This is a genomic window from Pseudomonas sp. MYb541, from assembly GCF_037479595.1.
GTDB lineage: Bacteria > Pseudomonadota > Gammaproteobacteria > Pseudomonadales > Pseudomonadaceae > Aquipseudomonas > Aquipseudomonas canadensis.
Window position 1 is genome coordinate 1 of record NZ_JBBGYS010000031.1, and the last position, 55,165, is coordinate 55,165.

General features: G+C 57.1%; 63 protein-coding genes and 4 tRNA genes (1 of these 67 cut by a window edge). 57 read left to right on the forward strand and 10 right to left on the reverse strand.

Features of this window, described 5'->3' with window-relative positions; genetic code table 11:
• Positions 1-105: 105 nt before the first annotated feature.
• From birA to bfr, 49 genes are all read left to right on the forward strand, one after another.
• Entirely contained in the window at positions 106-1,065 is a 960-nt protein-coding gene (birA, locus tag WH299_RS19035; protein WP_122727768.1) for a bifunctional biotin--[acetyl-CoA-carboxylase] ligase/biotin operon repressor BirA, read from the forward strand.
• Positions 1,055-1,804: a pantothenate kinase gene (locus tag WH299_RS19040; protein ID WP_122727771.1), complete on the forward strand. Its 750-nt coding sequence runs from the start codon at positions 1,055-1,057 to the stop codon at positions 1,802-1,804. Before birA ends, WH299_RS19040 begins: the two co-directional genes overlap by 11 nt.
• Positions 1,805-1,811: 7 nt before the next feature.
• Entirely contained in the window at positions 1,812-2,258 is a 447-nt protein-coding gene (locus WH299_RS19045; RefSeq protein WP_339551018.1) for a hypothetical protein, read from the forward strand.
• Positions 2,259-2,401: 143 nt separating this feature from the next.
• Positions 2,402-2,486: transfer RNA gene (locus WH299_RS19050), tRNA-Tyr, on the forward strand.
• A gap of 24 nt (positions 2,487-2,510) precedes the next feature.
• A tRNA-Gly gene (locus WH299_RS19055) sits at positions 2,511-2,584 on the forward strand.
• Between the two features lie 26 nt (positions 2,585-2,610).
• A tRNA-Thr gene (locus WH299_RS19060) sits at positions 2,611-2,686 on the forward strand.
• Between the two features lie 161 nt (positions 2,687-2,847).
• Positions 2,848-2,923, forward strand: a tRNA-Trp gene (locus tag WH299_RS19065).
• Between the two features lie 45 nt (positions 2,924-2,968).
• Positions 2,969-3,337: a preprotein translocase subunit SecE gene (secE, locus tag WH299_RS19070; RefSeq protein ID WP_003194658.1), complete on the forward strand. Its 369-nt coding sequence runs from the start codon at positions 2,969-2,971 to the stop codon at positions 3,335-3,337.
• A gap of 9 nt (positions 3,338-3,346) precedes the next feature.
• The gene (gene nusG, locus WH299_RS19075) at positions 3,347-3,880 is read left to right on the forward strand and encodes a transcription termination/antitermination protein NusG (RefSeq protein ID WP_003176436.1); all 534 of its coding nucleotides are present in this window, start codon (positions 3,347-3,349) and stop codon (positions 3,878-3,880) included.
• A gap of 117 nt (positions 3,881-3,997) precedes the next feature.
• Positions 3,998-4,429, forward strand: a complete 432-nt coding sequence (rplK, locus tag WH299_RS19080) for a 50S ribosomal protein L11 (protein WP_003176435.1) — start codon at positions 3,998-4,000, stop codon at positions 4,427-4,429.
• Positions 4,429-5,124 (forward strand): 50S ribosomal protein L1, encoded by a 696-nt coding sequence (gene rplA / locus WH299_RS19085; protein ID WP_003176434.1) that lies wholly within the window; start codon positions 4,429-4,431, stop codon positions 5,122-5,124. Before rplK ends, rplA begins: the two co-directional genes overlap by 1 nt.
• Before the next feature lie 200 nt (positions 5,125-5,324).
• The gene (gene rplJ / locus WH299_RS19090; protein WP_016977599.1) at positions 5,325-5,825 is read left to right on the forward strand and encodes a 50S ribosomal protein L10; all 501 of its coding nucleotides are present in this window, start codon (positions 5,325-5,327) and stop codon (positions 5,823-5,825) included.
• A 78-nt stretch (positions 5,826-5,903) separates the two neighbouring features.
• The gene (rplL, locus tag WH299_RS19095) at positions 5,904-6,269 is read left to right on the forward strand and encodes a 50S ribosomal protein L7/L12 (RefSeq protein ID WP_003176432.1); all 366 of its coding nucleotides are present in this window, start codon (positions 5,904-5,906) and stop codon (positions 6,267-6,269) included.
• A 219-nt stretch (positions 6,270-6,488) separates the two neighbouring features.
• Complete coding sequence (gene rpoB / locus WH299_RS19100; protein ID WP_019819139.1) at positions 6,489-10,562, forward strand: DNA-directed RNA polymerase subunit beta; 4,074 nt, start codon at positions 6,489-6,491, stop codon at positions 10,560-10,562.
• 64 nt (positions 10,563-10,626) lie between these two features.
• A complete protein-coding gene (gene rpoC / locus WH299_RS19105) occupies positions 10,627-14,826 on the forward strand; it encodes a DNA-directed RNA polymerase subunit beta' (protein ID WP_028618132.1) in 4,200 nt (1,399 codons plus the stop codon).
• A 216-nt stretch (positions 14,827-15,042) separates the two neighbouring features.
• Positions 15,043-15,414 carry a 30S ribosomal protein S12 gene (gene rpsL / locus WH299_RS19110; protein ID WP_002555494.1) on the forward strand — a complete coding sequence of 124 codons (372 nt, stop codon included), beginning with the start codon at positions 15,043-15,045 and terminating at the stop codon, positions 15,412-15,414.
• A gap of 118 nt (positions 15,415-15,532) precedes the next feature.
• Complete coding sequence (gene rpsG / locus WH299_RS19115; RefSeq protein ID WP_002555493.1) at positions 15,533-16,003, forward strand: 30S ribosomal protein S7; 471 nt, start codon at positions 15,533-15,535, stop codon at positions 16,001-16,003.
• A 30-nt stretch (positions 16,004-16,033) separates the two neighbouring features.
• Positions 16,034-18,139 carry an elongation factor G gene (gene fusA, locus WH299_RS19120; protein WP_010206921.1) on the forward strand — a complete coding sequence of 702 codons (2,106 nt, stop codon included), beginning with the start codon at positions 16,034-16,036 and terminating at the stop codon, positions 18,137-18,139.
• A gap of 30 nt (positions 18,140-18,169) precedes the next feature.
• Positions 18,170-19,363, forward strand: coding sequence for an elongation factor Tu (tuf, locus tag WH299_RS19125; protein WP_003176426.1), 1,194 nt, complete (start codon positions 18,170-18,172; stop codon positions 19,361-19,363).
• Positions 19,364-19,522: 159 nt separating this feature from the next.
• Positions 19,523-19,834 (forward strand): 30S ribosomal protein S10, encoded by a 312-nt coding sequence (gene rpsJ, locus WH299_RS19130; protein WP_003186070.1) that lies wholly within the window; start codon positions 19,523-19,525, stop codon positions 19,832-19,834.
• An 81-nt stretch (positions 19,835-19,915) separates the two neighbouring features.
• On the forward strand, positions 19,916-20,551 hold the full coding sequence (gene rplC / locus WH299_RS19135) for a 50S ribosomal protein L3 (RefSeq protein WP_003194649.1): 636 nt from the start codon (positions 19,916-19,918) through the stop codon (positions 20,549-20,551).
• A gap of 12 nt (positions 20,552-20,563) precedes the next feature.
• Positions 20,564-21,166 carry a 50S ribosomal protein L4 gene (gene rplD / locus WH299_RS19140; protein WP_003176424.1) on the forward strand — a complete coding sequence of 201 codons (603 nt, stop codon included), beginning with the start codon at positions 20,564-20,566 and terminating at the stop codon, positions 21,164-21,166.
• Positions 21,163-21,462 carry a 50S ribosomal protein L23 gene (rplW, locus tag WH299_RS19145; protein WP_002555488.1) on the forward strand — a complete coding sequence of 100 codons (300 nt, stop codon included), beginning with the start codon at positions 21,163-21,165 and terminating at the stop codon, positions 21,460-21,462. Before rplD ends, rplW begins: the two co-directional genes overlap by 4 nt.
• Before the next feature lie 14 nt (positions 21,463-21,476).
• Positions 21,477-22,301, forward strand: a complete 825-nt coding sequence (gene rplB, locus WH299_RS19150) for a 50S ribosomal protein L2 (RefSeq protein WP_003186055.1) — start codon at positions 21,477-21,479, stop codon at positions 22,299-22,301.
• Between the two features lie 16 nt (positions 22,302-22,317).
• Positions 22,318-22,593, forward strand: coding sequence for a 30S ribosomal protein S19 (rpsS, locus tag WH299_RS19155; RefSeq protein ID WP_003232420.1), 276 nt, complete (start codon positions 22,318-22,320; stop codon positions 22,591-22,593).
• Between the two features lie 11 nt (positions 22,594-22,604).
• The gene (rplV, locus tag WH299_RS19160) at positions 22,605-22,937 is read left to right on the forward strand and encodes a 50S ribosomal protein L22 (RefSeq protein WP_003103908.1); all 333 of its coding nucleotides are present in this window, start codon (positions 22,605-22,607) and stop codon (positions 22,935-22,937) included.
• 13 nt (positions 22,938-22,950) lie between these two features.
• On the forward strand, positions 22,951-23,637 hold the full coding sequence (gene rpsC / locus WH299_RS19165) for a 30S ribosomal protein S3 (RefSeq protein WP_003176422.1): 687 nt from the start codon (positions 22,951-22,953) through the stop codon (positions 23,635-23,637).
• A gap of 12 nt (positions 23,638-23,649) precedes the next feature.
• On the forward strand, positions 23,650-24,063 hold the full coding sequence (gene rplP, locus WH299_RS19170; RefSeq protein ID WP_003176421.1) for a 50S ribosomal protein L16: 414 nt from the start codon (positions 23,650-23,652) through the stop codon (positions 24,061-24,063).
• Positions 24,063-24,254, forward strand: coding sequence for a 50S ribosomal protein L29 (gene rpmC / locus WH299_RS19175; RefSeq protein ID WP_002555481.1), 192 nt, complete (start codon positions 24,063-24,065; stop codon positions 24,252-24,254). Before rplP ends, rpmC begins: the two co-directional genes overlap by 1 nt.
• Before the next feature lie 2 nt (positions 24,255-24,256).
• Positions 24,257-24,523, forward strand: coding sequence for a 30S ribosomal protein S17 (rpsQ, locus tag WH299_RS19180; RefSeq protein WP_003176419.1), 267 nt, complete (start codon positions 24,257-24,259; stop codon positions 24,521-24,523).
• A 23-nt stretch (positions 24,524-24,546) separates the two neighbouring features.
• Positions 24,547-24,915 carry a 50S ribosomal protein L14 gene (gene rplN / locus WH299_RS19185; protein WP_002555479.1) on the forward strand — a complete coding sequence of 123 codons (369 nt, stop codon included), beginning with the start codon at positions 24,547-24,549 and terminating at the stop codon, positions 24,913-24,915.
• A gap of 11 nt (positions 24,916-24,926) precedes the next feature.
• On the forward strand, positions 24,927-25,241 hold the full coding sequence (gene rplX, locus WH299_RS19190) for a 50S ribosomal protein L24 (RefSeq protein ID WP_003176416.1): 315 nt from the start codon (positions 24,927-24,929) through the stop codon (positions 25,239-25,241).
• A gap of 22 nt (positions 25,242-25,263) precedes the next feature.
• Entirely contained in the window at positions 25,264-25,803 is a 540-nt protein-coding gene (gene rplE, locus WH299_RS19195; protein WP_003194642.1) for a 50S ribosomal protein L5, read from the forward strand.
• A gap of 13 nt (positions 25,804-25,816) precedes the next feature.
• Positions 25,817-26,122, forward strand: coding sequence for a 30S ribosomal protein S14 (gene rpsN, locus WH299_RS19200; protein WP_003176414.1), 306 nt, complete (start codon positions 25,817-25,819; stop codon positions 26,120-26,122).
• 206 nt (positions 26,123-26,328) lie between these two features.
• Positions 26,329-26,721, forward strand: coding sequence for a 30S ribosomal protein S8 (gene rpsH / locus WH299_RS19205; protein WP_010206883.1), 393 nt, complete (start codon positions 26,329-26,331; stop codon positions 26,719-26,721).
• A gap of 12 nt (positions 26,722-26,733) precedes the next feature.
• Entirely contained in the window at positions 26,734-27,267 is a 534-nt protein-coding gene (rplF, locus tag WH299_RS19210; protein WP_003194640.1) for a 50S ribosomal protein L6, read from the forward strand.
• 10 nt (positions 27,268-27,277) lie between these two features.
• The gene (gene rplR / locus WH299_RS19215; protein WP_003186037.1) at positions 27,278-27,628 is read left to right on the forward strand and encodes a 50S ribosomal protein L18; all 351 of its coding nucleotides are present in this window, start codon (positions 27,278-27,280) and stop codon (positions 27,626-27,628) included.
• 3 nt (positions 27,629-27,631) lie between these two features.
• Positions 27,632-28,132, forward strand: a complete 501-nt coding sequence (rpsE, locus tag WH299_RS19220) for a 30S ribosomal protein S5 (protein WP_003176409.1) — start codon at positions 27,632-27,634, stop codon at positions 28,130-28,132.
• A 2-nt stretch (positions 28,133-28,134) separates the two neighbouring features.
• Entirely contained in the window at positions 28,135-28,311 is a 177-nt protein-coding gene (gene rpmD / locus WH299_RS19225) for a 50S ribosomal protein L30 (RefSeq protein WP_003186033.1), read from the forward strand.
• Between the two features lie 3 nt (positions 28,312-28,314).
• Positions 28,315-28,752, forward strand: coding sequence for a 50S ribosomal protein L15 (gene rplO / locus WH299_RS19230; RefSeq protein WP_003176407.1), 438 nt, complete (start codon positions 28,315-28,317; stop codon positions 28,750-28,752).
• A complete protein-coding gene (gene secY / locus WH299_RS19235) occupies positions 28,753-30,081 on the forward strand; it encodes a preprotein translocase subunit SecY (RefSeq protein ID WP_003194637.1) in 1,329 nt (442 codons plus the stop codon). It abuts the gene before it with no gap.
• Positions 30,082-30,109: 28 nt separating this feature from the next.
• Positions 30,110-30,226 carry a 50S ribosomal protein L36 gene (gene rpmJ / locus WH299_RS19240; RefSeq protein ID WP_002555468.1) on the forward strand — a complete coding sequence of 39 codons (117 nt, stop codon included), beginning with the start codon at positions 30,110-30,112 and terminating at the stop codon, positions 30,224-30,226.
• Positions 30,227-30,355: 129 nt separating this feature from the next.
• On the forward strand, positions 30,356-30,712 hold the full coding sequence (rpsM, locus tag WH299_RS19245; protein ID WP_003194635.1) for a 30S ribosomal protein S13: 357 nt from the start codon (positions 30,356-30,358) through the stop codon (positions 30,710-30,712).
• A 30-nt stretch (positions 30,713-30,742) separates the two neighbouring features.
• Positions 30,743-31,132, forward strand: coding sequence for a 30S ribosomal protein S11 (gene rpsK / locus WH299_RS19250; RefSeq protein ID WP_002555466.1), 390 nt, complete (start codon positions 30,743-30,745; stop codon positions 31,130-31,132).
• Positions 31,133-31,150: 18 nt separating this feature from the next.
• The gene (gene rpsD, locus WH299_RS19255; RefSeq protein ID WP_003176404.1) at positions 31,151-31,771 is read left to right on the forward strand and encodes a 30S ribosomal protein S4; all 621 of its coding nucleotides are present in this window, start codon (positions 31,151-31,153) and stop codon (positions 31,769-31,771) included.
• 22 nt (positions 31,772-31,793) lie between these two features.
• On the forward strand, positions 31,794-32,795 hold the full coding sequence (locus WH299_RS19260) for a DNA-directed RNA polymerase subunit alpha (protein WP_003176403.1): 1,002 nt from the start codon (positions 31,794-31,796) through the stop codon (positions 32,793-32,795).
• Positions 32,796-32,836: 41 nt separating this feature from the next.
• Positions 32,837-33,223 carry a 50S ribosomal protein L17 gene (gene rplQ / locus WH299_RS19265; protein ID WP_003176402.1) on the forward strand — a complete coding sequence of 129 codons (387 nt, stop codon included), beginning with the start codon at positions 32,837-32,839 and terminating at the stop codon, positions 33,221-33,223.
• Positions 33,224-33,461: 238 nt separating this feature from the next.
• Positions 33,462-34,910 carry a catalase gene (locus WH299_RS19270; protein ID WP_123475821.1) on the forward strand — a complete coding sequence of 483 codons (1,449 nt, stop codon included), beginning with the start codon at positions 33,462-33,464 and terminating at the stop codon, positions 34,908-34,910.
• A gap of 155 nt (positions 34,911-35,065) precedes the next feature.
• Positions 35,066-35,530: a bacterioferritin gene (bfr, locus tag WH299_RS19275; protein WP_003176400.1), complete on the forward strand. Its 465-nt coding sequence runs from the start codon at positions 35,066-35,068 to the stop codon at positions 35,528-35,530.
• Positions 35,531-35,596: 66 nt separating this feature from the next.
• On the opposite strand, the gene uvrA is transcribed toward bfr, so the two are convergent.
• Complete coding sequence (gene uvrA, locus WH299_RS19280; protein WP_028618130.1) at positions 35,597-38,431, reverse strand: excinuclease ABC subunit UvrA; 2,835 nt, start codon at positions 38,429-38,431, stop codon at positions 35,597-35,599.
• Between the two features lie 178 nt (positions 38,432-38,609).
• Between uvrA and WH299_RS19285 the strand changes: the two genes are divergently transcribed.
• Positions 38,610-40,004: an MFS transporter gene (locus tag WH299_RS19285; protein ID WP_010206876.1), complete on the forward strand. Its 1,395-nt coding sequence runs from the start codon at positions 38,610-38,612 to the stop codon at positions 40,002-40,004.
• Between the two features lie 9 nt (positions 40,005-40,013).
• On the forward strand, positions 40,014-40,529 hold the full coding sequence (locus WH299_RS19290) for a single-stranded DNA-binding protein (RefSeq protein ID WP_003232445.1): 516 nt from the start codon (positions 40,014-40,016) through the stop codon (positions 40,527-40,529).
• Between the two features lie 56 nt (positions 40,530-40,585).
• Here WH299_RS19290 and WH299_RS19295 read toward each other — a convergent pair whose 3' ends face one another.
• Positions 40,586-41,506 carry a LysR family transcriptional regulator gene (locus WH299_RS19295; protein WP_339551021.1) on the reverse strand — a complete coding sequence of 307 codons (921 nt, stop codon included), beginning with the start codon at positions 41,504-41,506 and terminating at the stop codon, positions 40,586-40,588.
• Between the two features lie 101 nt (positions 41,507-41,607).
• Here WH299_RS19295 and tam point away from each other — a divergent pair, with 101 nt between their 5' ends.
• Positions 41,608-42,369 (forward strand): trans-aconitate 2-methyltransferase, encoded by a 762-nt coding sequence (gene tam, locus WH299_RS19300; RefSeq protein ID WP_339551022.1) that lies wholly within the window; start codon positions 41,608-41,610, stop codon positions 42,367-42,369.
• Between the two features lie 33 nt (positions 42,370-42,402).
• Here the strand turns inward: tam and WH299_RS19305 are convergent, their stop codons facing one another.
• Complete coding sequence (locus WH299_RS19305) at positions 42,403-42,954, reverse strand: cysteine hydrolase family protein (RefSeq protein WP_122727782.1); 552 nt, start codon at positions 42,952-42,954, stop codon at positions 42,403-42,405.
• 96 nt (positions 42,955-43,050) lie between these two features.
• Between WH299_RS19305 and WH299_RS19310 the strand changes: the two genes are divergently transcribed.
• The 3 genes from WH299_RS19310 to WH299_RS19320 all read left to right on the forward strand — a co-directional run bounded on the left by WH299_RS19310 (position 43,051) and on the right by WH299_RS19320 (position 46,036).
• On the forward strand, positions 43,051-44,010 hold the full coding sequence (locus WH299_RS19310; RefSeq protein WP_122683521.1) for a GlxA family transcriptional regulator: 960 nt from the start codon (positions 43,051-43,053) through the stop codon (positions 44,008-44,010).
• Between the two features lie 171 nt (positions 44,011-44,181).
• On the forward strand, positions 44,182-45,291 hold the full coding sequence (locus tag WH299_RS19315) for a DUF3182 family protein (RefSeq protein ID WP_339551023.1): 1,110 nt from the start codon (positions 44,182-44,184) through the stop codon (positions 45,289-45,291).
• Positions 45,281-46,036 carry an alpha/beta hydrolase family protein gene (locus tag WH299_RS19320; RefSeq protein WP_122727787.1) on the forward strand — a complete coding sequence of 252 codons (756 nt, stop codon included), beginning with the start codon at positions 45,281-45,283 and terminating at the stop codon, positions 46,034-46,036. Before WH299_RS19315 ends, WH299_RS19320 begins: the two co-directional genes overlap by 11 nt.
• Positions 46,037-46,041: 5 nt before the next feature.
• Here WH299_RS19320 and WH299_RS19325 read toward each other — a convergent pair whose 3' ends face one another.
• From WH299_RS19325 to WH299_RS19335, 3 genes are read right to left on the reverse strand one after another with little or no spacing between them, the layout of a single operon-like run.
• Positions 46,042-46,989, reverse strand: coding sequence for a lysylphosphatidylglycerol synthase domain-containing protein (locus WH299_RS19325; protein WP_028618123.1), 948 nt, complete (start codon positions 46,987-46,989; stop codon positions 46,042-46,044).
• Positions 46,979-48,241: a cardiolipin synthase ClsB gene (clsB, locus tag WH299_RS19330; RefSeq protein ID WP_122727789.1), complete on the reverse strand. Its 1,263-nt coding sequence runs from the start codon at positions 48,239-48,241 to the stop codon at positions 46,979-46,981. Before clsB ends, WH299_RS19325 begins: the two co-directional genes overlap by 11 nt.
• Entirely contained in the window at positions 48,238-49,017 is a 780-nt protein-coding gene (locus WH299_RS19335) for an endonuclease/exonuclease/phosphatase family protein (RefSeq protein ID WP_123475809.1), read from the reverse strand. The genes clsB and WH299_RS19335 overlap by 4 nt, the downstream gene beginning before the upstream one ends.
• Before the next feature lie 170 nt (positions 49,018-49,187).
• Here WH299_RS19335 and WH299_RS19340 point away from each other — a divergent pair, with 170 nt between their 5' ends.
• Both WH299_RS19340 and WH299_RS19345 read left to right on the forward strand, forming a co-directional pair.
• Positions 49,188-51,272: a mechanosensitive ion channel family protein gene (locus tag WH299_RS19340; RefSeq protein WP_339551024.1), complete on the forward strand. Its 2,085-nt coding sequence runs from the start codon at positions 49,188-49,190 to the stop codon at positions 51,270-51,272.
• A gap of 86 nt (positions 51,273-51,358) precedes the next feature.
• Positions 51,359-52,243 (forward strand): sugar nucleotide-binding protein, encoded by an 885-nt coding sequence (locus tag WH299_RS19345; protein ID WP_122727795.1) that lies wholly within the window; start codon positions 51,359-51,361, stop codon positions 52,241-52,243.
• A gap of 169 nt (positions 52,244-52,412) precedes the next feature.
• On the opposite strand, the gene WH299_RS19350 is transcribed toward WH299_RS19345, so the two are convergent.
• From WH299_RS19350 to WH299_RS19365, 4 genes are all read right to left on the reverse strand, one after another.
• Positions 52,413-53,111 carry an OmpW/AlkL family protein gene (locus WH299_RS19350; protein ID WP_028618118.1) on the reverse strand — a complete coding sequence of 233 codons (699 nt, stop codon included), beginning with the start codon at positions 53,109-53,111 and terminating at the stop codon, positions 52,413-52,415.
• Positions 53,112-53,205: 94 nt separating this feature from the next.
• Positions 53,206-53,727 carry a DUF3299 domain-containing protein gene (locus tag WH299_RS19355; protein ID WP_068937051.1) on the reverse strand — a complete coding sequence of 174 codons (522 nt, stop codon included), beginning with the start codon at positions 53,725-53,727 and terminating at the stop codon, positions 53,206-53,208.
• Positions 53,728-53,738: 11 nt separating this feature from the next.
• Positions 53,739-55,004 carry an ABC transporter permease gene (locus WH299_RS19360; RefSeq protein ID WP_123475803.1) on the reverse strand — a complete coding sequence of 422 codons (1,266 nt, stop codon included), beginning with the start codon at positions 55,002-55,004 and terminating at the stop codon, positions 53,739-53,741.
• Position 55,005: 1 nt separating this feature from the next.
• Positions 55,006-55,165, reverse strand: the 3' end of a protein-coding gene (locus WH299_RS19365) for an ABC transporter ATP-binding protein (RefSeq protein ID WP_339551025.1). The gene runs 551 nt beyond the window's last position; only the last 160 of its 711 coding nucleotides appear in the window; its start codon lies off the right edge, out of view; its stop codon occupies positions 55,006-55,008.

Below are 55,165 nucleotides of genomic sequence, written 5' to 3' on the forward strand. Positions count from 1 at the left end.
CAAAAGGCGTCCATTTCGACGACCTTCAATACTAAAGTCCCGCGTTTCTATGCAATGACCCTGCGCATGGCTATCATGCGTGCCTCATTGTGAGGCGATATTTGCATGCTGACGCTGTTAAAACTTCTGAAAGATGGCCGATTCCACTCGGGGGAAGCGCTTGGCGCGGCCCTGGGTGTCAGCCGCAGTGCTGTCTGGAAGCAACTCCAGCACCTGGAGGCAGAACTCAATCTGCCCATACATAAGGTGCGAGGTAAGGGGTATCAGTTGGCGTCACCGCTGGTGTTCTTGGCTGCTGAAGATATTGCGTTGAATGCGCCCTCCTTGACGTGGCCCATTTGTGTCTCTGACTCCGTTGACTCCACTAATGCCGAAGCCTTGCGTCTTGTTGATGCCGGTCACGCGGCGCCGTTCCTGGTGCTTGCGGAGCAACAAACGGCCGGCCGGGGTAGGAGAGGTCGGAAGTGGGTAAGTCCATACGCACAAAATGTGTATTACAGCCTCGTATTGCGCATCGAGTCGGGCCTGCGACAGTTGGAGGGGCTGAGCCTGGTTGTGGGCTTGGCGGTCATGCAGGCCTTGCGCGAGTCGGGTGTGCAGGGCGCTACTCTGAAGTGGCCAAACGACGTTCTGGTAGGGCAGAAGAAAATTGCCGGGATTTTGCTGGAGTTGGTAGGAGACCCCGCTGATATCTGCCACGTTGTCCTCGGAATAGGCATCAACGTGAATATGCAAAGGGCTGACGAGGTGGACCAGCAATGGACTTCGGTGCAGTTGCAGACGGGTTCTCCGGTGAATCGCAATGCGCTGGTGGCGCAGGTGGGGCTGCAACTGCAAGGCTACCTTGAGCGGCACCGGCAGGGTGGTTTTGTCGCACTCAAAGATGAGTGGGAGCAGAATCACGCCTGGCAGGGGCGGCCGGTGTCTCTTATCGCGGGTGTCAGTCAAGTCGATGGCGTTGTACTGGGTGTAGACCACCAGGGGGCGCTGCGCTTAAGCGTTGATGGCGTTGAGAAAATATACAGTGGTGGTGAGTTAAGCCTGAGGTTGCGTGATGATTCTTGAGCTCGACTGTGGGAATAGCTTTATCAAGTGGCGTGTGCTTGATTTGGGTGGTACGAGTGCATCGGCGGAAGGGGTTGTCGGTTCTGATCTGGCATTGATTGACAGTCTTGTGGCGCTTCCCGGGCTGTTGCTGACGCGCTGCCGATTGGTGAGTGTTCGTGCCTTGGAAGAAACAAGCAAGCTCGTTGCGGCTCTGCATGAGGCTTTCGGAGTTGCCGTTTCCTGCGCTGCACCAGCACGCGAGATGGGCGGAGTACGCAACGGCTACGAAGATTTTGAGCGTCTGGGTCTTGATCGCTGGTTGGCAATGCTGGGCGGATTCAAGCTGGCGCGCGGCGCTTGCCTGGTGCTTGATTTCGGCACGGCAGCCACGGCGGATTTTATTGCGGCGGATGGTGCGCACCTCGGCGGTTTCATTTGTCCTGGTATGCCCCTCATGCGCAACCAGCTGCGAACTCATACACGCAAGATACGCTACGACGACGCTGCGGCTGAAAGGGCGCTGGAGCGCCTATCTCCAGGTCGCACGACTGTAGAGGCGGTGGAGCGAGGTTGTACGCTTATGCTCAGGGGGTTTGTAATGACTCAGTTGGAGTTGGCGCGAAGCTACTGGGGCGATGATTTCACTGTGTTTCTCACCGGAGGAGACGCCGATTTGGTGGCAGGTGCAGTGCCGCAGGCCCGACTCGTTCCAGATCTGGTTTTTGTCGGTTTGGCGATGGCTTGTCCTTTGTCCTGAGGTGATTATGCGTTGGTTGTTTTTGCTCTTACTTGTCCTCAACGCCTTCTACTACATTTGGCATCAGCAAGAAGCGCCGTTGCGCGCTAAAGATGTCACGCCCTTGAGTCTTTATAAGGGCGGGCAGCAGGACATCCGCTTGCTCAGTGAGTCCTCTGATGCTGTGGTGCGCAGCGATCGTGCAAAAGCAGCAGAGGCGCAAAATACCTGTTTGTACATCGGTGGTTTCGCGGATCAGCGACAGGCTCAGTCTGTAGAGCAGCGGCTCACAAGCCTGGATATAAAGGCCAAGCTTCAATTGCTGAATACTGCTGAAGCTTCCGGCTATTGGCTGCGCGTAGCCCCTGAAAGCCGACGCCTGGCTGAGGATCTGCCTTTTGAAAACCTTGCTAAGGAATTCAATGAGTTAAAACATAAAATAATGTTGTGCGAAGGCGTTGCATCTCTCGAATAGTTTGCATAGAATGGCGCCCGCTTCGCAGTGAAGACCTTTAAGGTCTACAGCGTGAAGCGAAGGTCAATGCAGCTAACCTCATATTTTTAAATGAGAAAATGCTTGACAGAAGGTCGGCGTAATGTAAAATGCCGGCTCGCTTAGGAGGGGTTCCCGAGCGGCCAAAGGGATCAGACTGTAAATCTGACGTCTACGACTTCGAAGGTTCGAATCCTTCCCCCTCCACCATTTTTAGCGTGAGCTGCAAGCTCCGCGGGTATAGTTTAGTGGTAGAACCTCAGCCTTCCAAGCTGATGATGCGGGTTCGATTCCCGCTACCCGCTCCAAGTTTGCAGGTTGTGCAAGGTGTTTCGCTCTTGTAGCTCAGTTGGTAGAGCACACCCTTGGTAAGGGTGAGGTCAGCGGTTCAAATCCGCTCAAGAGCTCCATATGACAAGGCAGATATGAAAATATCTGCCTTTGTTTTAACAGCTACCTCGGCTTGTTGGTGTTGCGTCTGGCTTTATCGTCGGGTGATTTCAAGTCTAGTGGGGTTGGTTGTTGTAAAGTCTTTTTCAGGCCTGCATAATGGTCGGCCTGATTTTGTTTTAGGTCAGTAGCTCAATTGGCAGAGCGACGGTCTCCAAAACCGTAGGTTGGGGGTTCGATTCCCTCCTGACCTGCCAGATTCACGTGGTGTATCTGGCTTTCTTTTCACAGGATCTTCATAGATGACTCCTAAGGCTGAAGCTCAAAGCTCTCGTTTCGATCTGGTCAAGTGGCTCGCTGTAGTTGCCTTGGTAGTCGTAGGCGTTGTTGGCAATCAGTACTATTCTGCTTCGCCGATCCTGTACCGCGTCCTCGCTTTGCTTGCCCTTGCTGCTGTAGCTGCCTTTGTAGGCCTGCAGACTGCTAAAGGCAAGTCTTTCGCGGTCCTGGTAAAGGAAGCTCGCACCGAGATTCGTAAAGTCGTTTGGCCGACTCGCCAAGAAACCACGCAGACCACGTTGATCGTTGTGGCTGTTGTTCTGGTTATGGCGTTGCTGTTGTGGGGGCTTGATTCCCTGCTCGGCTGGCTTGTTTCCTTGATTGTTGGCTAAGGGTGTCCCGTGGCTAAGCGTTGGTACGTTGTGCATGCTTACTCGGGTTACGAGAAGCATGTTATGCGCTCTTTGCTAGAGCGCGTAAAGCTGGCAGGCATGGAAGATGGCTTCGGCGAAATTCTGGTTCCCACTGAAGAAGTGGTTGAAATGCGGAATGGCCAGAAGCGCAAAAGCGAACGCAAGTTCTTTCCTGGCTATGTGCTGGTTCAGATGGACATGAATGAAGGTACTTGGCACTTGGTCAAGGATACCCCTCGTGTCATGGGTTTCATCGGCGGTACCGCTGATAAGCCTGCTCCTATCACTGACAAAGAGGCAGAAGCGATTCTGCGTCGCGTTGCTGATGGTAGCGACAAGCCTAAGCCGAAGACGTTGTTCGAGCCGGGTGAGGTTGTTCGTGTCACAGATGGTCCGTTTGCTGATTTCAACGGTACTGTCGAAGAAGTTAACTACGAAAAGAGCCGGATCCAAGTGGCGGTGCTCATTTTCGGTCGCTCTACTCCGGTAGAGCTAGAGTTCAGCCAGGTCGAGAAGGTCTAGCTGAGCAAGCATCCCAACCCCGCAGCCTTAGGCTGTGGGGTTTTGTCGTCACTGGGATAAACGCGCAAGTAACCGGGGAGCCTTTCGAGGCGTTTGAACCCGTAATTGGAGTGCCTCATGGCCAAGAAGATTACCGCTTACATCAAGCTGCAAGTGAAGGCCGCTCAGGCCAACCCTAGTCCACCTGTCGGCCCGGCTCTGGGTCAGCACGGCGTGAACATCATGGAATTCTGCAAGGCCTTCAACGCCCGTACTCAGGGTCTTGAGCCAGGTCTGCCGACTCCAGTGATCATCACTGTATACAGCGACCGTAGCTTCACCTTCGAAACCAAGTCGACTCCGGCTTCGGTTCTGTTGAAGAAAGCTGCTGGTCTGACTAGCGGTTCCGCTCGTCCTAACACCGTTAAGGTTGGCACCGTGACTCGTGCTCAGCTGGAAGAAATCGCGAAAACCAAAAACGCGGATCTGACTGCAGCTGATATGGATGCAGCCGTGCGTACCATCGCCGGTTCTGCTCGTAGCATGGGCCTTAACGTGGAGGGTGTGTAATGGCTAAGCTGACCAAGCGCCAAAAGGCTATCGCTGGCAAAATCGAAGCGGGCAAGTCCTACAACTTTGTAGACGCTGCTGCCCTGCTGACCGAGCTGTCGACTGTCAAGTTCAGCGAGTCCGTTGACGTTGCTGTAAACCTGGGTGTTGACCCACGTAAATCCGACCAGGTCGTTCGTAGCGCAACTGTGCTGCCACACGGTACTGGCAAGACTGTACGTGTAGCAGTCTTCACTCAAGGCCCAGCAGCTGAAGCTGCCCTGGCCGCCGGCGCTGATCGCGTTGGCATGGACGACCTGGCTGCCGAAATGAAAGGCGGCGACCTGAACTATGACGTAGTTATTGCTTCCCCGGATGCAATGCGCGTTGTAGGTCAGTTGGGTCAGATCCTCGGTCCACGTGGCCTGATGCCTAACCCTAAAGTCGGCACCGTAACTCCAGACGTAGCTACCGCGGTTAAAAACGCCAAGGCTGGTCAGGTTCGTTATCGCACCGACAAAAACGGCATCATTCACACCTCCGTTGGCAAAGTCGGCTTTGATGCCGTCAAGCTGAAGGAAAACGTTGAAGCCCTGATCGCTGATCTGAAGCGTATCAAGCCAGCTTCCTCGAAAGGTATCTACGTCAAGCGCGTTACCCTGAGCACCACTATGGGCCCAGGTCTGGTCATCGACCAAGGCTCGCTGGACGTATAAGACACAGATTGGTGCGAGAGATCGCGCCAATTGAAAAAAATTGGGGTCCCTGCCTGGCGGGGGCTATCCAAGACCGTAGGCGACGCAAGTCTTAAACCACAAGCCTACGCAGATGGTGCTCCCGGTTCCTTACCGAATCAGACACCAAAACGACATCCGGCTCCGGCCAGATGAAACGGTAACAAGCAGGAGTTAAACCCGTGGCAATTAATCTCGAAGACAAGAAGGCCATCGTCGCTGAAGTCAACGAGGCTGCCAAAGCTGCTCTGTCCGCTGTCGTGGCTGATGCCCGTGGTGTGACAGTAGGCGCTATGACCGGACTCCGTAAAGAGGCTCGTGAAGCTGGCGTATACGTACGTGTTGTACGTAACACCCTGCTCAAGCGCGCTGTTGCTGACACTGAATACAGTGTCCTCAACGACGTGTTCACCGGCCCGACCCTGATTGCGTTCTCCACCGACCATCCTGGCGCTGCTGCCCGTTTGTTCAAAGAGTTCGCCAAGGGTCAGGACAAGTTCGAGATCAAGGCAGCTGCGTTCGAGGGCAAGTTCCTCGCAGCTAACCAAATCGACGTACTGGCAACACTGCCGACCCGTAACGAAGCTATTTCGCAGCTGATGAGCGTGATTCAAGGCGCTACCAGCAAGCTGGCTCGTACTCTGGCCGCAGTTCGCGAGCAAAAAGAAGCTGCCGCAGCCTAAGGCTGAGCAACTTCTCTCGCGGTTTTTTGTTTATTTCGATGGCCGAGTAGGCCGTCCCCCAATTCAGGAAATACAGCAATGTCTATCTCCCAAGACGATATCCTCAACGCCGTAGCTGAAATGTCGGTTCTGCAGGTTGTTGAGCTGATCAAAGCTTTCGAAGAAAAATTCGGCGTTTCCGCTGCCGCTGCTTCCGCTGGCCCAGCTGTTGCTGCTGTTGCTGCTGAAGAGCAAACCGAATTCAACGTCATGCTGCTGGAAGCTGGCGAGAAGAAAGTAAACGTGATCAAGGCAGTACGTGAACTGACCGGTCTGGGCCTGAAAGAAGCCAAGGCTGTAGTTGACGGCGCTCCTGCCCAGGTTCTGGAAGCAGTGTCGAAAGACGCAGCTGACAAAGCCAAAGCAACACTGGAAGAAGCAGGCGCTAAAGTCGAGCTGAAGTAAGCATCGACCTTGCGTCTCCAGCCCAAGCGTTAAGCTGAAGGCTGATGGCTGGTGGCTCTTGCCACCGGCCTTTTTCCGTTCTTGGCTGTCGACTCGGTCGCCGCCATTAACGCGCTGTAGCCACCCGATGCGGTGGTGCAAACCATGGGGTTTGCGAGATTTTCTGGCTGCTCCCGTCGGGAGGGCCAAACAAGCAGGTGACCAAGCTGGGGAACGCTGATGGCTTACTCATATACTGAGAAAAAACGTATCCGCAAGGACTTTAGCAAGTTGCCGGACGTCATGGATGTCCCGTACCTTCTGGCTATCCAGCTGGATTCGTATCGTGAATTCTTGCAGGCGGGAGCGACCAAAGATCAGTTCCGCGACGTGGGCCTGCATGCGGCCTTCAAATCCGTTTTCCCGATCATCAGCTACTCCGGCAATGCTGCGCTGGAGTACGTCGGTTATCGCCTGGGCGAACCGGCATTTGATGTCAAAGAATGCGTGTTGCGCGGTGTTACTTACGCCGTACCTTTGCGGGTAAAAGTGCGCCTGATCATTTTCGACAAAGAATCGTCGAACAAAGCGATCAAGGACATCAAAGAGCAAGAAGTCTACATGGGCGAAATCCCATTGATGACCGAGAACGGTACCTTCGTTATCAACGGTACCGAGCGTGTGATCGTTTCCCAGCTGCACCGTTCCCCGGGCGTGTTCTTCGACCACGACCGCGGCAAGACGCACAGCTCCGGCAAGCTCCTGTACTCCGCGCGGATCATTCCGTACCGCGGTTCGTGGTTGGACTTCGAATTCGACCCGAAAGACTGCGTGTTCGTGCGTATCGACCGTCGTCGCAAGCTGCCGGCCTCGGTACTGCTGCGCGCGCTCGGCTACACCACTGAGCAAGTGCTGGACGCTTTCTATACCACCAACGTGTTCAGCCTGAAGGATGAAACCCTCAAGCTGGAGCTGATCGCTTCGCGTCTACGTGGTGAAATTGCCGTCCTGGACATCCAGGATGAAAAAGGCAAGGTCATTGTTGAAGCTGGCCGCCGTATCACTGCGCGCCACATCAACCAGATCGAAAAAGCCGGTATCAAAGAGCTGGAAGTGCCTCTGGACTACGTCCTGGGTCGTACTACCGCCAAGGTCATCGTTCACCCGGCTACAGGCGAAATCCTGGCTGAGTGCAACACCGAGCTGAACACCGAGATCCTGGCCAAAATCGCCAAGGCTCAGGTCGTTCGTATCGAGACCCTGTACACCAACGACATCGACTGCGGTCCGTTCATCTCCGACACACTGAAGATCGACTCCACCAGCAACCAATTGGAAGCGCTGGTCGAGATCTATCGCATGATGCGTCCTGGTGAGCCACCAACCAAAGACGCTGCCGAAACCCTGTTCAACAACCTGTTCTTCAGCCCTGAGCGCTATGACCTGTCTGCGGTCGGCCGGATGAAGTTCAACCGTCGTATCGGTCGTACCGAAATCGAAGGTTCGGGCGTGCTGTGCAAGGAAGACATCGTCGCGGTACTGAAGACCCTGGTCGATATCCGTAACGGTAAAGGCATCGTCGATGACATCGACCACCTGGGTAACCGTCGTGTTCGCTGTGTAGGCGAAATGGCCGAAAACCAGTTCCGCGTTGGCCTGGTACGTGTTGAGCGTGCGGTCAAAGAGCGTCTGTCGATGGCTGAAAGCGAAGGCCTGATGCCGCAAGACCTGATCAACGCCAAGCCAGTGGCTGCAGCGGTGAAAGAGTTCTTCGGTTCCAGCCAGCTCTCGCAGTTCATGGACCAGAACAACCCGCTCTCTGAGATCACCCACAAGCGCCGTGTTTCTGCACTGGGCCCGGGCGGTCTGACCCGTGAGCGTGCTGGCTTTGAAGTGCGTGACGTACACCCGACGCACTACGGTCGTGTTTGCCCGATCGAAACGCCGGAAGGTCCGAACATCGGTCTGATCAACTCCCTGGCCGCTTATGCGCGCACCAACCAGTACGGCTTCCTCGAGAGCCCGTACCGCGTGGTGAAAGACGCCCTGGTCACCGACGAGATCGTTTTCCTGTCCGCCATCGAAGAAGCTGATCACGTGATCGCTCAGGCTTCGGCCACGATGAACGACAAGAAAGTCCTGATCGACGAGCTGGTAGCTGTTCGTCACTTGAACGAGTTCACCGTCAAGGCGCCGGAAGACGTCACCTTGATGGACGTTTCGCCGAAGCAGGTAGTTTCGGTTGCAGCGTCGCTGATCCCGTTCCTGGAGCACGATGACGCCAACCGTGCGTTGATGGGTTCCAACATGCAGCGTCAAGCTGTACCGACCCTGCGCGCTGACAAGCCGCTGGTAGGTACCGGCATGGAGCGTAACGTAGCCCGTGACTCCGGCGTTTGCGTCGTGGCTCGTCGTGGCGGCGTGATCGACTCCGTTGATGCCAGCCGTATCGTGGTTCGTGTTGCCGATGACGAAGTTGAAACTGGCGAAGCCGGTGTCGACATCTACAACCTGACCAAATACACCCGCTCGAACCAGAATACCTGCATCAACCAGCGTCCGCTGGTGAGCAAGGGTGATCGCGTTCAGCGTAGCGACATCATGGCCGACGGCCCGTCCACCGACATGGGTGAACTGGCACTGGGTCAGAACATGCGCATCGCGTTCATGGCATGGAACGGCTTCAACTTCGAAGACTCCATCTGCCTGTCCGAGCGTGTTGTTCAAGAAGACCGTTTCACCACGATCCACATTCAGGAACTGACCTGTGTGGCCCGTGACACCAAGCTTGGGCCAGAGGAAATCACTGCAGACATCCCGAACGTGGGTGAAGCTGCACTGAACAAACTGGACGAAGCCGGTATCGTTTACGTAGGTGCTGAAGTAGGCGCAGGCGACATCCTGGTCGGTAAGGTCACTCCGAAAGGCGAGACCCAACTGACTCCGGAAGAGAAGCTGTTGCGCGCCATCTTCGGTGAAAAAGCCAGCGACGTTAAAGACACCTCCCTGCGTGTACCTACCGGTACCAAAGGTACTGTCATCGACGTACAGGTCTTCACCCGTGACGGCGTTGAGCGTGATGCTCGTGCACTGTCCATCGAGAAGACCCAGCTCGACGAGATCCGCAAGGACCTGAACGAAGAGTTCCGTATCGTTGAAGGCGCGACCTTCGAACGTCTGCGCTCCGCCCTGGTAGGCCACAAGGCTGAAGGCGGCGCAGGTCTGAAGAAAGGTCAGGACATCACCGACGAAATCCTCGACGGTCTTGAGCACGGCCAGTGGTTCAAACTGCGCATGGCTGAAGACGCTCTGAACGAGCAGCTCGAGAAGGCTCAGGCCTACATCGTTGATCGCCGCCGTCTGCTGGACGACAAGTTCGAAGACAAGAAGCGCAAACTGCAGCAGGGCGATGACCTGGCTCCAGGTGTGCTGAAAATCGTCAAGGTTTACCTGGCAATCCGTCGCCGCATCCAGCCGGGCGACAAGATGGCCGGTCGTCACGGTAACAAAGGTGTGGTCTCCGTGATCATGCCGGTTGAAGACATGCCGCACGATGCCAATGGCACCCCGGTCGACGTCGTCCTCAACCCGTTGGGCGTACCTTCGCGTATGAACGTTGGTCAGATCCTTGAAACCCACCTGGGCCTCGCGGCCAAAGGTCTGGGCGAGAAGATCAACCGTATGATCGAAGAGCAGCGCAAGGTCGCAGACCTGCGTAAGTTCCTGCACGAGATCTACAACGAGATCGGCGGTCGCAACGAAGAGCTGGACACCTTCTCCGACCAGGAAATCCTGGATCTGGCGAAGAACCTGCGCGGCGGTGTTCCAATGGCTACCCCGGTGTTCGACGGTGCCAAGGAAAGCGAAATCAAGGCCATGCTGAAACTGGCAGACCTGCCAGAAAGCGGCCAGATGCAGCTGTTCGACGGCCGTACCGGCAACAAGTTCGAGCGCCCGGTTACTGTTGGCTACATGTACATGCTGAAGCTGAACCACTTGGTAGACGACAAGATGCACGCTCGTTCTACCGGTTCGTACAGCCTCGTTACCCAGCAGCCGCTGGGTGGTAAGGCTCAGTTCGGTGGTCAGCGTTTCGGGGAGATGGAGGTCTGGGCACTGGAAGCATACGGTGCTGCTTACACTCTGCAAGAAATGCTCACAGTGAAGTCGGACGATGTGAACGGTCGGACCAAGATGTACAAAAACATCGTGGACGGCGATCACCGTATGGAGCCGGGCATGCCCGAGTCCTTCAACGTGTTGATCAAAGAAATTCGTTCCCTCGGCATCGATATCGATCTGGAAACCGAATAACACGTGACGCGAATCGAGAGCGGGGCTGTTTAGCCCGCTCTCTGCTCCGCCAGGAGGAAAGGCCTTGAAAGACCTACTGAATTTGCTGAAAAACCAGGGTCAAGTCGAAGAGTTCGACGCCATCCGTATTGGATTGGCATCGCCTGAGATGATCCGTTCGTGGTCGTTCGGTGAAGTTAAAAAGCCGGAAACCATCAACTACCGTACGTTCAAACCTGAGCGTGACGGCCTGTTCTGCGCCAAGATCTTTGGCCCGGTTAAGGATTACGAGTGCCTGTGCGGTAAGTACAAGCGCTTGAAGCACCGTGGTGTGATCTGCGAGAAGTGCGGCGTTGAAGTTGCACTGGCTAAAGTTCGTCGTGAGCGTATGGCGCACATCGAACTGGCTTCGCCGGTTGCTCACATCTGGTTCCTGAAATCGCTGCCGTCCCGTATCGGCTTGCTGATGGACATGACCCTGCGTGATATCGAACGCGTTCTCTACTTCGAGAGCTATGTCGTTATCGATCCAGGCATGACCACCCTTGAAAAAGGTCAGCTGCTGAACGACGAGCAGTACTTCGAAGCACTGGAAGAATTCGGTGACGATTTCGATGCCCGCATGGGTGCCGAAGCTGTCCGCGAACTGCTGCACGCTATCGACCTGGAACACGAGATTGGCCGCCTGCGTGAAGAAATTCCGCAAACCAACTCCGAAACCAAGATCAAGAAACTGTCCAAGCGTCTGAAGTTGATGGAAGCCTTCCAGGGTTCCGGCAACTTGCCAGAGTGGATGGTGCTGACCGTTCTGCCGGTTCTGCCGCCAGACCTGCGTCCGCTGGTACCGTTGGACGGTGGTCGTTTCGCGACGTCCGACCTCAACGACCTGTACCGCCGCGTGATCAACCGTAACAACCGCTTGAAGCGCCTGCTTGATCTGTCCGCTCCGGACATCATCGTGCGCAACGAAAAGCGTATGTTGCAAGAAGCTGTCGATGCCCTGCTCGACAACGGTCGTCGTGGCCGCGCTATCACCGGTTCGAACAAGCGTCCTCTGAAATCCTTGGCTGACATGATCAAGGGTAAGCAAGGTCGTTTCCGTCAGAACTTGCTCGGTAAGCGTGTTGACTACTCCGGTCGTTCGGTAATTACCGTAGGCCCGACCCTGCGTCTGCACCAGTGCGGTCTGCCTAAGAAGATGGCACTTGAGCTGTTCAAACCATTCATCTTCGGCAAGCTGGAAATGCGCGGTCTCGCGACCACCATCAAAGCGGCCAAGAAAATGGTCGAGCGCGAGCTGCCTGAGGTTTGGGACGTTCTCGCTGAAGTGATCCGCGAACACCCGGTTCTTCTCAACCGTGCACCGACCCTTCACCGTCTGGGGATCCAGGCGTTTGAACCGGTACTGATCGAAGGTAAGGCTATCCAGCTGCACCCGCTGGTCTGTGCTGCGTACAACGCCGACTTCGACGGCGACCAAATGGCCGTGCACGTACCGCTGACACTGGAAGCCCAGTTGGAAGCGCGTGCGTTGATGATGTCGACCAACAACATTCTGTCGCCAGCCAACGGTGAGCCAATCATCGTTCCGTCGCAGGACGTTGTATTGGGTCTGTACTACATGACTCGTGAAGCGATCAACGCCAAAGGCGAAGGTCGTGTGTTCGCTGACCTGCAAGAAGTTGACCGTGTGTTCCGTGCCGGCGAAGCCGCACTGCACGCCAAGGTCAAAGTGCGGATCAACGAAACCGTCAACGACCGTGACGGCGGCAGCGTGAGCAACACTCGTATCGTCGACACCACTGTCGGCCGTGCGCTGCTGTATCAAGTTGTGCCAAAAGGTCTGTCGTACGATGTCGTCAACCTGCCGATGAAGAAAAAAGCGATCTCCAAGCTGATCAACCAGTGCTACCGCGTGGTTGGTTTGAAAGAGACCGTGATCTTCGCTGACCAGTTGATGTACACCGGTTTTGCTTATTCGACCATCTCCGGCGTTTCCATCGGTGTTAACGACTTCGTTATCCCGGATGAAAAAGCTCGCATCATCGCGGCTGCAACCGATGAAGTGAAAGAGATCGAAAGCCAGTACGCCTCCGGCCTGGTAACCCAGGGCGAGAAGTACAACAAGGTAATCGACCTTTGGTCGAAGGCGAACGACGAAGTTTCCAAGGCGATGATGGCCAACCTCTCGAAAGAGAAAGTCATCGACCGTCACGGCGACGAAGTTGACCAAGAGTCCTTCAACTCGATGTACATGATGGCTGACTCGGGCGCACGGGGTTCTGCTGCGCAGATCCGTCAGCTCGCCGGTATGCGTGGCTTGATGGCCAAGCCGGACGGCTCCATCATCGAAACGCCGATTACTGCGAACTTCCGTGAAGGTTTGAGCGTACTCCAGTACTTCATCTCGACTCACGGTGCTCGTAAGGGTCTTGCGGATACCGCGTTGAAAACTGCTAACTCCGGTTACCTGACTCGTCGTCTGGTAGACGTTGCACAAGATCTGGTTGTAACCGAGATCGATTGCGGCACCGAGCATGGCCTGCTGATGACACCGCACATTGAAGGCGGTGACGTTGTAGAGCCGCTGGGTGAGCGCGTATTGGGTCGTGTTATTGCCCGTGACGTATTCAAGCCAGGTACCGAGGAAGTTATTGTTCCTGCCGGCACCCTGGTAGACGAAAAGTGGGTCGAGTTCATCGAACTCAACAGCATCGACGAAGTGATCGTTCGCTCGCCGATCAGCTGCGAAACCCGCTACGGCATCTGCGCCAAGTGCTACGGCCGTGACTTGGCTCGTGGTCACCAGGTGAACATCGGTGAAGCGGTCGGCGTTATCGCTGCCCAGTCCATCGGTGAGCCGGGTACCCAGCTGACCATGCGTACGTTCCACATCGGTGGTGCGGCAAGCCGGACCTCCGCAGCCGACAGCGTTCAGGTGAAGAATGGCGGTACCGTCCGTCTGCACAACCTGAAACACGTTGAGCGAGTGGATGGCCACCTGGTTGCTGTGTCCCGTTCCGGTGAGCTGGCAATCGCTGATGACTACGGTCGTGAGCGCGAGCGTTACAAGCTGCCGTACGGTGCTGTGATTTCGGTTAAAGAAGGTGACAAGGTCGACGCTGGCGCAATCGTGGCCAAGTGGGATCCGCACACTCACCCAATCGTTACCGAAATGAAAGGTACCGTGACCTACGTGGGCATGGAAGAAGGCATCACGATCAAGCGTCAGACTGACGAATTGACCGGTATGACCAACATTGAAGTACTCGACGCGAAAGATCGTCCAGCTGCCGGTAAAGACATCCGTCCTGCCGTGAAGATGGTCGATGACAACGGCAAGGACTTGTTGCTGCCAGGCACTGACGTAATCGCTCAGTACTTCCTGCCAGCCAACGCCCTGGTCGGTGTAGCGGATGGTGCGAAGATCGCGATCGGTGATGTTATCGCGCGTATCCCGCAAGAAACTTCGAAAACTCGAGACATCACCGGTGGTCTGCCGCGTGTTGCCGACTTGTTCGAAGCGCGTCGTCCGAAAGAAGCGTCGATTCTGGCTGAAGTCAGCGGCACCATCGCGTTCGGTAAAGAGACCAAGGGCAAGCGCCGTCTGGTCATTACTCCGAACGACGGTACCGATCCGTACGAAGAGCTGATTCCGAAGTGGCGTCACCTGAACGTCTTCGAAGGCGAACAGGTAAACCGCGGCGAAGTTATCTCCGACGGCCCGAGCGATCCACACGACATCCTGCGTCTGCTGGGTGTGAGTGCGCTGGCCAAGTACATCGTTAACGAGATCCAGGACGTTTACCGCCTGCAAGGCGTGAAGATCAACGATAAGCACATTGAGACCATCCTGCGTCAGATGTTGCGTAAAGTTGAAATCGCTGAATCCGGCGATTCCAGTTTCATCAAGGGCGACCAGATGGAACTGACTCACGTACTGGTAGAGAACGAGCGTTTGGGCGCGGAAGACAAATTTGTCTCCAAGTTCACTCGCGTGCTGCTGGGTATCACCAAGGCGTCGTTGTCCACTGAGTCGTTCATCTCGGCGGCCTCCTTCCAGGAGACCACTCGTGTACTGACCGAAGCAGCGGTAACCGGCAAGCGCGATTACCTGCGCGGCCTGAAAGAGAACGTGGTTGTGGGTCGTCTGATCCCAGCCGGTACCGGTTTGGCTTACCACAGCGAGCGTAAGCGTCGCCGTGATGCTGACAAGCCGCTGCGCGTAAGCGCCAGTGAAGTGGAAGCTGCACTGACCGAAGCGCTGAACTCTAGCGGTAACTGAGTTCTGCACTAGATAAGTCTGGGCCCCGGCAGCCCCATTCGTCGGATCGAGGCATTTTTGCCCCGGTTCGGTGAGTGGGGATGTCGGGGCCTTGCCTTGACTGGGGGCAAGATCCTCTTTAGACTCTTGTACCCCTAAATTTGGCGGGAATTCGTTCCTGCCATTTTGCTTTTCTTGCAAGACAATAGCGTCGCAAGACAACAGTGGAGCTAGTAGATGGCAACTATCAACCAGCTGGTACGTCAGCCGCGTAAGCGTATCGTCGAGAAATCCGACGTGCCTGCGCTGCAGAACTGCCCGCAACGTCGTGGCGTATGCACCCGTGTGTATACCACCACGCCGAAAAAACCTAACTCGGCACTGCGTAAAGTATGCCGTGTGCGCCTGACCAACGGTTTCGAGGTTTCCTCGTACATCGGTGGTGAAGGTCACAACCTGCAAGAGCACAGCGTGGTACTGATCCGCGGCGGTCGTGTAAAAGACTTGCCAGGTGTTCGTTACCACACCGTACGCGGCTCCTTGGATACTTCCGGCGTTAAAGGTCGTAACCAGGGTCGTTCGAAGTACGGTACCAAGAAGCCTAAGTAGTAGCGGCTTTTTGTAAAACTGAATCATCTTATTTTCTGAGTCGATAAGAGTAAGGTCGGAGGCGTCCCGCAAGGGCACCGATTCCGAACGAACCTGAAGACCGTTTGAGGGCTTATCCATGCCAAGAAGACGCGTAGCAGCCAAGCGCGAAGTGCTTGACGATCCAAAATACGGAAGCCAAATCCTGGCCAAGTTCATGAACCACGTGATGGAAAGCGGCAAGAAAGCCGTTGCCGAGCGTATCGTTTATGGCGCGCTGGAAAAGGTTAAAGAACGCAAGAACAGCGACCCCCTGGAAATCTTCGAGAAAGCTCTCGACGCCATCGCTCCGCTGGTCGAAGTGAAGTCGCGCCGTGTAGGCGGTGCTACTTACCAGGTTCCGGTCGAAGTTCGCCCGTCCCGTCGTAACGCTCTGGCAATGCGCTGGTTGGTAGACTTCGCCCGTAAGCGCGGCGAGAAGTCTATGGCTCTGCGTTTGGCCGGCGAGCTGTTGGACGCTGCTGAAGGTAAAGGTGCTGCTGTTAAGAAGCGTGAAGACGTGCACCGTATGGCTGAAGCTAACAAAGCTTTCTCGCACTACCGCTTCTAATCTTAGCTTCACTAATTTTGCGAGGGCTTTATGGCTCGTACTACTCCGATTAGCCGCTACCGTAACATCGGTATCGTTGCTCACGTGGATGCTGGTAAAACCACCACCACCGAGCGCGTACTGTTTTACACCGGCAAAAGTCACAAAATGGGCGAGGTGCATGACGGCGCCGCGACCACAGACTGGATGGTTCAGGAGCAGGAGCGTGGTATTACCATTACTTCTGCTGCTATTACCGCCTTCTGGAAAGGTTCCGAGAAGCAGTACAAAGACGAGCATCGCTTCAACGTAATCGATACCCCAGGCCACGTAGACTTCACCATTGAAGTTGAACGTTCCCTGCGCGTACTCGACGGCGCTGTCGTTGTGTTCTGCGGTACCTCGGGTGTTGAGCCTCAGTCGGAAACCGTATGGCGTCAAGCCAACAAGTACGGCGTTCCGCGTCTTGTTTACGTAAACAAGATGGACCGTGCTGGTGCCAACTTCCTGCGCGTGATCGGTCAGATCAAGCAGCGTCTGGGTCACACCCCGGTGCCAATTCAATTGGCTATCGGTTCCGAGGACAACTTCCAGGGTCAGATCGATCTGATCAATATGGAAGCTGTTTACTGGAATGATTCCGACAAAGGTATGGTTCCTGTTCGTAAGCCTATCCCTGCAGAGTTGCAGGAACTGGCTGACGAGTGGCGCAACAACATGGTTGAGGCTGCTGCCGAAGCCAGCGAAGAGCTGATGAACAAGTACCTCGAAGGTGAAGAACTCACCAACGTGGAAATCAAGGCTGCTCTGCGTCAGCGTACTATTGCTGGTGAGATCGTCTTGGCTGTTTGCGGTTCTTCCTTCAAGAACAAGGGTGTTCCCCTGGTTCTCGACGCCGTTATCGACTACCTGCCGGCTCCAACCGATATTCCTGCTATCAAGGGTACCAACCCTGATAACGAGGAAGAAGAGATGGAGCGTCACGCCGATGACAGCGAGCCGTTCTCGGCTCTGGCGTTCAAGATCGCAACTGACCCATTCGTGGGTACTTTGACCTTCGTCCGCGTTTACTCGGGCGTGTTGGCCTCCGGCGACGGCGTGATCAACTCGGTTAAAGGCAAGAAAGAGCGCGTGGGTCGTATGGTGCAAATGCACGCAAACGCCCGTGAAGAGATCAAGGAAGTGCGCGCTGGTGACATCGCGGCCCTGATCGGCATGAAGGACGTCACCACTGGTGAGACTTTGTGCGACGCTGCCAAGCCAATCATTCTGGTTCGTATGGACTTCCCGGAGCCGGTTATTTCGGTTGCCGTAGAGCCTAAGACCAAGGATGACCAGGAAAAAATGGGTATCGCTCTGGGCAAGCTTGCTCAGGAAGATCCATCTTTCCGCGTCAAGACTGATGAGGAGACTGGTCAAACGATCATCTCCGGCATGGGCGAGCTGCACCTGGACATCCTGGTTGACCGGATGCGCCGTGAGTTCAACGTCGAAGCCAACATCGGTAAGCCTCAGGTTTCCTATCGTGAGCGCATCACGAAGAACTGTGAAATCGAAGGCAAGTTCGTTCGTCAGTCCGGCGGTCGTGGTCAGTTCGGTCACTGCTGGATCCGTTTTGCTCCTGCTGACGAAGGTCAGGAAGGTCTGCAATTCGTGAACGAAGTAGTGGGTGGTGTTGTTCCTAAGGAATACATCCCTGCTATCCAGAAGGGTATCGAAGAGCAGATGAAGAACGGTGTTGTTGCCGGCTATCCGCTGATCGGCCTGAAAGCAACCGTTTTTGACGGTTCTTACCACGACGTCGACTCCAACGAGATGGCGTTTAAGGTGGCTGCTTCCATGGCAACCAAGCAACTGGCCCAGAAGGGCGGTGGTGAGTTGCTTGAGCCAATCATGGCGGTAGAAGTTGTTACACCTGAAGACTATATGGGTGATGTCATGGGCGACCTTAACCGTCGTCGCGGCATGATCTTGGGTATGGAAGACACGGTTTCCGGCAAAGTGATTCGCGCCGAGGTTCCGCTGGGTGAGATGTTCGGTTATGCGACCGACGTTCGCTCCATGTCCCAGGGTCGCGCAAGCTACTCTATGGAATTCAAAAAATACAACACAGCTCCGGCGCACATCGCTGAAACTGTATCCAAAAAACAAGGCTGATTCAGTCCTTTAGGCAAGGAGTTAATTGTCGTGGCTAAAGAAAAATTTGATCGTTCCCTACCGCACGTCAACGTTGGCACCATCGGTCACGTTGACCACGGTAAAACCACTCTGACTGCTGCTCTGACTCGCGTTTGCTCCGAAGTTTTCGGTTCCGCAATCGTTGATTTCGATAAAATCGACAGCGCGCCAGAAGAGAAAGCTCGTGGTATCACCATCAACACCGCGCACGTTGAATACAACTCGCTGATCCGTCACTACGCTCACGTTGACTGCCCAGGTCACGCTGACTATGTGAAGAACATGATCACCGGTGCTGCTCAAATGGACGGCGCTATCCTGGTTTGCTCGGCCGCTGATGGTCCGATGCCACAAACCCGTGAGCACATCCTGCTGTCCCGTCAGGTAGGCGTTCCGTACATCGTGGTTTACCTGAACAAGGCTGACCTGGTAGACGACGCTGAGCTGCTGGAACTGGTTGAGATGGAAGTGCGCGATCTGCTGAGCACTTACGACTTCCCAGGCGACGACACTCCGATCATCATCGGTTCTGCTCGTATGGCTCTGGAAGGCAAAGACGACAACGAAATGGGCACCACGTCCGTTCGTAAACTGGTTGAGACTCTGGACAGCTACATCCCAGATCCAGTCCGTGTTATCGACAAGCCGTTCCTGATGCCAATCGAAGACGTATTCTCGATCTCCGGTCGCGGTACTGTTGTAACTGGTCGTATCGAGCGCGGTATCGTTAAGGTTCAAGATCCACTGGAAATCGTTGGTCTGCGTGACACTACCGTCACCACCTGCACCGGTGTTGAAATGTTCCGTAAACTGCTCGACGAAGGTCGTGCTGGCGAGAACTGCGGCGTTCTGCTGCGTGGTACCAAGCGTGACGACGTTGAGCGTGGCCAGGTTCTGGTTAAGCCAGGTTCGGTTAAGCCGCACACCAAGTTCGAAGCTGAAGTGTACGTGCTGAGCAAAGAAGAAGGCGGTCGTCACACTCCGTTCTTCAAAGGCTACCGTCCACAGTTCTACTTCCGTACTACCGACGTAACTGGTAACTGCGAACTGCCGGAAGGCGTAGAAATGGTAATGCCAGGCGACAACATCAAAATGGTTGTCACCCTGATCAAAACCATCGCTATGGAAGACGGTCTGCGTTTCGCAATCCGTGAAGGCGGCCGTACCGTTGGTGCTGGCGTTGTAGCTAAAATCATCGAGTAATTATCTCTTCTGAGATAGCTCTGATGTTTTGAAAAGGCCCCCGCTCAGCGGGGGCCTTTTTTATTGGGTTGACACCTATCAGGGCCGTCTATAGAATTGCGCCTCCTTTTAACGGGCGTATTGCGCTCGCTGGGAATAGCAGCCGGAGTCTGAAATCCAATGCAAAATCAGCAAATCCGTATCAGGTTGAAGGCTTTTGACCATCGCCTGATCGACCAATCCACCCAGGAAATCGTGGAAACCGCGAAACGTACTGGTGCACAAGTGCGTGGTCCAATTCCACTGCCTACCCGTAAAGAGCGGTTCACCGTTCTGGTCTCCCCGCACGTCAACAAAGACGCGCGTGACCAGTACGAGATCCGTACTCATAAGCGCGTACTGGACATCGTCCAGCCAACGGATAAAACCGTTGATGCACTTATGAAGCTCGATCTGGCGGCCGGTGTGGAAGTACAGATCAGCCTCGGCTAAGACTTGGGTCTTAGTCGTGTAACGCTCTGAAATGGGCGGCCATAGCGGGTGAAAGCCCCGTACACTCATGAGGTTTACAACATGACTATTGGTGTAGTCGGTCGTAAATGCGGTATGACCCGTATTTTCACCGAAGAAGGTGTCTCCATTCCGGTCACGGTCATTGAGATCGAGCCGAATCGCGTCACCCAGTTCAAAACTGAAGAGACCGATGGCTATCGTGCAGTGCAAGTCACTGTCGGCGAGCGTCGTGCTTCGCGCGTGACTGCTGCTCAAGCAGGTCACTTCGCTAAAGCAAACGTTGCAGCTGGTCGCACTGTTATGGAGTTCCGTCTCGAAGACGGCGACTACCAGGCTGGCGATCTGATCAACGCTGAAATCTTCGCTGCTGGTCAACTGGTTGATGTAACCGGTCAGTCCAAAGGTAAAGGCTTCCAGGGTACGATCAAGCGTTGGAATTTCCGTGGCCAAGACAACACTCACGGTAACTCCGTTTCCCACCGCGTCCCGGGCTCTATTGGCCAGTGCCAGACTCCTGGTCGTGTATTCAAGGGCAAAAAAATGTCCGGTCATATGGGCGCTGAGCGCGTGACCGTGCAGTCCCTCGAAGTAGTGCGCGTCGACGCTGAACGCAATCTGTTGTTGGTCAAGGGTGCTGTTCCTGGCGCTACTGGCGGCAACCTGGTTGTACGTCCGGCGGCCAAGGCTCGCGGTTAAGGGGAAGCTGACATGCAATTAAATGTAAATGACGCTCAAGCGATCGAAGTTTCCGAACTGACGTTTGGCGGCGAGTTCAACGAGACGCTGGTTCACCAAGCAGTCGTGGCCTACATGGCCGGCGGCCGTCAAGGTAGCAAACAGCAAAAGACCCGTTCCGACGTTCGTGGTGGCGGTAAGCGCCCTTGGCGTCAGAAAGGTACTGGCCGTGCTCGTGCCGGTACTATCCGTAGCCCAATCTGGCGTGGCGGTGGTACCACTTTCGCAGCTCGTCCGCAGGATCACTCGCAGAAGCTCAACAAGAAGATGTATCGCGCAGCTCTGCGCTCCATCCTTGCTGAACTCGTGCGTACTGACCGTCTGGTCGTGGTTCAGGACTTCGCTGTTGAAAGCCCGAAAACCAAAGATCTGCTGGGCAAGCTGAACAACATGAGCCTGACCGACGTTTTGATCGTGTCGGAAGCTGTTGATCAGAACCTGTACCTGGCTGCTCGCAACCTGCCACACGTTGATGTACGTGACGTGCAAGGTTCCGATCCAGTTAGTCTGATCGCATACGACAAGGTGTTGATCACCGTGTCGGCCGTGAAGAAATTCGAGGAGCTGCTGGGATGAACCAGGAACGCGTATTTAAAGTTCTGCTTGGCCCGCACGTTTCCGAAAAGGCTACGGTTCTGGCTGACAAGAAAGGCCAGTTCGTTTTCAAGGTTGCAACTGACGCAACCAAGCTGGAAATCAAGAAGGCCGTCGAAAGCCTGTTCAGCGTGAAAGTAGAGCGTGTTACTACCCTGAATGTTCTGGGTAAGAGCAAGCGCACTGCTCGCGGTCTGGGCAAGCGTAATGACTGGAAGAAGGCAGTTATCTCCCTTCAGCCAGGCCAAGATCTCGATTTCAGCAGCAGTGCTGAGTAAGGAAGGGGTGCATCATGGCAATCGTTAAATGCAAACCGACTTCCCCTGGCCGCCGTTTTGTGGTCAAGGTGGTCAACCAGGAGCTGCATAAAGGCGCTCCTCACGCACCGCTGCTCGAGAAAAAATCGAAGTCTGGTGGTCGTAACAACAATGGTCGTATTACCACTCGTCACATCGGTGGTGGCCATAAGCAGCATTATCGTCTGGTCGATTTCCGTCGCAACGACAAAGATGGCATCGCTGCCACTGTCGAGCGTATCGAATACGATCCAAACCGTACTGCTCACATCGCTCTGCTGCTGTACGCAGATGGCGAGCGTCGCTACATCATCGCCCCTAAAGGCGTGAGCGCTGGCGACCAGCTGATCGCAGGTGCTTTGGCGCCGATCAAGCCGGGCAACGCTCTGCAACTGCGCAACATTCCAGTTGGTAGCACCGTACACGGCATCGAATTGAAGCCAGGTAAAGGCGCGCAAATCGCTCGTTCCGCTGGTGCTTCGGCTCAGCTGATCGCTCGTGAAGGTGTCTACGTGACCCTGCGTCTGCGTTCTGGTGAGATGCGTAAAGTGCTGGCTGAATGCCGCGCGACCCTGGGCGAAGTCTCGAACTCCGAGCACAGCCTGCGTTCGCTGGGTAAAGCTGGTGCCAAACGCTGGCGTGGCGTTCGCCCAACCGTTCGTGGTGTTGCCATGAACCCGGTTGACCACCCACACGGTGGTGGTGAAGGTCGTACCTCTGGTGGTCGTCATCCGGTATCGCCATGGGGCTTCCCGACTAAGGGCGCGAAGACTCGTGGTAATAAGCGTACCGACAAAATGATCGTCCGTCGTCGCAAGTAAATAGAGGGATACGACAGTGCCACGTTCTCTGAAAAAAGGTCCTTTTATTGATCTTCACCTACTGAAGAAGATCGAAGTGGCGGCGGAAAAGAACGATCGCAAACCAGTTAAGACCTGGTCGCGTCGTTCGATGATCCTGCCACAAATGGTCGGTCTGACCATCGCTGTACACAACGGTCGCTTGCACGTCCCAGTTCTCGTGAACGAAGACATGGTCGGCCACAAACTAGGCGAGTTTGCCGGTACCCGCACTTATCGTGGGCACGTGGCAGACAAGAAAGCCAAGCGTTAAGGGGTTAGGAAATGGAAGTAGCCGCTAAGTTGTCGGGCGCTCGAATCTCCGCCCAGAAAGCCCGCTTGGTCGCCGACCAGATCCGCGGGAAGAAGGTGGGCGAAGCGCTCAACCTGTTGGCTTTCAGCAGTAAGAAAGCCGCCGAGATCATGAAGAAAGTGCTGGAGTCGGCCGTAGCCAACGCCGAGCATAACGAAGGCGCAGACGTTGATGACCTGAAGGTCAGCACCGTTTTCGTCAACGAAGGGCGTTCGCTGAAGCGCATCATGCCACGTGCCAAAGGCCGTGCTGATCGCATCGTCAAGCGGTCTTGCCATATCACTGTCAAGGTTGCTGACAAGTAACGGAGTCGAAGAGATGGGTCAGAAAGTACATCCCATTGGCATTCGCCTGGGAATCGTCAAGGAGCACACCTCCGTCTGGTACGCAGACGGTCGGACTTATGCGGACTATTTGTTCGCTGATCTGAAGGTGCGTGAGTATCTCCAAGACAAACTAAAAAGCGCGTCCGTAAGCCGTATCGATATCCATCGTCCGGCCCAAACTGCACGTATCACCATCCACACCGCTCGTCCAGGTATCGTTATCGGGAAGAAAGGTGAAGATGTTGAGAAACTGCGTCAGGACCTGACCAAGCAAATGGGTGTGCCTGTGCACATCAATATCGAAGAGATCCGCAAGCCGGAACTCGACGGTATGCTGGTTGCGCAGAGCGTAGCTCAGCAGCTGGAGCGTCGCGTAATGTTCCGTCGCGCTATGAAGCGCGCTGTACAGAACGCCATGCGCATTGGTGCCAAAGGCATCAAAATCCAAGTGAGCGGTCGTCTCGGCGGTGCTGAAATCGCACGTACTGAATGGTATCGCGAAGGTCGTGTGCCACTGCACACCCTGCGTGCCGACATCGACTATGCCAACTACGAAGCTCACACCACTTACGGTGTGATCGGTGTAAAGGTTTGGATCTTCAAAGGCGAAGTAATTGGTGGTCGCCAAGAAGAACTGAAACCACAAGCACCAGCGCCTCGTAAAAAAGCTGCTAAGTAAGGGGTACGCCAAATGTTGCAACCTAAGCGTACGAAGTTCCGCAAGCAGATGACAGGCCACAACCGTGGTCTGGCTCAGCGCGGTAGCAAAGTCAGCTTCGGCGAGTTCGCGCTGAAGTCTGTAGCTCGTGGTCGTCTCACCGCTCGTCAGATCGAGTCAGCGCGTCGTGCTCTGACCCGTCACGTAAAACGTGGCGGCAAGATCTGGATCCGTGTATTCCCGGACAAGCCGATCTCCAAAAAGCCTCTCGAGGTTCGGATGGGTAAAGGTAAGGGTAACGTGGAATACTGGGTAGCCCAGATTCAGCCAGGCAAAGTCCTGTATGAAATCGAGGGTGTTTCTGAAGAGCTGGCGCGTGAGGCTTTCGCCCTGGCTGCTGCAAAGCTGCCGCTCGCCACCTCCTTTGTTAAACGGACGGTGATGTGATGAAAGCGAATGAACTTCGTGAAAAATCCGCACAGCAGCTGAACGAGCAACTGCTCGGCCTGCTGCGCGACCAGTTCAATCTGCGTATGCAGAAAGCAACTGGCCAGTTGGGGCAGTCTCATCTGCTCTCGCAAGTTAAGCGTGACATCGCTCGCGTGAAGACTGTGCTCAACCAGCAGGCAGGTAAGTGATCATGGCTGAAGCCGAAAAGACTGTCCGTACGCTGACTGGCCGTGTTGTCAGCGACAAGATGGACAAAACCATCACCGTTCTGATCGAGCGTCGCGTTAAGCACCCGATCTACGGTAAATATGTTAAGCGTTCGACTAAGCTGCACGCGCACGACGAAACCAATCAGTGCCACATCGGCGACAAAGTCACTATTCGTGAAACTCGTCCGCTGGCCAAGACCAAGTCTTGGGCGCTGGTTGATGTTCTCGAACGCGCTGTGGAAGTCTAAGGACTAGGGGTCGGAGAAATTATATGATTCAGACTCAATCCATGCTCGATGTGGCCGATAACAGCGGCGCTCGCCGCGTTATGTGCATCAAGGTGCTGGGTGGCTCCCATCGTCGTTACGCTGGTATCGGTGACATCATCAAAGTTACCGTGAAGGAAGCAATTCCTCGCGGTAAAGTGAAAAAAGGCCAAGTGATGACTGCTGTTGTAGTCCGCACTCGTCACGGCGTACGTCGTGCTGATGGCTCCATTATCCGCTTTGATGGCAACGCTGCTGTTCTTCTGAACAACAAGCAAGAGCCGATCGGCACCCGTATCTTTGGGCCAGTGACCCGTGAACTTCGTACTGAGAAGTTCATGAAGATCGTCTCGCTCGCCCCAGAAGTGCTGTAAGGAGATCCGACATGCAAAAGATTCGTCGTGACGACGAGATCATCGTGATCGCCGGCAAAGACAAAGGTAAGCGCGGTAAGGTGCTTAAGGTTCTCGCTAATAACCGTCTGGTTATCGGTGGTCTGAACCTGGTCAAGCGTCATACCAAGCCTAACCCGATGTCGGGCGTGCAGGGCGGTATCGTCGAGAAAGAAGCTCCGCTGGATGCTTCTAACGTCGCCATCTTCAACGGCGAAACCAACAAGGCTGACCGCGTTGGTTTCAAAGTAGAAGACGGTAAGAAAATTCGTGTCTTCAAGTCGACCCAAAAAGCGGTTGATGCTTGAACACTGCTAGGTAGATTAGACCATGGCACGACTACAAGAGATTTACCGGAAGGAAATCGCCCCTAAGCTTAAGGAAGAACTTAAGCTTGGGAACGTGATGGAAGTTCCGCGCGTTACCAAAATCACCCTGAACATGGGTCTGGGCGAAGCGATCGGCGACAAAAAAGTCATCGAGCACGCTGTTGCTGACCTTGAAAAGATCACCGGCCAGAAAGTCGTTGTGACCTACGCTCGGAAATCCATCGCTGGCTTTAAAGTCCGTGAAGGTTGGCCGATCGGCGTCAAAGTGACCCTGCGCCGTGAGCGTATGTACGAGTTCCTGGATCGTCTGCTGTCGATCTCCCTGCCTCGGGTTCGCGACTTCCGCGGCCTGAATGCCAAGTCCTTCGATGGTCGTGGTAACTACAGCATGGGCGTGAAAGAGCAGATCATCTTCCCGGAAATCGACTACGACAAGATCGATGCTCTCCGCGGTCTGGACATCACCCTGACCACCACTGCCAAGAACGATGATGAAGGTCGCGCCCTGTTGCGTGCTTTCAAATTCCCGTTCCGCAACTGATTGGAGTAGGACCATGGCCAAGATGAGCATGAAAAACCGCGAGCTGAAGCGTCAGCTCACGGTTGCCAAGTACGCCAAGAAGCGTGCAGCACTGAAAGCAATCATCGTTGATCTGAACGCAAGTCCAGAAGCACGTTGGGAAGCTACAGTTGCCCTGCAGAAGCAGCCACGTGACGCAAGCGCTTCGCGCATGCGTAACCGCTGCCGCCTGACCGGTCGTCCACACGGCGTTTACCGCAAGTTCGGCCTCGGCCGTAACAAACTGCGTGAAGCGGCAATGCGTGGTGACGTACCAGGTCTGGTTAAAGCCAGCTGGTAAGTACTTTCAACGTCCAGGTGGTCAATATCGCAAGATACTGACCACCGGTGACCTTGAATCTGGAACAAGCCCCTTTTGGGGCTTGTTTCATTTCCGGAGTGTGTCTAAAATACGCGGCTCGCCTGAGCCCGTGTTTTTTACCCGGAGATTCTCGGCGACATATGTAGCCGCAAGGCTAATTTTTTTGTATTAGGAGCGTCTAGCCCATGAGTATGCAGGACCCGTTAGCGGACATGCTAACTCGTATCCGTAATGCCCAGATGGCTGAAAAGTCCGTCGTAAGCATGCCATCTTCCAAGTTGAAGGTAGCTGTTGCCAAAGTCCTGAAAGACGAAGGCTACATTGCGGGTTATCAGATCAGCAGCGATGTAAAAGCACTGCTGTCCATCGAGCTGAAGTACTTCGAAGGCCGTTCGGTCATCGAGGAAGTGAAGCGCGTTAGCCGTCCAGGCCTGCGTCAGTACAAGTCCGCTGAAGATCTGCCGAAAGTTCGTGGCGGTCTGGGCGTGTCTATCGTCTCCACCAACAAAGGTGTGATGACGGATCGTGCTGCGCGCGCTGCCGGTGTCGGCGGCGAAGTTCTTTGCACTGTGTTCTAAGGGGGGATAAGCATGTCTCGCGTCGCTAAGAACCCCGTTAAGCTGCCAGCCGGTGTCGAAGTCAAATTCGCAGGCCAACAGCTTTCGGTGAAGGGTGCCAAGGGTACTCTTGAACTGAACATCCATTCGTCCGTTGAGATCGTTGAAGAAGCTGGTGAGCTGCGTTTCGCTGCTCGCAATGGCGATCAACAAACTCGCGCAATGGCCGGTACCACGCGTGCGTTGGTAAACAACATGGTCCAAGGCGTAAGCCAAGGCTTCGAGCGTAAGCTCCAGCTGGTCGGTGTTGGTTACAAAGCGCAAGCAAAAGGCACGGTTTTGAACCTGGCCCTTGGCTTCTCGCACCCTGTGGATTACGAACTGCCAGCGGGCATCACTGCTGAGACCCCTAGCCAGACCGATATCCTGATCAAGGGCATCGATAAGCAGCTGGTAGGTCAAGTGGCCGCTGAGATCCGCGACTTCCGTCCACCAGAGCCGTACAAAGGCAAAGGTGTGCGCTACGCGGACGAAGTCGTCCGTCGTAAAGAAGCCAAGAAGAAGTAGGGCATAGCAAATGACCGACAAAAAAGTTACTCGACTGCGTCGCGCTCGCAAAGCACGCCTGAAAATGCACGAACTCGAAGTCGTGCGTCTCTGCGTGTTCCGCTCGTCGCAGCACATCTACGCCCAGGTCATCTCGGCCGACGGCAACAAAGTCCTGGCAAGCGCCTCGACTTTGGATAAAGAACTGCGTGATGGTGCCACTGGCAACATCGACGCGGCCACAAAGGTTGGCCAGCTGGTCGCTACGCGTGCTAAGGCCGCTGGCGTCTCGCAAGTGGCTTTCGACCGCTCTGGCTTCAAGTACCACGGTCGCGTGAAAGCGCTGGCTGATGCTGCTCGTGAAGCTGGGCTGGAGTTCTAAGTTATGTCAAATAACGACCAAAAGCGCGACGAAGGCTACATTGAGAAGCTGGTTCAAGTTAACCGCGTAGCCAAAACCGTTAAAGGCGGCCGTATCTTCACCTTCACCGCGTTGACCGTGGTAGGTGATGGTAAAGGCCGTGTTGGCTTCGGCCGTGGCAAGTCACGTGAAGTGCCTGCTGCGATCCAGAAGGCAATGGAAGCTGCTCGTCGCAACATGATCCAAGTTGATCTGAACGGCACCACTCTGCAGTACGCAATGAAGTCCGCCCATGGCGCTTCGAAGGTGTACATGCAGCCTGCTTCTGAAGGTACCGGTATCATCGCTGGCGGCGCTATGCGTGCTGTCCTCGAAGTTGCTGGCGTTCAGAACGTTCTGGCCAAGTGCTATGGCTCGACTAACCCGGTAAACGTGGTTCACGCCACTTTCAAAGGTTTGAAAGCTATGCAATCTCCTGAGTCCATCGCTGCCAAGCGTGGTCTGACTGTCAAGGAGATCTTCTGATCATGGCTACCGTTAAAGTAACGCTGATCAAAAGCATGACCGGCCGCATCCCTAACCACAAACTGTGTGTTAAAGGTCTGGGTCTGCGTCGCATCGGTCACACTGTAGAAGTCCTGGATACTCCCGAGAATCGCGGGATGATCAACAAGGCTTACTACATGCTGCGTGTAGAGGGTTAATCGATGAAACTCAATGATCTGAGTCCAGCGCCGGGTTCCCGTCGCGAAAAGCATCGTCCGGGCCGTGGTATCGGTAGCGGTTTGGGTAAGACTGGTGGCCGTGGCCACAAAGGTCAAACCTCCCGCTCCGGTGGCACCATCGCTCCAGGCTTTGAAGGCGGTCAACAGCCGCTGCATCGTCGCCTGCCTAAGTTCGGTTTCGTATCCCTGAAGGCCATGGACCGCGCAGAAGTGCGTCTGTCCGAGCTGGCTAAAGTGGAAGGCGACATCGTTACTGTGCAGACCCTGAAAGATGCCAACGTGATCAACGTCAACGTACAGCGTGTGAAAATCATGCTGTCCGGTGAAGTGACTCGCGCTGTCACTATCGGCAAGGGAATCGGCGCCACCAAAGGTGCGCGTTCGGCTATCGAAGCAGCTGGCGGCAAGTTCGAGGAATAAATGGCTAAGCAAGGTGCTCTCTCAGCGCTCGGCAAAGGCGGTATGTCTGAACTTTGGGCTCGTCTGCGTTTTCTGTTCCTGGCGATTATCGTCTACCGAATAGGCGCACACATCCCGGTTCCAGGTATCAATCCGGACCGACTCGCAGACCTGTTTCGACAGAATGAGGGGACCATTCTTAGCTTGTTCAACATGTTTTCCGGCGGCGCGCTGGAGCGGATGAGCATCTTTGCACTGGGGATCATGCCGTACATTTCGGCATCGATCATCATGCAACTGATGACCGCCGTCAGCCCGCAGCTGGAGCAGTTGAAGAAGGAAGGTGAAGCTGGCCGTCGCAAGATTAGCCAGTACACCCGCTACGGCACTGTCGTCCTCGCCCTGGTTCAAGCTATCGGCATGTCCGTTGGCCTGGCAGGGCAGGGCGTTGCGTTCACTGGTGACTTTGGCTTCCATTTCGTCGCGGTATCCACATTTGTGGCTGGTGCGATGTTTATGATGTGGCTGGGTGAGCAGATTACTGAGCGTGGTGTTGGCAACGGTATCTCGATGTTGATTTTCGCAGGTATCGTCGCCGGTCTTCCGAGAGCGATCGGGCAGTCTTTCGAGTCTGCACGTCAGGGTGATATCAATATTTTCGCCCTGGTTGCCATCGGTTTGCTGGCAGTAGCGATTATCGGTTTTGTGGTGTTCATTGAGCGTGGCCAGCGTCGTATTGCTGTTCACTACGCCAAGCGTCAGCAGGGCCGTAAGGTTTTTGCTGCGCAGACCAGCCACTTGCCGCTGAAAGTGAATATGGCCGGTGTTATTCCGGCAATTTTCGCGAGCAGCATTTTGCTGTTTCCGGCTTCGTTGGGTACCTGGTTTGGTCAGTCCGAAAACATGGGCTGGCTGCAGGACCTCTCTCAGTCGATCGCTCCTGGTCAGCCGTTGAATATTCTGCTGTTTAGTGCAGGGATTATTTTCTTCTGCTTCTTCTATACGGCGTTGATGTTCAATCCGAAAGACGTAGCGGAAAACCTGAAGAAGTCCGGTGCCTTTATTCCGGGCATCCGTCCAGGTGAGCAGTCTGCACGCTACATTGATGGCGTTCTGACTCGTTTGACCCTGTTCGGTGCTCTATATATGACGGCCGTGTGCTTGTTGCCCCAGTTCCTGGTGGTTGCAGCAAACGTTCCGTTCTACCTTGGCGGGACCTCGTTGCTGATCGTGGTCGTGGTTGTGATGGACTTCATGTCCCAAGTACAATCGCACCTCGTTTCGCACCAGTACGAATCCCTGATGAAGAAAGCCAACCTGAAGGGCTACGGCAGCGGCATGTTGCGCTGAGTACCCCATAAGGTTCGAGGAGTTGGTGATGAAAGTTCGTGCATCGGTGAAAAAGCTGTGCCGTAACTGCAAGATTATTCGCCGCGAAGGTGTTGTTCGAGTAATTTGCAGCGCGGAACCGCGTCACAAACAGCGCCAAGGCTGAGTGTGATCCGCTTGAAGCCCGGCAGCTAGTGCGCTGCCGGGTTGATTATTTGTTATTACAGCGATATTATCTCGCGCCCTATTTCTTGGCTTCCGGGGCGTAGGTAGCTGTCAATTGGAGTCCCACTGAATGGCCCGTATTGCAGGCGTTAACATTCCAGATAACAAGCACACTGTTATCTCGCTGACCTACATCTATGGTGTTGGTCGCACTACTGCGCAGAAAATTTGCGCAGTTGCTGGGGTAAACCCAGCCGCTAAGATCAAGGATCTGAGCGACGAGCAGATTGAACAGCTGCGTGGCGAAGTGGCGAAGTTCACCACTGAAGGTGACCTGCGTCGCGAAATCAACATGAAAATCAAGCGTTTGATGGACCTCGGTTGCTATCGCGGTCTGCGTCATCGTCGTGGTCTTCCAGTACGCGGTCAGCGTACCAAGACTAACGCGCGTACCCGTAAAGGTCCGCGTAAGCCGATCCGCAAGTAATCGCCCCAGCGAATCGACAGGAAAATTATCATGGCAAAACCTGCTGCTCGTCCTCGTAAAAAAGTTAAAAAGACAGTGGTTGATGGCATCGCCCACATCCATGCTTCTTTTAACAACACAATCGTGACCATCACCGACCGTCAAGGTAACGCGCTTTCTTGGGCTACCTCCGGTGGTTCGGGTTTCCGCGGTTCCCGCAAGTCCACCCCGTTTGCTGCTCAAGTAGCTGCTGAACGTGCTGGTCAAGCTGCGCTGGAATATGGCCTGAAAAACCTCGACGTTAACGTCAAGGGTCCAGGTCCAGGTCGTGAGTCTGCTGTCCGTGCTTTGAACGGCTGTGGCTATAAGATCGCCAGCATCACCGACGTGACGCCAATCCCGCACAACGGGTGCCGTCCGCCGAAGAAGCGCCGCGTGTAATCCAGGAGATTGTAAAGAATGGCTCGTTACATTGGTCCAAAATGCAAACTCGCTCGTCGCGAAGGCACCGATCTCTTCCTGAAGAGCGGCGTGCGCGCGATCGAATCGAAGTGCAACATTGAAGCAGCACCTGGTATCCACGGCCAACGCCGCGGTCGCCAGTCCGATTACGGCACCCAACTGCGTGAAAAGCAGAAGGTCCGTCGTATCTACGGCGTTCTCGAGCGTCAGTTCAGCGGCTACTACAAAGAAGCTGCTGGCAAGAAAGGTGCAACCGGTGAAAACCTGCTGCAACTGCTCGAATGCCGTCTGGACAACGTTGTATACCGTATGGGCTTTGGTTCGACTCGTGCCGAATCCCGTCAGCTGGTATCGCACAAGTCGATCAGCGTTAACGGTCAGACCGTAAACGTTCCGTCCTACCAGGTTCGTGCTGGTGACGTGGTCGCAGTTCGCGAGAAAGCAAAAAACCAACTTCGCATTGTCCAAGCTCTCGATCTGTGTGCCCAACGTGGCCGCGTAGAATGGGTAGAAGTAGACACTGAGAAGAAGTCGGGCGTTTTCAAGAACGTTCCTGCTCGCAGTGATCTGTCCGCCGACATCAACGAAAGCCTGATTGTCGAGCTCTACTCCAAGTAAGGGCTAGAAAATAGGTGCATCCATGCAGATTTCGGTAAATGAGTTCCTGACACCCCGCCACATTGATGTGCAGGTTGTCAGTCCAACCCGCGCCAAAATTACTCTCGAGCCTCTCGAGCGTGGTTTTGGCCACACCCTGGGCAACGCGCTGCGCCGCATCCTGTTGTCCTCAATGCCCGGCTGTGCAGTAGTCGAGGCCGAGATTGACGGTGTGCTCCACGAGTACAGCGCCATCGAAGGTGTACAGGAAGACGTAATTGAAATCCTGTTGAACCTTAAAGGTCTGGCTATCAAGCTGCACGGCCGTGACGAAGTTACGCTGACCTTGTCGAAGAAGGGTTCGGGGGTGGTTACCGCTGCCGATATTCAGCTGGATCATGATGTCGAGATCGTTAACCCCGATCACGTAATCGCTAACCTGGCGTCTAACGGCGCCCTGAACATGAAGCTCACCGTAGCTCGTGGTCGTGGTTATGAACCGGCCGACTCGCGTCAGAGCGATGAAGATGAAAGCCGCAGCATTGGTCGCTTGCAGCTTGACTCTTCGTTCAGCCCGGTTCGCCGTATCGCATACGTGGTGGAAAACGCCCGTGTCGAGCAGCGTACTAACCTGGACAAGCTGGTTATTGATCTGGAAACCAACGGTACTCTGGATCCTGAAGAGGCTATCCGCCGCGCTGCAACCATCCTGCAACAGCAGTTGGCTGCGTTCGTCGACCTCAAAGGTGACAGCGAACCAGTGGTAATCGAGCAGGAAGACGAGATCGATCCGATCCTGCTTCGCCCGGTTGACGATCTGGAACTGACTGTACGTTCGGCTAACTGCCTTAAGGCGGAAAACATTTACTACATCGGCGACCTGATTCAGCGTACCGAAGTAGAACTGTTGAAGACTCCGAACCTGGGCAAGAAATCCTTGACTGAAATCAAGGACGTTCTGGCCTCCCGCGGTCTGTCCCTCGGCATGCGCCTCGACAACTGGCCGCCTGCAAGTCTTAAGAAGGACGACAAGGCGACTGCCTGATCGTCGTAATCACCGAACGTGAGTTTGGTAAGGAATGAACCATGCGTCATCGTAAAAGTGGTCGTCACCTGAGCCGTACCAGCTCGCACCGCAAGGCCATGTTCCAAAACATGGCGGTGTCGCTGTTCGAGCACGAGCTGATCAAAACTACACTGCCGAAAGCTAAAGAACTGCGTCGCGTTGCTGAGCCGCTGATCACTTTGGCCAAGACAGACAGCCTGGCTAACCGCCGTCTGGCTTTCGACCGTACTCGTTCGAAAGCTATCGTTGGTAAGCTCTTCAACGACCTGGGCAAGCGTTACGCTACCCGTGAGGGTGGCTACCTGCGCATCCTCAAGTGCGGTTTCCGCGCTGGCGACAACGCGCCTATGGCGTACGTCGAGTTGGTTGATCGTGCTACTGCCGGCGAAGCTGTAAGCGCCGAGTAAGACGACAAGCTGTATCGAAGAACCGGGCCTAGTGCCCGGTTTTTTGTGCGCGTAATAAAAGCGCGATTTGTACAAGCGCCCACGGGTTGTGGTCGGCACTATGAAAGTCGGGGAGTCTGGTAGTTATTCTCTATCGACGCCTACAATTTAATGAATTTGTAGGCGTCATATTGATGATCAATACTTCCTCCAAGCCGATTAGCCGGCAGTTCCAAGTCCGACCTGAGGGAAATTGAGCATGAGTCAGAATAAAGTCCTTACCACCGCCAGCGGCGCTCCCGTTGCGGATAACCAGAATTCCCGCTCCGCTGGCCCGCGTGGTCCGCTGCTGCTCGACGATTTTCATCTGATCGAGAAGCTCGCCCACTTCAACCGTGAAAACATTCCTGAGCGCCGTGTACACGCCAAGGGCTCGGGCGCCTATGGCACCTTCACCGTTACCCAAGACATTACGCAGTACACCAGCGCCAAGCTGTTCGAGTCCGTTGGCAAGCAAACCCCTACTTTCCTGCGGTTTTCCACCGTTGGTGGTGAGCGAGGTTCGGCTGATACCGAGCGCGACCCACGTGGTTTTGCCTTGAAGTTCTACACCGAAGAAGGCAACTGGGACATCGTGGGTAACAACACCCCTGTGTTCTTCATTCGCGATCCTTTGAAGTTCCCGGATTTCATCCACACACAGAAACGCTTGCCGCAAAGCAATCTGAAAAGCGCGCAAATGATGTGGGATTTCTGGTCGCACTCCCCCGAGGCGCTGCACCAGGTCACTATCCTGTTCTCGGACCGTGGCATCCCTGACGGCTACCGTCACATGCACGGCTTCGGCAGTCACACCTACAGCCTGATCAACGCCAAGGGTGAGCGTCACTGGGTCAAGTGGCACTACAAGACCAAGCAGGGCATCAAGAACCTGGCGCCGGCTGAAGCCGCTCGCTTGGCTGGTACTGACCCTGATTACGCCCAGCGTGATCTGTTTGGCGCGATCGAGCGCGGTGATTTCCCGAAATGGCGCGTATGCATCCAGATCATGACCGAGGCCCAGGCCAACGCTCATTACGAGAACCCTTTCGATGTGACCAAAACCTGGTCGCAGAAGGAATTCCCGTTGATCGAAGTCGGCGAGTTGGAACTGAACCGCAATCCGCAGAACTACTTCGCTGAAGTGGAGCAAGCTGCATTCGGCCCAAGCAACATGGTTCCTGGTGTTGGTCTGTCGCCAGACCGCATGCTTCAAGGTCGTGTGTTCGCTTACGCTGATGCGCATCGCTATCGTGTTGGCACTAATCACCAGCAACTGCCGGTGAATGCGCCGCGTAACCAGGTGAATAGCTACCAGCGCGATGGTTCGATGGCCTTCGGCAGCAACGGCGGCGCAGCGCCTAACTACGAGCCAAACAGCTACGCCGATGCACCAAAGCAAGCCCCCCAGTATGCGGAGCCTGCATTGGCCCTGAGTGGCGCGGCTGACCGTTACGATCACCGTGAAGACACGGATTACTACAGCCACGCCGGTGCGCTGTTCCGCTTGATGAACGATGAGCAGAAGGCCTTGCTCACCAACAACATTGCCGGCGCGATGGGTGGCGTTTCCAGTGATGTGGTTCAGCGCCAACTGCAGCACTTCTACAAGGCCGATCCGGCTTATGGAGAAGCAATCGCAAAGGCGTTGGGTGTATCGCTTAACTGACTCTAAACGATAAGCAGAACCGCCCTCATTTGGGCGGTTTTTGCGTTATTTCAGCTACTTTTCTCCGAAAAACATCACTTTTCTGCCGTTGATCCCGTGACCTTCAAGTCATCATGGTTCAAACTACAGACTTTCAAGCAGGGAGATGTAGGGCGATGCAAGGTCACCCCGACGTAATCGATTACCTCAACACGTTGCTGACGGGCGAACTGGCTGCTCGTGACCAATATTTCATCCATTCGCGCATGTACGAAGACTGGGGTTTTACCGAGCTCTACGAACGTATCAACCACGAGATGGAAGAAGAGGCACAGCACGCCGACGCACTGATGCGCCGTATCCTCATGCTCGAAGGCACGCCGCGTATGCGTCCTGATGATCTGGATGTGGGTACTACGGTGCCTGACATGCTCGCTGCTGACCTGCGCCTCGAGTACAAGGTCCGTGCCGCGCTCTGCAAAGGCATCGAGCTCTGTGAGCAGCACAACGACTATGTCACCCGGGAAATCCTGAGGGTACAGTTGAATGACACCGAAGAAGATCACACCTACTGGCTCGAAAAGCAGTTGGGCCTGATCAAGCTGATTGGCCTGGAGAATTACCTGCAATCGCAGTTCTGATGCCCGGCTACAAAAAAGCCCCTGTCACCGCAAAGTGACAGGGGCTTTTCATTGGGCCCGAAAAAGTCAGGCCCGGTCGCGTTCCAACAACGGTTTCAAGTAGTAACCGGTGTGCGACTGCGGCATTTCGGAGACTTGCTCCGGCGTGCCCACGGCAATGATCTGGCCACCTTTGGAGCCGCCTTCCGGCCCCAGGTCTACCAGCCAATCTGCCGTCTTGATTACATCAAGGTTGTGCTCGATCACCACCACGGTGTTGCCGTGGTCGCGCAAGCGGTGCAGCACGTCCAACAGTTGCTGGATATCCGCGAAGTGCAGGCCGGTGGTCGGCTCATCGAGGATGTACAGGGTTTTGCCGGTATCGCGCTTGGACAGCTCGCGAGACAACTTCACCCGCTGCGCCTCACCACCTGACAGCGTGGTCGCCGATTGCCCCAGCTTGATGTACGACAAGCCCACGTCCATCAGCGTCTGCAGCTTGCGCGCCAACGCCGGGACCGCGTCGAAGAACACCCGCGCTTCTTCGATGGTCATCTCCAGGGTTTCGTGGATGCTCTTGCCCTTGTACTTGATCTCCAAGGTTTCGCGGTTGTAGCGCTTGCTCTTGCACACATCGCACGGCACGTAGATGTCTGGCAGGAAGTGCATTTCCACCTTGATCAGGCCATCACCCTGGCACGCTTCACAGCGACCGCCCTTGACGTTGAACGAGAACCGGCCCGGCCCGTAACCCCGTGAGCGGGATTCCGGAACGCCAGCAAACAGCTCACGAATTGGCGTGAACAAACCGGTGTAGGTCGCAGGGTTGGAACGCGGTGTACGACCAATGGGGCTTTGATCGATATCGACCACCTTGTCCAGGTGTTCCAGTCCCTTGATGCTGTCGTGGGCAGCGGCTTCCAGGGTGGTCGCGCCGTTCAGGGCGGTGGCACTCAAGGGGAACAACGTATTGTTGATCAGCGTCGATTTACCCGAGCCGGAAACACCGGTCACGCAGGTCAGCAGACCCAGTGGAATTTCCAGGTCGACATTGCGCAAGTTGTTGCCACGCGCGCCCTTAAGGTGCAACGCCAGCTTCTTGTTACGTGGCGTGCGTTTGGCCGGCACTGCAATCTTCACACGACCAGACAAGTATTTGCCGGTCAGTGAGTCCGGATGAGCCATGACTTCGGCCGGCGTGCCTTCAGCGACAATATGCCCGCCATGCACACCCGCCCCCGGGCCGATGTCGACCACATAATCCGCCAGGCGGATTGCATCTTCATCGTGCTCGACCACGATCACCGTATTACCGATATCCCGCAGGTGTTTCAACGTGCCCAGCAGCCGATCGTTGTCGCGCTGGTGCAAGCCAATCGACGGTTCATCGAGGATGTACAACACACCCACAAGGCCAGCACCAATCTGGCTGGCCAGGCGAATCCGCTGGGCTTCACCGCCGGACAAGGTGTCGGCACTGCGATCCAGCGACAGGTAATCCAAGCCAACGTTGACCAGGAACTGCAAGCGCTCGCGGATTTCCTTGAGGATCTTGTCAGCGATTTCGCCACGGCGACCGGTCAGCTTGAGCACACCAAAGTACTCACAGGCATCGCCGATTGGCAGGTTGGTCACCGCCGGCAGTGTCTTCTCGCCCACCCACACATGCCGCGCCTCGCGACGCAGGCGAGTACCGCGGCAATCCGGGCACGGCTGGGTGCTGAGGAATTTCGCCAGCTCTTCGCGCACGCTGGCCGATTCGGTCTCGCGGTAACGACGCTCCAGGTTTGGCACAATGCCTTCGAACGGGTGGGAGCGCTTGACGATATCGCCACGGTCGTTCAGGTATTTGAAGTCGACGTTCTGCGAGCCGCTGCCATGCAGGATGACCTTCTGCTGATCCGCCGGCAGTTGGTTGAACGGCACTTCCAGGCTGAACTTGTAATGCGAGGCCAACGACCCGAGCATCTGGAAGTAATAGACGTTGCGCCGGTCCCAGCCGCGTATCGCGCCCTCCGCCAGCGTCAGGTCGCCATTGACCAGGCGCTTGATGTCGAAGAACTGCTTCACCCCCAGGCCATCGCAAGTCGGGCAGGCGCCAGCCGGGTTGTTGAAGGAGAACAGCTTGGGTTCCAGTTCGCTGATGGCATGGCCGCAAATCGGGCAGGCAAAGCGCGCGGAGAAGATGATCTCTTCGCCCGGCTCGTCGTCCATCGGTGCAACCAATGCAATGCCGTCGGCCAGCTTCAGCGCGGTTTCGAAGGATTCCGCAAGGCGCTGCTGCAGGTCGGCGCGCACCTTGAAGCGATCGACTACTACATCAATCGAATGCTTCTTTTGCTTGTCGAGCTTCGGCGCTTCATCCAGCTCATACAGCTTGCCGTTGATGCGTGCGCGCACAAAACCCTGGGCCCGCAGTTCTTCGAAGACGGAAAGGTGTTCACCCTTGCGCTCACGGATCACCGGCGCCAACAGCATCAGCTTGGCGCCTTCCGGCTGGGCCAGCACCAGGTCGACCATCTGGCTGACGGTCTGGGCTTCCAGGGGAATGTCGTGGTCCGGGCAACGCGGAATACCCACGCGTGCATACAGCAGGCGCAGGTAATCGTAGATTTCGGTAATGGTGCCCACGGTGGAGCGCGGGTTATGGGAGGTCGATTTCTGTTCGATGGAGATCGCTGGCGACAGGCCTTCAATGGTGTCGACGTCGGGTTTTTCCATCATCGACAGGAACTGGCGAGCGTAGGCCGACAGCGATTCCACATAGCGACGCTGGCCTTCGGCATACAGCGTGTCGAACGCCAGGGACGATTTGCCGGACCCGGACAAGCCGGTGATGACGATCAGTTTGTCCCTGGGCAGGGTCAGGTCGATGTTCTTCAGGTTGTGGGTTCTAGCCCCACGAATCAGGATCTTGTCCAAGATGGCCTCGCACGGCGGGCGTAAATAATGCCGGAGTATACGGCTAAAGACTGGATGAATATACACTGTCAAAAGGCCGCTTGCAGCCTTAGATGAAAGCTGCGCGGCAAACCGCCGCATATACCCTCTCAATCGATGGGACTGGTAGAATCGCCGCCGGTTCACACGAGGTTTTTCCATGCACGATCCCCACAGCGAACGCATGAGTAGCGGCGAGACCCGAGCGGCAAGCGGTCTGGCCCTGGTGTTCGCCTTCCGTATGCTGGGCATGTTTATGGTGTTGCCGGTGCTGGCGACCTATGGAATGGATCTCGCAGGCGCGACCCCCGCATTGATTGGCCTAGCCATTGGCGCCTATGGCCTGACCCAGGCGATTTTCCAGATTCCGTTCGGGATTATTTCCGATCGCATTGGCCGTCGTCCGGTGATCTACCTCGGGCTGATCGTGTTCGCCCTCGGCAGCGTGCTCGCGGCCCAATCCGACTCTATCTGGGGTGTGATTGCCGGACGGATCCTGCAAGGCGCCGGCGCGATTTCCGCAGCGGTGATGGCCTTGCTATCGGACCTGACCCGCGAACAACACCGCACCAAAGCCATGGCCATGATCGGCATGACTATCGGTCTGTCGTTTGCCGTGGCCATGGTGGTCGGTCCCTTGCTGACCCGTGCGTTCGGCTTGCATGGCCTATTCCTTGCCACCGGCGGTATGGCGCTGTTTGGCATCGTGATCGTTGCCTTTATGGTGCCGCGCTCCACCGGCACGCTGCAGCATCGCGAGTCGGGCGTCGCACGCAAGGCGCTCTTGCCGACGCTCAAGCACCCGGACCTGCTGCGCCTGGATTTAGGTATCTTCGTATTACACGCGATGCTGATGTGCAGCTTCGTCGCCTTGCCCCTGGCGCTGGTTGAAAAAGCCGGCCTGCCCAAGGAGCAGCACTGGTGGGTCTACCTCACTGCGCTGCTGATTTCGTTCTTCGCCATGATCCCGTTCATCATCTATGGCGAGAAAAAACGCAAAATGAAACGAATCCTGCTCGGCGCCGTCACGACGCTGATGCTCACTGAGCTATTCTTCTGGCAGTTCGGCGATAGCCTGCGGGCGCTGGTAATCGGCACGGTGGTGTTCTTCACCGCGTTCAACCTGCTGGAAGCTTCGTTGCCTTCGCTGATCAGTAAAGTTTCACCGGCCGGTGGCAAGGGCACGGCGATGGGGGTGTATTCCACCAGCCAGTTCCTCGGTTCCGCACTGGGCGGCATCATGGGGGGCTGGATGTTCCAGCATGGCGGTTTGTCGGTTGTGTTCCTTGGATGCGCCGGGCTGGCTGCACTTTGGCTGGCCTTTGCTGTTACCATGCGCGAACCTCCCTACGTCACGAGCCTGCGTTTGCCGCTATCGCCTGAGGCGATCCGCGAAAGTGGTCTGGTAGAGCGCCTCAAGGCAGTCGTAGGGGTAACAGATGCAGTCGTGGTCGCGGAAGAAGCGGCCATTTACATCAAATTGGACACCGAATTATTGGATCGCGCGACGCTCGAGCAACTGGTCAACCCAGTGCCGACAGCGCGCCCAGCCTAGGAGAACGTTATGGCCCGTGGGGTTAACAAAGTCATATTGGTCGGTACATGCGGCCAGGATCCCGAGGTTCGCTACTTGCCTAACGGTAACGCCGTGACCAACCTGAGTCTGGCGACCAGCGAACAGTGGACCGACAAGCAGACCGGCCAGAAGGTCGAGAAAACCGAATGGCACCGTGTGTCGATGTTCGGCAAGGTTGCTGAGATCGCTGGTGAGTACCTGCGTAAAGGTTCGCAGGTGTACATCGAAGGCAAGCTGCAAACCCGCGAGTGGGAAAAAGACGGCATCAAGCGTTACACCACTGAAATCGTGGTCGACATGCAAGGCACCATGCAACTGCTGGGCGGCCGTCCACAGGGCGACCAACAGGGCCAGGGCGGCATGTCCAACTCGGCACCGCGTCCACAGCAGTCGCGTCCACAGCCAAGCCAGCAGCCACAGCGTGAGTCGCGTCCAGCGCCACAGCAGGCCGCTCCGCAGCCGGCTCCGGATTTCGACAGCTTTGATGACGATATCCCGTTCTAGGATTCTAAAGTCCGGAACACGCAAAACCCCCGTTTGGCTCAGGCCTCGGGGGTTTTTTATTGGCCGTGATCAGCGTCAGTCGAAGCGGCGATGACAACCATATCCTTGAACCGGCCTAACACGGCCGAACCGTCATCGATACGCGTCGCCAAATGCAGCGGCGCCACCAGGCTCTGGCACTCCGTCAGTTCCCGATACACGATGCCGTCCCCGCGCAGCCGCTGCATCGACGCTGGCACGATGGACACACCAAGTCCTGCCGCCACCAGGCTCAATGTCGCCGTCATGCGCGGTGCTTCCTGGACCACCTGCGGGCTGAACCCCGCTTCACGACACGCCACCAGAATCGCGTCATACAACCCCAAGCCCACGCGACGGCGATAGAGCACGAAGGATTCGGTCGCCAGTGCCTTCAAGGGTAGGGGAGAGCCTGCATCAAGCGCCAGCGGATGCTCGGTGGGCAGCGCCAGCAGCATCGGTTCCACCAGGATGGGTTCGTCCTGCAGCGATTGAATCCCACTGAGAGGCGAGCGGATAAACGCCGCGTCGAGTTTTTCGTGTACCAAGGCATCCAGCAGTTCGCCGGTGCCAGCTTCCTCCAGCACCACTGTGACGCCGACAAAGGTTTCGCGAAACAGCCGCAGCACACTCGGCACAAAAGGATGCAGCGCCGCCGAACTGGTGAAGCCGATCGCCAGGCGCCCACGTTCACCGCGTGCGGCACGGCGTACCACCTCTGCAATCCCTTCAGCGTGCGCAAGGATCTCCCGCGCCTCATCCAGCAACGCGAGCCCGGCGGTGGTGGGGCGTACACCACGGGGCAGGCGCTCCATCAACACCACGCCCAATTCGGCCTCAAGGTTTTGCAACATCCGCGTCAACGGGGGCTGCTGCATGCCCAGGCGTTCCGCCGCGCGGGTGATGTAGCCTTCTTCAGCGATGGCAACAAAGGCCTTGAGTTGGCGAAGCTCCAGCATAGGAATACTTTTCAGGTATGGGAGGGCTTCAATCCTGGCATTTGTTCTCATGGCTCACAAGATTTAGGCTGTGGCCAACCTCAAAAAGAAGGAAAGCCGTGATGACCTGGTCTGCCAAGCAATACACGATGTTTGAACAGCAGCGCACCCGTCCCGTTCGCGACCTGGTGGCGGCCATTCCAAACACTGACGTCCGCACCGCCGTGGACCTGGGCTGCGGCCCCGGCAACTCCACCGAGGTGCTGGCCGAACGCTTCCCGCAAGCCCACGTCACGGGCATGGACAGCTCCGATGACATGCTGGCCGACGCCCGCAAGCGGCTGCCGGCGCTGAACTTCGAGCTGGCGGATATCGGCGCCTGGAACCCGGCGCAAGCATTCGATGTGATCCTGGCCAACGCGTCCCTGCAATGGCTACCGGATCACGCCACGCTTTACCCCCACTTGGTCCACCAACTGACGCCCGGCGGTACGCTAGCGGTGCAAACCCCGGACAACCTCGATGAGCCCGCCCACCGGCTTGCCCGCGAAGTCGCGGCAGAGGGTCCATGGTCGGCCAAGATCGGAACGGTCAAACACAACGAGCGCCACACCGCGAGCTACTACTACGAACTGCTGAGCAAGCATTGCAGTACGGTCGATGTGTGGCGCACCACCTATCAGCACCCGCTGGTGGATCACGCAGCGGTGGTGGAGTGGTTCAAGGCATCGGCGCTGAGACCGTTCCTCGCGCCTTTGACCGACAGCGAGAAAGCCGCCTTCCTACAGGAATACCAGGCGCGGATTACCCAGGCTTATCCAGCCCTGGCTGATGGCAAGGTGTTGCTGCCGTTTCCGCGCCTGTTCATCATTGCCACTGCGTAGGCCGTGGTGACGCTATCGCCGGCAAGCCGGCTCCTACACGGGGGCGAGGAACTCATCGGTCGATACTACGGTTGCGTAGCCGAACGCCAGTGATGCCATATAAGCGTCATGCACCTGCGCAGCCGGGATCACCTTGCCATTGAATTCCAGATCCCGCGTGGCGCAGGCGTCATGGATCAGCGTGACCTTATAGCCGAGGTCCGCTGCTGCACGTACCACCGCGTCGATACACATATGGCTCATGCTACCGACCACCACCACGTCCGTGATGCTGCGTTGTTCCAGCAGTGCGCGCAGGTTGGTTTCGCGAAACGCATTCACAAAGTGTTTAAGCACCACCGGCTCATTGCCTTCGTTCAGCACTTTGCTGTGCAGGTGCGCACCCTCGGAACCCGGCGTGAAGAATGGCGCGTCCTCGGAGGTGAACTCGTGACGCACATGAATCACCGCATCACCCGCCTGGCGAAACGCCTGCAGCACCTGCGCGGCCTTGTCTGCTGCGGCGTCCACGCCGTCGAGTGGCCACTTGCCCTGAGGGAAGTAGTCGTTCTGGATATCGATTAGGATGAGCGCTTGCTTGGCCATGTGTATTGCCTCGTGATGGGTTGATGGGCCCAGTATCTTAGCTGGCGCCTGCACCGGGGATTGGCTGCACCGACAATAACAGGGGGAAAACTGACAATGGCGGTTGTCGAGCTGGGCGTGTTGATCTACCAAGGTGCGCAGTTGGCGGCCGTGCATGGCTTGACCGACTTGTTCGGCGTGGCTAACCGAATCGCCGCCGAGCATCAGTCCGCGCAATTGCCGTTGCTGCGGGTCAGCCATTGGCAGGTGGATGTTACCGGCAAACCGGCGCGCGTATTCAGCAGCCATCCCGGCCCTGACCAGCCGATGATGGCCGTATTGGTGCCGCCGTCGATTGGTGAATTCACCGAAGACCAGGCGCCGCCCGCGCTGCTGGAATGGATCCGTCAGCAACACGCGGCGGGCACGGTACTGGGCGGTGTGTGCATTGGCTCGATCATGCTGGCGCGCAGCGGGTTGCTCGACGGACGCAGTGCCACGACGCACTGGTCTTCCGCCAAATCCTTCGCGGCCCGTTACCCGGCGGTGCGCCTGGAGGCGGATAAGCCCATCGTTGATGATGGCGACCTGATCACCACCGCCGGCTTGATGGCCTGGTCCGAACTCGGCCTGCGCCTGGTCGATCGCCTGATGGGCCCGAGCATCGCGGCCGATACCGCGCGTTTCCTGGTGATCGAGCACAGTGACAGCGCCAGCCAATGCGGCAGCAACTTCGCGCCGATACTCGGCCACGGCGACGCGGCCATCCTCAGGGTTCAGCACTGGCTTCAAGCCAGTGGCGCGGTGGATGTTTCCCTTACGGCAATGGCCCAGGAAGCGGGTTTGGAAGAGCGCACTTTCCTGCGGCGCTTTCGCAACGCGACGGGCTTGAAACCCACCGAGTACTGTCAGCACTTGCGGGTGGGCAAGGCGCGGCAGATGCTGGAGTTTACCAACGGCACCATCGACCATATCGCATGGACCGTGGGTTACCAGGACCCCGGTGCCTTTCGCGCCACCTTCAAGAAGATCACCGGCCTTTCGCCCAGCGACTACCGCAGCCGTTTCGGCGTGTGAATCGTGCAGAACGCCGCCGCGTTAACGCGTCGTCGTGCAGAATAAAACAGGCCAACTGCCATCGGTTTTTCGGCAACTGGTTGATTTGAATGCAATCCCGTGCGAACGCGCCTTGGCTTGATCTCTGCAACGTTCCGTCTACACACATGGCGGGATGGCCAAGGGGGACGCATGACCCCGACTCAACGCAAGAAGCTGGTGGTAGCTCACTCCACACGTGAGGGAGCGCCGCTACATGAGGTCGAAACCAACCGCGCCCTGGCGCGCTGGTTGGCGCAGATTCTCGGGCTCAAATTCGGCGGCAGCTACGACCATGATCTGCACGCGGGGCGGGCGCTGTACCTGCTGCCCACACAAACCCTGGTCGGTCAGGCCCAGGCGCGAGCGCTGAATATCAAAGGCCCGGAGGATTTGTGGGGCGGTTACGTCGACCACGACTTTATTTGCACCAAAGCCATCAGTCATGGCTTGCTCGGCCCTGACGCTAAAGCGCCGGAAGGTTGGTCGGCGTTGTTCTGCGAGCGTGTACGCAATGTCGTGCTGGACGGCTTGAGCGTCTTCGCACTGGAAGACGCGCGGCTCGCCGCCACACGCTTGCTCCACAGCGGCCCCATCCGCTTGAAACCCGTGCACGCCTGCGCGGGCCGAGGCCAGGAAGTTATCCACAGCCTGGATGAATTCGAGGCCGTGCTGGCGCGATCCGAGGCCGCAAAACTCTTCAACGAAGGGGTTGTTCTGGAGCAGGACCTGCACGATGTGGTCACTCACAGCGTTGGCCAAAGTTTTATCGGCGACCACGTGTTCAGCTACTGCGGCGAGCAATACCTGACGAAAGACGGGCAGGGCGAAGAGGTCTACGGTGGTTCCAACCTGCTGGTCGTGCCCGGCTATTACGAAGACCTGTTGCAACTCGAACTGGCCGACGACGTACGCGAAGCCATCGAACAAGCCCAGGTGTTCGACACGGCCGCCGATGAGGCCTACCCCGGCTTTTATGCCTCGCGGCGTAATTACGACATCGCGCAAGGCCTGGACAGTAATGGCCAACGCCGCAGCGGCGTGCTCGAACAATCCTGGCGCATGGGCGGGGCCAGCAGCGCGGAAGTCGCAGCGCTGCAAAGTTTTATCAACAACCCTGGCCTGCGTGCGATCCATGTGTCCTCGGTGGAAACCTATGTGGACCAACCGCTGCCGGCCAATGCCATCGAGGTGTATCGCGGCCCGGCGGAAAGCAGCGAGTTTCTTCTCAAGTACGTGACGGTTACCTCTTATGACGGCTAGAAGTGAAAGCATTGCGATCGATATCGACGACGAACAGATGAGCGGCACCTTCCTGAGCCCCAAATCCAAAGTCCCCGGCGTGTTGTTTGTGCACGGCTGGGGCGGCAGTCAGGAGCGAGACCTCGAGCGGGCCAAAGGCATCGCCGGCTTGGGCTGTGTATGCCTGACCTTCGATCTGCGCGGGCACGCCGGCACCGGTATTCCATTGTCCCGCGTCACCCGCGAAGACAACCTGCGCGACCTGCTGGCGGCCTATGACCGACTGCTGTCCCACCCGGCCATCGACACCTCGGCAGTGGCAGTGGTGGGTACCAGTTACGGCGGCTACCTCGCGGCGATTCTCACCTCATTGCGCCCGGTGCGCTGGCTGGCACTGCGCGTGCCGGCGCTGTATCGGGATGACGAATGGCTCAAGCCCAAGCGTGACTTGGACAAGATGGACCTGATGGATTACCGCAGCACGTTGGTCCACGCCGAAACCAATCGCGCCTTGCACGCGTGTTCGGCGTTTACCGGTGATGTGCTGATCGTCGAATCGGAAACCGATGACCACGTGCCCCATGCCACCATCATGAGCTACCGCGCGGCGTGCCAGCAGACCCACTCCCTGACCCACCGAATCATCGACGGCGCCGACCATTCCCTCAGCGACCCAGTGTCCCAGCAGGCTTACACCTCAATCCTGGTGGACTGGATCACCGAGATGGTGGTGGGCGAGCGGTTGAGCATCATCCAGTCCCGGTAAAGCGTTCAGGCGGGTGTCTTCTTCACCCGCAACGCCTTCGCCTTGGCCTCTACGCCCAGGTACATCACTAGCGCGATCAGCAGCGGCAAGATGAAGTAAATCGCCCGATACGCAATCAACCCGGCAAGCAAACTGCCCCGCGACGCCTCGTGCTGCAACAACGCAATAAACACCGCCTCCAGCACGCCCAGCCCGGCCGGAATGTGGGTGAGCACTCCGGCAATCGCGCTGATCAACAACACGCCCAGCACCAGCGGATAGTCCAGTTTGGCTGGCAACAGGGTAAAAATCACCGCCGCCATCAGCGACCAATTCAACGCGCCCAGCAGCAACTGCAAGCACGCCATGCGCACCGACGGCAGGTTGATTTCCATGCCGCGAATCGTCCACGCACGTTTCTTCGAAAACTGGCAGGCCACCAGATAACCCAGGCTGGCCAGTACCAACAACGCGCCAATGCCCTGTAAGGCCGTGGTGCTGACCTTCCACCCCGGCGGCATAGTCACCAAACCGCTGCTGAACACCACCCCGGCAATCGCCATGTAGCCAAACCAATTGGTGGCCAGGCTCAGGCCGAGGATCTTGGCGATATTGCCGGTGCTCACGCCCAAGCGCGAATACAGCCGATAACGCATGGCGATGCCGCCGACCCACGCGCTCAGGTTGAGGTTGAACGCGTAGCTGATGATGCCCACTGGCAGGATCTGCTTCCACACCAGGTTCTGGCGAATGTAGGTGCGGCCGATCAAGTCGAAGCTGGCATACACCAGAAAACTGCACAGCGTCAGCGCGCCTGCGATCACCAGTGTGCGCACCTTGAAGTCGCCCAGGGTCTGCACCACTTCGCTCCAATCGATACGCCGAGCGAGCAGGGTGAACAGCACGATCAGCATCAGGAAGAAGACGATGGTCAGCGGTTTCTTCCAGCGCTTGAATCGGGATTCAGCGGTCATTGGCCTGGCTCTCGATGGGTTTCAACCGTGGCTTGTGCGCCGGCAACCATCCCGTCAAGGCCGGGAAGTGGCGCATTACATGAAACACCAGGAAACCCACGGTCAACCGCCACAGCCACAGGCGCGGCTTGCGGTTCTCCGGCATGGTCTGGCAATGGTCTTTGGCGAGTGTTTCCAGGCGTTCGTAAAGTTGTTGATTGAACGCGCGGTCACGAATCAACACATTGGCTTCCAGGTTCAGCGACAGGCTCAACGGGTCCAGGTTGCTCGAACCCACGGTGCTCCATTCGTCATCCACCAACGCGACTTTGCCGTGCAGCGGGCGCTGGCAGTATTCGTGGATCACTACGCCGTCCTTGAGCAGATAGTCGTAGAGCATCCGCGCCGCCAGCTTGGCCAGTAGCACATCGGGCTGGCCTTGCATGATCAGTTGCACCTGCACGCCACGGCGCGCGGCATTGCGGATTTCCCGCAGCAAGCGGTAGCCGGGGAAGAAGTAGGCGTTGGCGATCACCGCGCGTGTTTGCGCCTTGCTCAGCGCGTGGATGTAGGCTTCTTCAATGTCATCGCGATGCTGCACGTTGTCCCGGTAAATCAGGCGCACCAGGCCATCACCCTCGTCTGTGGACCATAACGAAGGCCGCTGCTGGCGACGCCGCCAACCGCGACGCGTACGCACCTGGCGGCCACTTTGCGCCAGGGCGAAATGATGCAAGTCCGTCACCGCCGGGCCTACCACCTGCACCGCGTAGTCCTGCTTGGCTTCGGGGCCGAAATCTCCCAGGTGATCGGCGGAAAAGTTGATCCCGCCGATAAACGCCACCTCCGCATCCACCACCACAATCTTGCGGTGCAGGCGACGAAACCAGTTGGTGCGAAAGCCCAGGGTCTTGGACGCCGGGTCAAACATCTGCACCGTCACGCCGGCGTCCGCCAACTCGCCCAGAAATGACGGGCTCAGTTCGCCGCAGCCAAAGCCATCGAGGCTCACCACCACCTTGACTCCACGCTGCGCGGCCTCGATCAGGATGCCATGCAGCTCATGGCCCACCTTGTCTTCGAAAAGAATGAAGGTCTCCAACAGAATTTCCCGGCGGGCCGCGCGCAGGGCTTCGAACACCTTGGGAAAATACGCCTCGCCATTCTCCAGTAACTCAACCTGGTTGCCACGCTGCCAGCCGTAGTCTAGGTCGCGGGCCTTGGCTTCGTCCGGCGGCTGGTCGGTGGAGATATGTTCCACGGCCACGTTCATAGCTCGACCTCCACTGACAGCGGCACATGGTCGGACAGGTGCGACCAAGGCCGCGTCGTTAGCACCCTAGGGTTATGCACCTTCAGATTGCGCACATAAATCCGGTCCAGCGGCAGCAACGGCAGGCGCGCCGGGAAGGTGCGTGCGGGTTTGCCCATGGATTCAATAAACACTTCCTTCAAACCGGCCTTGCTCAGGTTGGCCTTCTGGCGCCAATCGTTGAAATCACCGGCCACCACCAGCGGCGCGTCGGCTGGGATCTCGCTGATGCGCTGCTCGATCAAGCGCAGTTGCTGCTGGCGGTGCACCTCGCGCAAGCCGAGGTGGATACAGATCGCATGGATCTCCTGGCCGGTGCCCGGCAGGCGCAGCACGCAATGCAGCAGGCCACGGTTTTCATGGCCGCTTTGGGAGATATCGAGGTTGTCGTAGCGCACGATCTGGAATTTCGACAACAGCGCGTTGCCGTGGTCACCGTGGGGGTAGACCGCGTTGCGGCCGTAGGCGAACTGCGGCCAAATACTGTCGGCGAGGAATTCGTACTGCGGCATGTTCGGCCAGTCGCTGAAGCGCTGTGGATGGCGTTCGTGGGTGCCGTGGATTTCCTGCAAAAACACCATATCCGCGCCCACGCTGCGCACCGCTTCACGCAGCTCGGGCAGGATGAAACGTCGATTCAGGGCGGTAAAACCCTTGTGGATATTGACCGTCAGCACCGTGAAGCGAGTGATGGCGACGCTGGGGGTGATGGGCACCCAGTCGGGAATCGCAGCCATGATTGCTCCTGTGAAAGAAGTGGGGGCCTGGCCCCCGTTTATGGCTGACTCTGATTTTTGGCTGAAAGTTTCCAACGTCCTACAGACGGCACAATGATGCCGCTGAAGGGGAACGATCAACGCGCAAACCCGTCAGTTCCTTACAGACCCTTCTGAAGGAGATCGGTGTTTTGCTGAATCTAAAGACCGCATTACTGCTCGGCGCACTGCTGTTTTGTGGCAGTGGCGCACTGCAAGCGGCGGCCACCGCGCCGGAACCTGAAGCGCCGGCCAAGCCGGAATTGCTGGTGGAGGGCGGGCTGCTGGGGGCAATCAGTTCCAGCATTGATGATGTACAGCAAAAGCTCGACCTCAATCAGAATCTGATCGATGAATGGCGCCTGCGCGCGGACCGAGCCGCCGACGAGGTCGGGCGGCTGGTCAACCAGACCGCTGCGCGCTCACCCTGGAGCGTGGCGGGGGATTTCCTGCTGCTGTCCGGCGTGTGGGTTGGCGCTTTTGTGGCGATGACGCTGCTGGGGCGATTTATCGTACAGCGCCTGGGCCGTCGCTCGTTCTTCGAGCGGCGCAAACGTCTGCTGGCGGTGCTCGGGTATGTGATTCCCTATACGATTCCCGCGCTTATCTGTCTGCCGCTGACGCTGTATGTCAGCCACTTTCTGCCCACCTCTGTAGGTCGTGCGCTGGCGCTGTGTTTTGCCTACGCCACCAGTAGCGGTATCTTTTCCACCTCGATGCTGTTGTGCGTCATTGTCATGTTCAATGTCGGCCACAAACGCCCGGCGGTGCAGATTATTCGCGACTACTGCCCCAAACCGCTGTTCCTGATCGGCTTCCTCGCCGCCCTCAGCGATGCGCTGACCAGCCCGCAAATCGCCCGTCAGCTGGGCGGCAATATCACCAGCAGCATTGCCGTGTTTACCGGGCTGTTTGCGGCGGTGATTTTCGGCATGCTGGTGATCCGCCTGCGTCGTCCGGTCGCCCATCTGATCCGCAATCGACCCCTGGCCCAGCGCCTCAAACACCCGGCGTTGCAACAATCGCTGCGGATATTTTCCGGCCTGTGGTATTGGCCGATCCTGTTGATGGTGCTGGTGTCGGCGATCAACCTGATCGGTGCTGGTGACGACAACCAGAAAGTCTTGCGCTGCGCGCTGTTCACCACGATCCTGCTGATCGGCACGGTGTTCCTCAGCACGGTGCTGCAACACTTGTTCAAGTCCCGCAGCCAAGTGGCGATCCAGCGCAGCAGTGCGTACAAGGAACGCTTCCTCAGCCTGTTGCACGCGATCCTGCGCATTGTCATGGCCATCGCGTTTATCGAAATTCTCGGGCGGATCTGGGGCGTGTCGCTGTTCGAGTTCGCCCAGCGCAACTCGGTGGGCCGGGCCATCAGCGATTCTCTCAGCAGCATCGGCCTGATCCTGCTGATGACGTGGCTGTTCTGGGTGGTGCTCGACACGGCGATCCAGGAAGCGCTGAAACCGCCGGTCAACAAACGCTCCAGTCGCCAACCGAGCACGCGGGTGAAAACCATCCTGCCGCTGCTGCGCAATGCGGTGAAGATCATCCTGGTGGTGATCTGCGCAATCACCACCATGGCCAACCTCGGCATCAACGTCGCACCGCTGCTGGCCGGTGCCGGCGTGGTCGGCCTGGCCATTGGTTTTGGCTCGCAGCAATTGGTGCAGGATGTAATCACCGGGCTGTTCATCATTATTGAAGACACCCTGTCCATTGGCGATTGGGTGGTACTCGACTCCGGCCACGCCGGCACCGTCGAAGGCCTGACCATCCGCACTCTGCGCCTGCGCGATGGCAAGGGTTTTGTGCACTCGGTGCCGTTCGGGCAGATCAAGGCGGTCACCAACCAGTCGCGGCAATTTGCCTATGCGTTTTTCTCGGTACAGTTCACTTACGACACGGATGTGGACAGGGCGGTCGAACTGATCCGCGAGGCAGGGCAGTCGATCCGTGACGACGTTTTCCTCAAGTACAACTTGCAAGGTCCGCTGGAGGTATTCGGCGTCGACAAGATGGACCTCAACGGCGTGGTGCTCACGGCGCAGTTCCGCACGGTGTCAGGCGGGCAGTATGCAGTAAGCCGTGCATTCAACCAGCGCCTGAAAAAGCTTGTGGATAACTGTGACCAGGTGCATTTCGCGCAGACTTATCCACAGCAGGTCATGGTGCCTGCGCGGATGGCCCTTGAGCATGAACCTACCGAGGCTGGCGCGAAGATAGTTAATCCGTGACGGTTGCGCTACAAACCCGCAAAATGCAACGATTCTGGCCAAGACCAGAAAACCTTCGTTCCAAACAGACCGGGCCTGCTCAATCTATGCGAATGCGCCTTATGTTACTGGGCGGCGGGAATGCCCTCGGGCAGGCGCTGATTCGCCTCGGTGCAGAGGAAGACATCGGTTTCCTCGCACCCAAACCGCCCCAAGACGGCTGGGATGCCGCGAGCCTCACCCAATTGCTCGACGACACCCGTCCCGATGCGTTGATCAACCTCGCCTACTATTTCGACTGGTTCCAGGCCGAAGCGGTCAGCGAAACCCGCCTGGCTGCCCAGGAATTTGCCATCGAGCGCCTGGCCGAGTTGTGCCAGCACCACAACATCACCCTGTTGCAACCGTCCAGCTACCGCGTGTTCGATGGCTCCCGCGCCACCGCCTACAGCGAAAAGGACGAGCCGGTGCCCCTGGGCCTGCGCGGCCAGGCGTTGTGGCGCATCGAGCAGAGCGTGCGCGCCACCTGCCCGCAACATGTGCTGTTGCGGTTTGGCTGGCTGTTGGATGACAGTGTCGACGGTACCTTGGGGCGCTTCCTGGCCCGGGCGGAGAAACCGGATGAATTGCTGATGGCCGACGACCGTCGCGGCAACCCCACGCCGGTGGACGATGCGGCGCGGGTGATTATCTCGGTGCTCAAGCAGCTCGATTGCGCGGCACCGCTGTGGGGCACTTATCACTACGCCGGCCAAGAGGCGACTACACCGTTGGCACTGGGCCAGGCGATTCTCACTGAAGCGCGCAACTACCATCCGCTGGCGATCGAATCCCCTACCGCCCAGGCCCACGCGGCCCGGCCGGATGCGAGCGAAGAACCGCAACACGCGGTGCTCGCCTGCAAGAAAATCCTTCACACCTTCGGCATCAAGCCACGGGCATGGCGGGCGGGGTTGCCGGCATTGCTGGATCGGTTCTACCGTCACGGCTGATCGCGCGCACAAAACCAATGTGGGAGCCGGCTTGTGTGGGAGCCGGGCTTGCCCGCGATGCAGTCGCCTCGGTCTATCCATTGCATCGAGGCGATGCTATCGCAGGCAAGCCAGCTCCCACACAAGCCGGCTCCCACATGTTTGGTTGGCTGCGTTTATTGGCGCCTAGTTAGAACTTGTAGCCGATACCCACCATGTAAACCATCGGGTCCACGTCCACATTGACCTTGGCGCGAGTGCCTTGGCCCAGGGCGTTGTTGTCCACAGTTGCCTTGGTGCTGATGTCGATGTAGCGCGCCTGGGCGTTGATCATCCACTTGTCGTTGATCATGTAGTCCGCACCGATCTGCGCGGCCCAGCCCCAGGAGTTTTCGGCCTTGAAGTTGCTGAAGCCTGCGCCTTGGGCACGGCTGCCAACGTGTTCGTCGTAAATCCAGGTGTAGTTGATACCGGCGCCGACGTACGGCTGGAAGGCCGACTTGTTGTCCAACGGGTAGTACACGATGCTCAGGGTCGGCGGCAGGTGTTTCAGGGTGCCGAGCTTGCCGTTCGCGGCGCCGAGGGCGGTGTTCTTGATCTTCACATCATGCTCGAACGGCGTGGCGGCCAGCAGTTCGATACCGACGTGGTTGGTCAGCATGTAGGCGAAGTTCAGGCCCAGTTGGGTATCGCTGCTCATGGTCGCCTTGCCGCCCAGGTTGGCGCCGGCCAATGGGCCCTGGTCAACTTTGACGTGGCCGCTGTCCGCCTTCGGGTTCACGGTGATTGCACCGGCGCGCACCAGAATGTCGCCCGCTTCGTGAGCGTGTGCAACGGGGGCGACGAGGGCGAGCGCGAAGAGGGACGCGCCAAGCAGAGACTTGTTCATGGGAGCTCCAAAGGACGTTTAAAAGTTGTACGTCCAATGGTAAAGATCGTTCCGTCCGGTCTTTTGACTCAGCTCAATGAAAGGGCGATCAGCGCTATTCGGGCAGCTCGTACATATAAATTTTCTCAGCGTCCATCTGGTAACCGGCGTCGGCCAGTTCGCTGGTGGACGGTTTGACCTGCATCGCGCCTTCGATCCAGTACGGCTGGTACAGCTCATCGAGCTTCACACCGATTTCGCTTTTGACATGCACGATCTGGTTCGAGGGTGGCGGCGGCACATGGATGCACGCGCCGAAATACGGCACCAGCAAGAACTCCGTCGTGCGGCCTTCCTCACTGACTTCCAGCGGCACGATGTAGCCCGGCAAGCGGATGTGCTGGCCGTCGAGGCTTTGCACCACTGGGGCGTTGGGCAAGTCTTGCTTGGCCGCTGGCGCTGCCTCGACCGCTAACGCATCGGCCATGTTCGACAAGTCGTGCAGCGGTTTCATGTTGGGGATTTCCGGCGGCGCGTCAGGCGGGATCATCTCCTGCCAGGACAAATCCTTGGGCTGATCTTCCGCCCAGGTGGGAACTGCCACCAGCAGCAACAACGCAAACAGCGCACGACGCATCGCAACCTTCCTCATAAACGTATGGACAGGCCATCGGCCAGGGATTGCCGATAGGCGCGCCACGCGGGCACGCTGCCCATCAACAGCGCGGCGGCCAGGATACCGGCGAGCAGCGTCCATTCATATTCGCTCGGCCAGGCCATCGGCAGGTCCAGGCCGTAATTGGCCTGCAGATACCCGCGCGAGGCGGCGATGCACACATACAGTAAACCCACCCCGGCGATTACGCCGGACAGTGCCAGGGCGAAGGCCTCGAAGATCAGCAACGTTGCGATATGCCACGGCCGCGCACCCACCGAGCGCAAAATTGCCATTTCGCGGCGGCGCTCGTTGAGGCTGGTAAGGATCGCCGTGAGCATGCCGATCAAGCCTGTGAGCACCACGAACAGCGAGATCACGAACAGCGCCTTCTCGGCAGTGCCCATCATGCTCCACAACTCTTGCAGCGCCACGCCGGGCAGGATCGCCAGCATCGGTTCTCCACGGAATTCGTTGATCTCGCGCTGCAGGGCAAACGTGGAAATCTTGTTGTTCAGGCCGAGCATGAACGCGGTGATAGCCTGCGGCGTGAGGTCCATGTTGCGCGCCTGGTCGGCACTGATGCGGCCTTTGCCTTGGGCCGGTACGCCGTTGTGCCAGTCGATATGGATCGCCTCCATGCCGCCGAGGCTGATGTGCAACGTGCGGTCTACCGGCGTGCCGGTGCGCTTGAGAATGCCGACCACGGTGAAGGGTTTGTCATCGTGTTTCACCAGGCTGACCACCGCCACGCCATGGGCCAGCACCAGTTTGTCGCCAAGTTTGTAATGCAGCGCGTCAGCCACTTCGGCACCGAGCACCACTTCAAACGGGTCGATGGCGAAGGCGCGGCCGCTGGCCAGTTCAAGGTTTTGCTTGCGGCCGTATTGGTAGTGCTCGAAGTAGGCGTCGTTGGTGCCCATCACGCGGTAGCCGCGATGGGAGTCACCGAGGGAAATCGGGATCGCCCACTTCACCTGGGGGCTGGCGGCGAAATGTTCGAAGCTGTCCCAGCGGATGTTGTTGGTGGCGTTGCCGATGCGGAACACCGAGTACAGCAGCAGGTTCACCGAGCCGGAGCGCGCACCGACGATCAAGTCGGTGCCGCTGATAGTGCTGGCGAAACTGTTGCGCGCTTCAACGCGCACACGTTCCACCGCGAGCAACAAGCAGACTGAAAGCGCGATGGCGAACGCGGTGAGGATCGCGGTAAAGCGGCGGTTAGCCAGGCTGGCCATGGCTAGACGGAACAGATACATCTCAAACCTCTGCGGGCGTGGCGGCGCGATTGAGTTCGGCCAGCGACAGGTTGCGGTCGAACAGCGAAGCCAGGCTCTGGTCATGGCTGACAAACAGCAGGCTGGCGCCGGCTTCGCGGCATTCGGCGAACAACAGCTGTAGGAAGGCTTCGCGGGCGTCG

Coding starts and splice junctions, on each gene's coding strand:
- birA (WP_122727768.1), top strand. CDS start 106: ATGCTGACGCTGTTAAAACTTCTGAAAGATGGCCGATTCCACTCGGGG.
- WH299_RS19040 (WP_122727771.1), top strand. CDS start 1,055: ATGATTCTTGAGCTCGACTGTGGGAATAGCTTTATCAAGTGGCGTGTG.
- WH299_RS19045 (WP_339551018.1), top strand. CDS start 1,812: ATGCGTTGGTTGTTTTTGCTCTTACTTGTCCTCAACGCCTTCTACTAC.
- secE (WP_003194658.1), top strand. CDS start 2,969: ATGACTCCTAAGGCTGAAGCTCAAAGCTCTCGTTTCGATCTGGTCAAG.
- rplK (WP_003176435.1), top strand. CDS start 3,998: ATGGCCAAGAAGATTACCGCTTACATCAAGCTGCAAGTGAAGGCCGCT.
- rplA (WP_003176434.1), top strand. CDS start 4,429: ATGGCTAAGCTGACCAAGCGCCAAAAGGCTATCGCTGGCAAAATCGAA.
- rplL (WP_003176432.1), top strand. CDS start 5,904: ATGTCTATCTCCCAAGACGATATCCTCAACGCCGTAGCTGAAATGTCG.
- rpoB (WP_019819139.1), top strand. CDS start 6,489: ATGGCTTACTCATATACTGAGAAAAAACGTATCCGCAAGGACTTTAGC.
- rpsL (WP_002555494.1), top strand. CDS start 15,043: ATGGCAACTATCAACCAGCTGGTACGTCAGCCGCGTAAGCGTATCGTC.
- rpsG (WP_002555493.1), top strand. CDS start 15,533: ATGCCAAGAAGACGCGTAGCAGCCAAGCGCGAAGTGCTTGACGATCCA.
- fusA (WP_010206921.1), top strand. CDS start 16,034: ATGGCTCGTACTACTCCGATTAGCCGCTACCGTAACATCGGTATCGTT.
- rpsJ (WP_003186070.1), top strand. CDS start 19,523: ATGCAAAATCAGCAAATCCGTATCAGGTTGAAGGCTTTTGACCATCGC.
- rplC (WP_003194649.1), top strand. CDS start 19,916: ATGACTATTGGTGTAGTCGGTCGTAAATGCGGTATGACCCGTATTTTC.
- rplD (WP_003176424.1), top strand. CDS start 20,564: ATGCAATTAAATGTAAATGACGCTCAAGCGATCGAAGTTTCCGAACTG.
- rplW (WP_002555488.1), top strand. CDS start 21,163: ATGAACCAGGAACGCGTATTTAAAGTTCTGCTTGGCCCGCACGTTTCC.
- rplB (WP_003186055.1), top strand. CDS start 21,477: ATGGCAATCGTTAAATGCAAACCGACTTCCCCTGGCCGCCGTTTTGTG.
- rplV (WP_003103908.1), top strand. CDS start 22,605: ATGGAAGTAGCCGCTAAGTTGTCGGGCGCTCGAATCTCCGCCCAGAAA.
- rpsC (WP_003176422.1), top strand. CDS start 22,951: ATGGGTCAGAAAGTACATCCCATTGGCATTCGCCTGGGAATCGTCAAG.
- rplP (WP_003176421.1), top strand. CDS start 23,650: ATGTTGCAACCTAAGCGTACGAAGTTCCGCAAGCAGATGACAGGCCAC.
- rpmC (WP_002555481.1), top strand. CDS start 24,063: ATGAAAGCGAATGAACTTCGTGAAAAATCCGCACAGCAGCTGAACGAG.
- rpsQ (WP_003176419.1), top strand. CDS start 24,257: ATGGCTGAAGCCGAAAAGACTGTCCGTACGCTGACTGGCCGTGTTGTC.
- rplN (WP_002555479.1), top strand. CDS start 24,547: ATGATTCAGACTCAATCCATGCTCGATGTGGCCGATAACAGCGGCGCT.
- rplX (WP_003176416.1), top strand. CDS start 24,927: ATGCAAAAGATTCGTCGTGACGACGAGATCATCGTGATCGCCGGCAAA.
- rplE (WP_003194642.1), top strand. CDS start 25,264: ATGGCACGACTACAAGAGATTTACCGGAAGGAAATCGCCCCTAAGCTT.
- rpsN (WP_003176414.1), top strand. CDS start 25,817: ATGGCCAAGATGAGCATGAAAAACCGCGAGCTGAAGCGTCAGCTCACG.
- rpsH (WP_010206883.1), top strand. CDS start 26,329: ATGAGTATGCAGGACCCGTTAGCGGACATGCTAACTCGTATCCGTAAT.
- rplF (WP_003194640.1), top strand. CDS start 26,734: ATGTCTCGCGTCGCTAAGAACCCCGTTAAGCTGCCAGCCGGTGTCGAA.
- rplR (WP_003186037.1), top strand. CDS start 27,278: ATGACCGACAAAAAAGTTACTCGACTGCGTCGCGCTCGCAAAGCACGC.
- rpsE (WP_003176409.1), top strand. CDS start 27,632: ATGTCAAATAACGACCAAAAGCGCGACGAAGGCTACATTGAGAAGCTG.
- rpmD (WP_003186033.1), top strand. CDS start 28,135: ATGGCTACCGTTAAAGTAACGCTGATCAAAAGCATGACCGGCCGCATC.
- rplO (WP_003176407.1), top strand. CDS start 28,315: ATGAAACTCAATGATCTGAGTCCAGCGCCGGGTTCCCGTCGCGAAAAG.
- secY (WP_003194637.1), top strand. CDS start 28,753: ATGGCTAAGCAAGGTGCTCTCTCAGCGCTCGGCAAAGGCGGTATGTCT.
- rpmJ (WP_002555468.1), top strand. CDS start 30,110: ATGAAAGTTCGTGCATCGGTGAAAAAGCTGTGCCGTAACTGCAAGATT.
- rpsM (WP_003194635.1), top strand. CDS start 30,356: ATGGCCCGTATTGCAGGCGTTAACATTCCAGATAACAAGCACACTGTT.
- rpsK (WP_002555466.1), top strand. CDS start 30,743: ATGGCAAAACCTGCTGCTCGTCCTCGTAAAAAAGTTAAAAAGACAGTG.
- rpsD (WP_003176404.1), top strand. CDS start 31,151: ATGGCTCGTTACATTGGTCCAAAATGCAAACTCGCTCGTCGCGAAGGC.
- WH299_RS19260 (WP_003176403.1), top strand. CDS start 31,794: ATGCAGATTTCGGTAAATGAGTTCCTGACACCCCGCCACATTGATGTG.
- rplQ (WP_003176402.1), top strand. CDS start 32,837: ATGCGTCATCGTAAAAGTGGTCGTCACCTGAGCCGTACCAGCTCGCAC.
- WH299_RS19270 (WP_123475821.1), top strand. CDS start 33,462: ATGAGTCAGAATAAAGTCCTTACCACCGCCAGCGGCGCTCCCGTTGCG.
- bfr (WP_003176400.1), top strand. CDS start 35,066: ATGCAAGGTCACCCCGACGTAATCGATTACCTCAACACGTTGCTGACG.
- WH299_RS19285 (WP_010206876.1), top strand. CDS start 38,610: ATGCACGATCCCCACAGCGAACGCATGAGTAGCGGCGAGACCCGAGCG.
- WH299_RS19290 (WP_003232445.1), top strand. CDS start 40,014: ATGGCCCGTGGGGTTAACAAAGTCATATTGGTCGGTACATGCGGCCAG.
- WH299_RS19295 (WP_339551021.1), bottom strand. CDS start 41,506: ATGCTGGAGCTTCGCCAACTCAAGGCCTTTGTTGCCATCGCTGAAGAA.
- tam (WP_339551022.1), top strand. CDS start 41,608: ATGACCTGGTCTGCCAAGCAATACACGATGTTTGAACAGCAGCGCACC.
- WH299_RS19305 (WP_122727782.1), bottom strand. CDS start 42,954: ATGGCCAAGCAAGCGCTCATCCTAATCGATATCCAGAACGACTACTTC.
- WH299_RS19310 (WP_122683521.1), top strand. CDS start 43,051: ATGGCGGTTGTCGAGCTGGGCGTGTTGATCTACCAAGGTGCGCAGTTG.
- WH299_RS19315 (WP_339551023.1), top strand. CDS start 44,182: ATGACCCCGACTCAACGCAAGAAGCTGGTGGTAGCTCACTCCACACGT.
- WH299_RS19320 (WP_122727787.1), top strand. CDS start 45,281: ATGACGGCTAGAAGTGAAAGCATTGCGATCGATATCGACGACGAACAG.
- WH299_RS19325 (WP_028618123.1), bottom strand. CDS start 46,989: ATGACCGCTGAATCCCGATTCAAGCGCTGGAAGAAACCGCTGACCATC.
- clsB (WP_122727789.1), bottom strand. CDS start 48,241: ATGAACGTGGCCGTGGAACATATCTCCACCGACCAGCCGCCGGACGAA.
- WH299_RS19335 (WP_123475809.1), bottom strand. CDS start 49,017: ATGGCTGCGATTCCCGACTGGGTGCCCATCACCCCCAGCGTCGCCATC.
- WH299_RS19345 (WP_122727795.1), top strand. CDS start 51,359: ATGCGAATGCGCCTTATGTTACTGGGCGGCGGGAATGCCCTCGGGCAG.
- WH299_RS19350 (WP_028618118.1), bottom strand. CDS start 53,111: ATGAACAAGTCTCTGCTTGGCGCGTCCCTCTTCGCGCTCGCCCTCGTC.
- WH299_RS19355 (WP_068937051.1), bottom strand. CDS start 53,727: ATGCGTCGTGCGCTGTTTGCGTTGTTGCTGCTGGTGGCAGTTCCCACC.
- WH299_RS19360 (WP_123475803.1), bottom strand. CDS start 55,004: ATGTATCTGTTCCGTCTAGCCATGGCCAGCCTGGCTAACCGCCGCTTT.